This window comes from Vibrio sp. TBV020 (assembly GCF_046056895.1).
Classification (GTDB): Bacteria; Pseudomonadota; Gammaproteobacteria; order Enterobacterales; family Vibrionaceae; genus Vibrio.
In genome coordinates this window covers 1554733-1612403 of the sequence record NZ_JBEEAQ010000001.1, presented here as the reverse complement: position 1 = coordinate 1612403, position 57671 = coordinate 1554733, and the positions used below count along the sequence as shown (strand labels likewise).

Sequence of the window (57671 nt, the reverse complement as noted above, 5' to 3'; positions counted from 1 at the left end):
ACTTGGCCTTGCGATAAGTAAAAAAATCGTCGATATGATGGGCGGTGAACTTAAGGTTACGAGTGAGGTTGGATTAGGAAGTAGCTTCTATTTTACTATCCCTATGCAAGTCACTAGTGTTGATATTAAACGTAACAAGCCACTAAACCAAAACCTAGTTAATTTTTCGGAGAAACAGCTTAACGATGACATTAAGTTGCTTAATGACCGAATCGATAGCGACATTAATGTTTTAGTCGTCGAAGATACGAGAGTCAATCAACAAATCATCAAGGTCATGCTCAACCTACTCAACATCCACTCAACTATAGTCAATAATGGATTGGAAGCGATTGAGATATGTGAACAACACCGATTCGATGCGATATTGATGGATTGCCATATGCCCGTCATGGACGGCTATGAAGCCACTCGTTCACTACGAAGCCACGATGACTGGCGAAAAACTGTTCCCATCATCGCTGTGACTGCTAACGTTATGCAAGAACACAAAACGCAATGCTTAGAATCAGGTATGGATGGCTTTTTATCAAAACCTGTAGAACCTAAACAGATCCGCGAGGCGATGATAGAACATATTCCTCACCTAGAAGAGATGATTAGCAATGTAGGTTAGAACGAAAGCCAATAACCCTACTTTAACTAGGTCATTAAGCAACTTGTTACTTATATTAAACTCTCAGAATTCGACTTAAGTTTATAATATTGCACAATATCCTGAATATTATGCACAATTGGTCGCTATACTTAATGTTCTCTCGTAGCGTATCCAAGGAGCATTATGACTAAGCTAACAGACAAGAAACTGCTTAATCTTATTACATATGCTCCTGCAACCATTGTCGCTGTCTTTACCCTTTTATGGGTTGTATTAACCGTTAGAGATACCATTCTTAGCTCCCAAGCGGAGTTAGCCTCGCTAAAACAAGAATACGAGCAACGACGTCTAGAGACCCTCACCAACCGTGTTGAGTACGTCCTTGAACAAATCCAATTTGCCCGAACTCAAGTTGAAGACAAATTAGAAGAGACAATCCAAGAACACATTTACGAAGCCCACGCCATCGCATCTCGTATTTATGAGAGTAACAAGCACCTATCTGAAGCTGAAGTCACCAAACTGATCACCGACGCACTACGAGACATTCGTTTTAATCAGGGCCGTGGCTACTTCTTTATCTACAAGACCGATGGACTCAATGTGATGCATCCTCTTCTTCCACGTGTGGAGGGAACGTCTCTATGGGATTTCAAGGATGTGCGCGGCAGTTACATAGTTCGTGAGATGGGAGAACGAGTAAAAGCACAAGGAGAAGCGTTTTACCGCTGGTGGTTTGTTAAGCCAGAGAACCGCAATCAAGAATTTGAAAAAGTCGGCTTCGGGAAATACTTCGAGCCATACGACTGGTTTATTGGTACAGGTGATTACGTTGTCGATGTTGAAAATGACATTAAAGCAACATCTCTTAAATGGCTCAAAAATTTAAGATTTGGCGACTACGGCTACATCTTTGTCATCAACAGTGACGGTACTATTCTATCTCATATTAATGAAGCTCTCCTTGGAGAAAATACGTTTGAAATTGGTGATTCGCAATACAAGCAAGCCTCAAAGCGCATCATGGACGCAGATAAAGAGTTTGTGAATTACATAGCAGCATCCGGTCCAGAAAATATCACCACGCTGTCGAAGACCAGTTACGTTGTAAAAGATTCTAACTGGGGATGGACAATTGGTGCAGGTGTTTATGATGCGCTAAGTGAACAATATTTCTCAGAGAGAGAAGCTGCTGCCGCATTAGAACAAAAAAATGCTTTGCAAAGGATGACAATCATCGGACTCATTACAACCGTCATCGTTGCTCTATTTTCTTATTCCCTTAGCCGTTTAATCGCCAATCGTTTCAAACGCTTTGAAAAGCGAATCAACCATGACTTCGAAAACTTACAGAACACAAAAGATCAACTCGAATACATGGCAAATCACGACGAGCTAACCGGTTTACCTAACCGTGCCCTACTCCACCAGCATATCTCTGAAGGAATAAAGACTTCTGCAGAAGCATGCTGCCAACTTGCAGTTATGTTCGTTGATCTCGACGACTTCAAAAAAGTGAATGATCTTTATGGCCACAGTGCGGGTGACCGCTTATTGAGTGAAATAGGTAGTAAGTTTGATGCGTTCTTAGGCCCTAACGATTATGTCGCCCGTTTTGGTGGCGATGAATTCATTTTCTGTTTCTCAAACCTGAAAAATCTAAGTGAAACCGAATCTAAGGTCGAGCAAATAAAGAATGTGTTCAAACAGCAATTCGTCATTGATGGAAAAGTTCTGTTTGCGACGTGTTCAATTGGCGTTTCAATGTTCCCATCAGATGGTGATGAACCCGAAGAGCTGATATCTAAAGCTGACATTGTTCTCTACAAATCTAAAGCTCGACAAAAAGGTGATGTGTTGTTTTTTGATAGTTCGATCAATCAACAAGTACAATATGATTTTTTACTTGAAAGAGAGCTTAGAGAAGCCGTTGACCGAGGCGAGCTCTACGTCAATTATCAGCCACAAGTTATCGCTCAGACAGGCAAGCTATACGGTGTTGAAAGCCTATTGCGTTGGCAAAACCCCCAACTTGGCCACGTTTCACCACTGGAGTTCATTTCTTTAGCTGAAGAGATTGGTTTGATCGGTGAACTGGGTGAGTTTGTTTTGAATAAAGCATGCGAAGAGTTTGTTCAAGCATTCCCTTCTCCAGAGTATGACTTGATGCTATCTATTAATATCTCACCGATGCAACTGATGGGGAGCGGTTTCATTAACCAGCTACAAAACATTACAGCGAAATATGAGCTTCCAAGTAGTCGTATTACACTCGAAATCACCGAGAATGTTCTGATCAGTGACTTACCAAAAGTGGCACCTATTATTAATCAGGTAAAAGAACTCGGTTTCACAATTTCGCTTGATGACTTCGGCACTGGCTACTCGTCGCTTAGTTACTTGAGCAACTTACCTTTGGATGAATTAAAGATCGACCGCATCTTCGTCGACAAGATGCTCAGTTCAGAGCAAAGTGATTCACTCGTTAAAGCCATTCTTGCTATCGCACGTTCTGCTAACATGCGGGTTGTAGCGGAAGGTGTCGAAACCGAAGCACAGAAAGCAGTATTGATAGAGTATGGATGTGACATTCTGCAAGGGTATTTGATTGAGCGTCCAATCTCGATCGACAAATTGTCTCAAAAATATACCAATAGCGACTCATTCATTTCATAAATGAAATTTATCTTTCCACTTTTCGATGTTTAAGCACTAATCACAAAAATGTTATTTTATTGTTCATTGGTTACACGGCTATAAAGAACTACTAATAAAGTCCAATAGCTTGTAACAGTCTAGATAAGGATGTTGGACCAAAAATCTCCAAATAGCGACAATAATTGTTGTCCTTTTTTGCCCATGTAATTAGCTACTACGTGGGCTTTTTCTTTTCTAGCCTTTTCGTTGGCAACTTATCTGCCGCATTCCTCGATCGCAATCATATTTAATTAATCACTTGATTAAATAGTGTTTAATTATTGTCATACCGAAGTTATTTTAGTCACACTATAATTAATCAACCGTTTAATAAAGTTGAGCCAAACACAATGAGTGAAGTGAGAAAAGCTGGTCGCCCAAGTGGTCAGATTGATGCTAGACAGCTTCTTATTGACGCCTCTCGCGATCTATTCACTGCCATGCCTTACAACAAGGTTTCAACGAGGTTAGTCGCGAAGCAAGCAGGCGTCAACGTTGCGATGATCCGTTACTACTTCGGTAACAAAGAAGGCCTATTTGAAACCATGCTGCGAGAAACCATCGAACCGATGAAGCTTCAAATGCAGCGCATGGTAAAAGATAGTTCGCAGAAAAACTTTCTCGATATCATGCGTACTTATTATCGTGAAATGGTCAAAGTCCCCCTATTCCCTAGGTTAATTTCGCAAGTTATGCACATGGATCCCTCTGAGACCCAGCGTAAGTTGTTGGAAAAGGTATTTATGGACGTAACCCAACCCATGCAACTCGTCATGTTCGACAAGCTGGTTGAAAGCGGAATACTCAGATCTGATGCCGATCCTCGCCTGTGTAAAGTGTCTTACATTAGCCTGATGGTGTTCCCGTTCGTTGCTCCGCCAGCACTACTCTCTATACATGGCATTGAACTAAACGAAGAATTCTTAAACCAACTGTTCGAGCACAATATTAAACTTATGAGCCAAGGATTCCTTCAACCGATCGAATCGCAGGAATAACGAAAATGAAAATTAATAAGAAATTACTGTTTTTTCCAGCGCTTGCCGTTGGTGTCATCACCCTAGTCACTGCCATCAAAATGAAACCAGATTTGCCGGTTAAACCCGCTGGAGATCGAGCTAGACTGGTTGAGACCATGCCTCTTGAACTAAAAGCGATGGCCCCTCTTGCGATTGGCTTTGGTAAAGTTACTCCCAAAGTAGAGTGGAATGCGATTGCAGAAGTGACTGGTAAAGTTGTTTACCGTCACCCTCAACTTGAAAAAGGCCAAGTCCTTAAGGCCGGAACTGAAGTTCTGCGCATCGACCCATTAGATTACGAGCTCAAATTGGTACAAGCACAAGCCGACCTAAAATCTGCACAAACCTCTTTGGCTAAGCTGTACCAAGAAGAAGAAAACCTTAATCAAACGCTTAAGATTGAAAAAAACCGTCTGGTTATCTCTAACAAAGAGTTAGAGCGTAAACAGAATCTGCGCAAAAAGGGCCTCACTTCCCAATCGGATGTCGATCAGCAAGAACAGAGCGCATTATCACAACGTAAGCTCGTGTTGGATATTGAAAACCAAATTGGCCTGATGCCTGACGAAAAGCGCGTTGCGGAAGCGCTAGTTAAGGTCAATACATCTAAAGTTGACGAAGCTCATCGCTCGCTCGAAAAGACCATCATTACCCTACCTTATGACTTGCGAATCGCTAGTGTTGATATCGAGCAAAATCAGGTCGTGAACTTGCAACAAACTATGGTAACAGGCCATGGCATGAGTGTGATGGAAGTTGAAGCACAGCTGTCTATTCATGACATGCAAACGCTCGCTGCAAGTTTGGGGGAATTCGTTCGCGATGAATCTGGCATCCCTCAGCCGAACAAGTCTGTCATTAATGCCAATATTGAACTCAGCAGTGGTAGTCTAAAGGCAAGTTGGCCTGCTAAGGTTAGTCGCATCAGTGAAACAGTGGACCCAAACCAAGCAACAGCGGGCGTAATATTAGAGATCGAACAAGACTACCGCAGTCTTAATCCAACCTCTGCTCCTCCATTGGTCAATGGTATGTTTGTTCGCGCATCTATCGAAGGCCAAGCGAATCCAAGTTGGGTTATCCCAGAGCGTGCATTACACGGCAATAAAATCTACCTAATGGACAAAGACAATACCCTAAACATTATGACTGTTGATGTTGAGTATCGCCGCGACAACCAAGTAGTGATTGATGGGGACCTTAACCAGGGCGATAAACTGATCCTTAATGACCTATTACCTGCGATTAACGGCATGCTGCTTAAAGAAGCTAGTTCAGAGGAGTCTTCGCAATGATTCGATTCTTTGCCAAGCACCCTACTGCAGCAAACCTATTGATGTTGGGTTTACTCGTATTGGGTCTAACTTCCCTTTCCAATATAAAACGCGAAACCTTCCCTGAATTCGATCCTCCCTACATTATGGCGGGAGTGGTTTATCCAGGCGCCTCTCCGCAAGAAGTGGAAGAAAGTATTTGTGTGCGTATGGAGGACGCTGTCGATGGCCTCGCCAACATTGAAGAAACTCAATGTGAGGCGATTGAAGGCTCTGCACGCTTAATCCTTAAGCTCAATGAAAAAGCTGACATTGGCCGCATGCTGGTTGATGTTCAAACGCAGATCAACTCTATCAATGATTTCCCGCAAGAGATTGAATCACCTGTGGTTCAAGAACTTGATTGGAATGAACCCGTCGTCGATGTTGCGATTACGGCTGATACAACTTGGCCAGAACTCAAAGCTTATGCAGAACAGCTTAAACGAACGTTAAAACTGGATTACGACGTTTCATTGGTTGATGTTGCAGGCTTTTCCGATCACCAGTTCCGCGTTGAGCTCGATTCTCAAGCTATGCGCCAACTTGGCCTCAGTGTCGGAGATATTGCTGAACAAATTGGTCGTCAAAACATCAAACTACCTAGTGGTAATGTAGAGACTCCTGACAAAAACTTCCTGATCCGTTTCGACGAGCGCAGAACCACACCGGAAGAACTGGAAAGTATCGTGGTAGGTTCAGGCCCGAATGGTTCAATTATTCGCTTAAGAGATATTGCGACGATCACCGACAGATTTGAGCTTGATGAACAGAAAGTCCTTTTTGATGGCCACCCTTCGGCGTTATTAAAAGTCAGCAAAAACAAAGAAGATGACGCTTTAAGAATCAAAGACCGTGTTTCCCAATTCGTTGAAGAGCAGCAAGCAATCGCCCCTACAGGTGTAAAACTTGAACTGACTAATGACCTGTCATCAGTTCTTTGGGATCGCCTAACGATGATGGTTCGCAACGGTTGGCAAGGTATTGTATTGGTCTTTGCAACCATGTGGTTGTTCTTTAGTTTGCGTTACTCGTTTTGGGTTGCTGCCGGCTTACCTGTCGCTTTTCTAGGTGGGTTATTTTTAATGGCTCAGCTTGGTCTTTCAATCAACATCATGTCCCTCGTTGGCCTGCTCATGGCCATTGGTATTATGATGGATGATGCGATAGTTATTGCAGAGTCGATTGCCGCCCACCTTGATCGAGGTGAAGAGGTCGACGACGCTGTTGTGAAAGGCGTTAAAAAGGTACTACCCGGTGTTATTTCATCTTTCTTAACGACAGTATGTATTTTCGGTAGTCTGCTTTTCTTGCAAGGTGAAATGGGTGCGGTACTTAAAGCGGTTCCACAGGTACTAATCCTCGTATTGACCTTAAGTTTGGTTGAAGCCTTCTTAATTCTGCCGAACCACTTATCTCACTCTTTACACAAAGAAAAACGAGAAAAGCCACCAGCGAAGTTCAAACAGAAGATCCTCGATCGTTTTGAACATTTCAGAAATACTACATTGGTTAATGCGGTCGAAAAAGTCGTTGAATTCCGCTATGCCTTCTTAGGTGGCGTCGGCGCATTGTTACTTATTTCTGTTGCGACGTTAGCTGGCGGGCTACTCAAGTTCCAGCCTTTCCCTGAACTTGATGGAGACATCGCAGAAGCACGCATTATTCTGCCTCCAGGTTCTTCTTTGTCTCAAACAGAAGCTGTGGTCGATCGTATTGTCGCTTCAGCTCAAAAGCTCGATAAAGAGTGGAGCGAACGCGTAGAAAACGGAACACCACTCGTTCAACATATCACTAGTCAGTTTAACGCTAACGCAGATGCAAATGAGTCAGGTCCACACATCGCAACTGTCAGACTTGATCTACTTGGCGCAGAGAGCCGTAACACCTTGATTGATGAATTTGTTGCAGCTTGGCGAGAAGATGTTGGCGAGCTTGCCGATCCTATTTCATTGGTATTTAAACAACCAACAATGGGACCCGGTGGACGTGCAATTGAGATCAGAGCAAAACACGACGATCTTGAAGCACTAAAAGCCGCTTCTATCGATATACAACAATACTTAAATGAATTCGACGGCGTGCATGGTGTACTTGATGATATGCGTATGGGTAAAGAAGAAGTGCTCGTTAAGTTGCGACCAGGAGCCGAAGCATATGGCATCAATGGTCAACTTATCGCAAACCAACTTCGGGCAGCATTCTTTGGCCAAACTGCGGATGAAATTCAAATCGGTGTCGAAAATATCTCTATCGAAGTACGCTTGAACAAGGTTGAAGCGGGTGATTTACAACAGCTTGCTAACTTCCCAATCATTATGCCCGATGGCAGTCAAATTCCGTTAGCGACAATCGCAACGTTAGACTTCCAACGTAATTACGTTCGAATTCAGCGAATCGATGGCCTAAGAACCATCAGTGTTTTCGGTGATACTGATAATTCCAAAGCCAACTCTACGGCAATTATCGCTCAGTTCCAAAAGGAAGAAGCACCCAAGCTAATGGTGAAGTATCCGGGCCTAAGATTTGACTTCGAAGGTGAAGCGAAAGATGCGGCAGAAACAGGCGCATCGATGGGCAAAGGCTTTTTGCTCGGTTTATTTGGTGTATTTGCGATACTGAGTTACCAATTCCGCAGCTACCTAGAACCTTTTGTTGTCATGCTTGCTATTCCTCTCGCCTTCATTGGTGTCGTGTGGGGCCATATATTACTTGGTCATTCGCTAAGTATGCCAAGTATGATGGGGTTTGTATCATTAGCGGGTATCGTAGTAAATGACTCGATATTACTAGTGCAATACATCAGGCACCATGTTGATGAAGGTGATAGCGTGCATGACTCGGTGGTAAAAGCGAGCCGAGAACGTTTCAGAGCGGTTTTCTTAACCTCTATGACTACTGCGGCAGGTCTACTGCCATTGTTGACAGAGACTAGCTTGCAGGCTCAAGTGATCCAACCGTTAGTCATTTCTATCGTGTTTGGTATCTTCGCTTCTACGCTACTGGTGTTGTTTATGATTCCTGCTGCTTACGCTGTACTTGCTGATTTCGGCCTAGTACATAAGCATGAGGAGATTTAGAACTTGAACTAAGCTGCAACCATAAATAAAAAGCCAGACATTGCGTCTGGCTTTTTCCATTCTGCTTAAGATTTAGCAACTAATGCTTCGCCTTCAAACTTGATTCCCTGCCAACCATATTTGATAAAGTTACGAATATTGGCGTGATCATCCCCTTCAGGGTTGCCTAATACATCTTCACGATAGAAACGTCCGAAACACGCTAACGTCTCTTCCGAACTAAGATTATTCAGCTGACCAAATGCAAAAATTTTGCATGAGCCGTTATTCTGATTGGCTTCGTTGTGGGTATCACCATTTGAAAATGCCGTCGGATTAAACTCGTAGTTGGATTCAATCGTTGAAATCGTATCTTCAAATTGAACATTTTGCGGGTCAGAGGCTAAAGCCGTTAAGAAAGCCTTTAATTCCATTTTATCATCACTCCAATTAGTTTTGTTCGAGTCTATGATATTGATAAAAGGAAAAAAAGCGTACGATGTAATTTATCACAGATTAAATCGTTCTATACTAATACTATTGATGTATAACTATAGAAAAAGCTCCAGAGGTGGTAATGATTAACCAGCAGCAATGTCTGTTACAAACGTGCTCTTCACTGATTGATCTCGATAAATGGCAGGAGCTTGTCGACATGTTAGCGGATCTTTATGGTGCTTCTACTGGCGCTATAGTTCAGCTTAGAGCTAACGAATTCAATGTCGTGGTTACCAGTAATAGTGACGGGAACTTCTTACCCAAAGACACCACATGGCCTTGGGAAATGAAAAGTTTCTGTCGCCATATAATGGAAACACGCAAAGACATCTATGTGGGTTGCGCTGTCGAAGATGAGTGCTGGAAAGATGCACCTGCAGTCGCTGAAGGGCCTGTACGCTCTTATTGCGGAGCACCAATACGCTGGCCTGATGGAGAGTTGTTTGGAACGATTTGCGTAATCGACACCAAATCGACTCAGTATGAGCATTCTCTCTCAAACCTTTTACAACAGCTTGCACGTTTGATCGGCTCTGATCTGCAAACGGCTTGTCGACTACATGAAGCCGAAAGTCTGGCGCTCACTGATGAGCTAACCCGATTGCTTAATCGACGTGGTTACACGCTACTTGGGGAACAGAAACTTAAAGAAGCACCTAGTTATAAGCTCAATGTTGGCTTGCTCTACTTAGATGTAGACAACCTAAAAAGTGTCAATGATAAACATGGGCATAGCTTTGGTGATTTAAGTATTACTTCCGTCGCGAAAGCACTTGGTGAGATATGTAAGCCGACAGACATTGTCTCTCGTATTGGTGGGGATGAGTTTGTCGTCCTAACGCTCACCTCTGATTATTCTGAATTAGAAAACCTTGGCGAAGCAATCCGCCGTCAATATAAACAACTAGTGAGTACGGTTAAGGAACTTGATGTTACCGACATAAGCGTTGGCATTCATTATACGAACTCCGATCCTGAACTTTGTTTGCAAACCTTAATAGAACATGCAGATGAGGCGATGTACCTAGTTAAAAAACAAAGAAAAGCTTGTATTGAGAAGGCTCATAATTAAAGAGCCTTCTCAGCTAATGATTTAATATTTAAACTGCGAAACCTCTCCGTTCAATTGTTCAGCCTCACTAGACAGTCCTTGTAAAACATCGTCCACATCTTGGACTTGCACAGACACTGCGGATGACGCATCAGCAATAGAAGTAATACTGCCGCTGATCTCATCCGTTACTGCTTTTTGCTCTTCTGTTGCAGCGGCAATTTGGACATTCATTTCGTTAAGTTGATCAAGCATCGAAACAATTTGCTCTAACATTTGAGTGTTTTCATCACAAGTTACAACCCCTTGTGAAACCGTCGAATTGGCACTTTCAATACTGTGGGAGACGCTTTGGGTTTCACGTTGAAGGGATTCGATTTTACCTCGGATCTCTTCAGTCGAAGCTTGAGTTCGGCCAGCTAGCGAACGAACCTCATCGGCTACGACTGCAAACCCTCGCCCTTGTTCCCCTGCTCTCGCCGCCTCAATCGCTGCATTCAATGCTAATAGGTTGGTTTGTTCAGCAATACCTTGGATGACATCAAGAACTTCTGCGATGGAATTTGTCTCGTTATTCAGTCTTTCAATTGCAGATACTGCGGTTTGCATTTCGTCATCAAGGCGTGAAATTTCATTCCCCAAGTTTTGTCCTACTTGAACCCCTTCACTACCAGTATCATTGGCACTTTTTACGAACTCAGCGGCTCGGGTTGCAAATTGGGCTACTTCTGCAATCGAGGCACTCATTTCATTAACCGCGGTCGCAACTGATTCTGTTCGGTGATTTTGGTCAGACACTGCATCACGTGTGCTGTTCATATTGCCAGTCATACTTTGCGTATTGCTATTAAGATTATTGGTCGCTTGGGCAAACTTACTGATGATGTCTTGCAAGTGGGCAAATAATCCATTCAAGGAAACCGCAAGATCCGTCATCTCATCTTTACCACTCACTTCTAAGCGTTGTGTAAGGTCATTGTGCTTACTGATCTGTTGAACCTTCTCGCTGGCGATTTTAATTGGTTTAGCAATGCTATTACCTAAGAAGTACGAGATCAGTACGGCCACAATCACCACCACTGCGATACTACTCACTACCGTTATCGCTAACGAACTGATTAAAGTATTGAGATCTTGAAGCGCTTCTTCTTTATCGATCTCAGTAATAATCCCCCAAGTAAGGCCCGCGACATTGACAGGTGAATATGCCGATAGAACTTCTACTCCTCGGTAATCACGAATGATATCTGAGCCACTCTGCCCTCTAAGTGACGCTTTTGAAGTCGGTGTTGAAACAGGCTGACGTCCTATCGCGGACGACTTTCCTTTTATCTGATTGATAACACTTGAACTTACACCAGATGATTGTAATGCGGAAAAATAGTTATTTGGGTCTTCAATAAGAAAGCGGGATTCACTTCTCAGCAGTCCATCCTGACCTAATAGATACGTCTCACCACTTTGGCCCAACCCTGCGTTACTCCAGTTTTCTCCGAACGTCATTATTTGGTTTATTTCGTCAACCGGCATCTGGAATATCAACACACCGAGCGTTTTGCCATCTTGCTTAATCGGTGTAGCGATAAACGAAGCCGCTGCTTCATAAGATGGGAAATAAGGCGCAAAGTCCTCTAGGTGGAACTGATTGTTGGATAAGCTCATGGCACGCTTGTAAGCATTAGCGATCCCGCTGCTTGCGTATGGGCCACGATTTAAGTTGGTCGCGTAATCAAGCTCTTTAAATACAGAGTAAACGATATCACCACTATTACTGACTAGGAAAATATCGTAATAACCAAATTCTTCAAGAAATCGTTTGATACTAGGATGGTACGTCGCATGCACTTGGTCGTAATCGGTGTTGAGTGAATCGCTCATCAACTGATGCTTTTCACCGAGCGGATTGGGATTGGTACCAATATAACGAGCTTGTAGTGCTTTAGCTTTTTCGGATAAGCCGTCGTATTTTTGTAGTTCACCAGCAGTAGCACCGTCATTGGAACTGCGGTAAGTTGCACCAAAACTTGACTGATAGTAGCCACGGAGTTTGATTAAGTCACTATCCGAGACACGTTCTACCGGGTAGTTATCGAACGCGTTGGTAAAGGCGGTGATGGCATCTTGGACCCCAACTGAGTTCGCTGTGGTGACGACTTGACCGCTTATTTGGTTAAAGTAGCTTTCAATCTCATTTTTCTTAATCTCTCTCACTGAGATCAATTGGCTCGTTGCCCTTTGATAGAGAGCTTGTTCTGACAGTACTGAAGAACGCCACCCCACAATAGTCCCTGTAGCAACCACCGCTAGTGTACAAAGGAGTGTTGATGCTAAGACTATCTTTGTTGCAATTTTCATAACGACAACCCCTCGCGAAAATCCTGTTTCGCATTTTTATTCGAGGAAAATCGCCAGCCAACGTTAATAAAATTATTATTGTGTGCTTAATAAAACCTATTGGGTTAAAACTGCAAATATGCACTTAGTGCTATAAGTGTAAGCAGAAAATATAAACTTTTCGACGAGAGTCACAAATTATCTGGTCCAACCATCTTAAGTGAGTGTTTGTAACGCTCACTGTTACAACTACATTCTGATACCTCCATCGATTTCGATCACTCGGCCATTAACGTAATCATTTTCAAAGATAAACTTAACGGTATTGGCGATTTCGCTCGTTTGGCCCATTCGCCCGACTGGAATCATTCCCTCTAGACGAGCAATTGCTTCCGGCTTCATTTGTGCAGCCATCGGCGTTTCAATCACTCCAGGTGCAATTGCCGCCGCCCTAATGCCATACTTTGCAAGTTCTTTGCCCCAAGTCGTTGCGAGCGTTGCCACCGCGGCCTTAGATACAGCGTAATTTGTTTGTCCGATGTTCCCTGCTCTCGCCACACTTGATATGTTGATAATCACGCCATGGCGATCTGTTTCGATCATTTTAACTGCCGCTTCTCGCCCGCATAAGAAGGTCCCCGTCAAGTTAACATCAATCACGGCATTGAACTGCTCTAGTGGCATTTTAGATATTTGTCCATCTTTGACTTTTACTAACAGCCCATCGCGCAAAATACCGGCGTTATTAACCAAACCATCAAGCTGACCAAAATCTGTGACAATGTCACAGAAAAGTTGCTCTACTTCCTTTTCATTCGTCACATCGGCTCTGTAAGTCAAAGCTTTCACACCCAGCATGTGACATTGATTTTGAGTTACCCGTAGCGCCTCATCATTCACATCGATTAACGCCAACTCAGCACCAGCATGAGCTAAGGTGATGGCCATCATCTGCCCTAACCCTTGCCCTGCTCCTGTAATGGCAACCACACTCTCTTTTAAGTTCATTCTCTGCTCCCTAACGTTTTGACTGCGCTCGATAAAACTCAAATAAGCTTGAAAAGTCTAGCTCCTCGTTACCCTTCATATTGTGAAATGCGTAAAGGTTTCTCGCTAATGACCCCATAGGCACAGAAGATTGACTTTTTGTCGCGGCTTCTAGACCTAAACCTAAATCTTTTAGCATCAGTTTACTCATGAATCCGGGTTGATATTGATTTGAAGCTGGCGCGTTTTCCATCACGCCGGGACACGGGTTGTATAGTTCTAACGCCCAATTTCGCCCCGAGCTTTGTAGCATGATGTTAGACAACACCTTCGGATCAAGTCCGTTGTCGATACCTAGGTTGAGCGCTTCACATGTACCAGACATCAAAATGCCGAGCATTAGGTTATTGCATATCTTGCCCATTTGTCCTGAGCCAACCTCTCCCGCATGGAAAATGTTTTTGCCAATATGCTGGAGAACCTGCTCCGCCCGCACAAAGTCTTGCTGATTTCCGCCAACGATAAAGGTAAGAGTCGCTGCTTTTGCGCCAGCGACACCACCAGATACCGGAGCATCAGTAAAGCTAACTCCGTTCTCACTTGCATTTTCACCAACCAAACGAGCGGTTTCTGGGTCAATGGTTGAAGAATCAATCAAAAGCGTGTTACTTCCCACATGCTGCAATATTCCGTCGTCGCCTAGATATACCGCTCTGACATGTTCGCCCGCCGGAAGCATAGTAATCACTGTATCTGCATATTGTACCGCGTCTTTTATCGAGGCACAGGACGTTGCCCCAAATGACTCTAACTGTTTAGCTAATTCGGTTACGACGTCATATACCCTCACCTTAAAGCCCGCTGAGAGTAGATTCCGCGCCATCGGAGCGCCCATGTTGCCTAAGCCAATAAATGCTACCGTTCCCATAACGTTATCCTTTTCGTTGGTTCTTACTCTATGTTCATCACCGCTAAACGTTGAAGAGTTAGTAGTGACCCAGCTTGTTCAATGGATGTGACTCTTCATCCCAAAGAGAGATAAACAGCTGTTCAATCACTTTAGGGTCAACTTTTGAGATGTTGGCAAATTTCCAATTAGGCTGACCATCTTTATCAATTAGACGCGCTCGCACGCCTTCTTTAAATTCGCCTAATAGCGCACTATTGACGGCTAAGGTGAGTTCTAAGCGAAAGCAATCCGCCAATGACAAATCATTGAATTGGGTCATTTGCTTAAAGCATATATGGGCGGTAATCGGGCTACCTGATACTAAGTTCGCTTTGGCAATGCTTAACCACTTAGCGTCACCACCAAGTGCTAAGATGTTGTCTGTCACTTGTAAAACGTTGTCCGCCGCACAGGCTTGTTGGATATGATTGAAATAAGGCATGATCTGTAAATCTGGCTTTTGTTGACTTAAATGGTCTTCAAATCCTTCCAACAATTCAGTTACGACTTCATAGGTGTCATCGACACAATCCCAATCAGCCACCTGTAACTGCTCAACAAAACTCTCTTTATGATTGTTTAGTACAAGGTGGTCGGCTAAGTGCAACTCAACTGCATCGCTGGCATTTACCATGATTCCCGTTAGCCCCAGAAACATGCCAATCCCTGTATCGAGCCGATTCAAAAACCATGTCGCGCCAACATCTGGGAAAAGGCCAATTGAAATTTCAGGCATCGCCAATCTGGAGTCAGGGCTAACCACTTTATGGCTCGAGGCCATATACAGTCCCATGCCTCCGCCTATAATAATGCCATGCCCCCACGCTATGATTGGCTTACAGTAGGTATGGATTAGATAGTCACATTGATATTCGACCGTAAAATAGATAGAGCAGAAGTCCTCAATCTCCTGATCACTTGAGTCTCGCATGACGTTATACATCGTACGTACATCGCCACCAGCACAGAATGCTTTTTCTCCCGCCCCATCAAGTACTACACAGACAATATCGTCATCTTCATGCCACTTTTCCAACTGGGCCTTTAAGCTCACTAACATATCGAATGTCAGTGCGTTTAAAGACGCTTCATTATGAAGTGTCACGACGCCAATTTTATATGGGCTACCGCTACAAGGCAGTTCAACAAAATGAACGGTATCACTCATATCGCTTACTCCTTTGAGCTATTTGTTGCTCCAATTAGGCTGACGTTTTTCAAGGAAGGCATTCACCCCTTCTTTCTGACCTTCAGTATCAAACAAGTCCATAAATAGCTCGCGCTCTTTCACCAAGCCATTCGCAATTGAACCTGTTCGACCGTTTTGAATCAAAGTCTTACATGCAGTAACCGACGAAGGAGATTGGTTGCCAACACTTCTCGCAAGCGATACTGCGGTGTTAAGAGCCTGTCCTTTCTCAACGACTTCCTCAATAAGGCGAAGTTGCAGGGCTTTATTCGCGTCTACTTGCTCTCCACACAATATAATTCGCTTCGCCCAACCTTCACCAACCAGAGCTGTGAGGTTTTGAGTACCACCAGCACAAGGCAATAATCCGACCTTGGCTTCTGGTAATGCCATGATGGCTTGCTCTTCGGCGATTCGTATGTCGCAAGCAAGTGCTACTTCTAAACCGCCTCCCATCGCATAGCCGTTGATTGCAGCGATGGACACGCCTCTAAAAGAAGAAAGTGCTTCAAATGCTTCCCCAAACGCACGCGCCATATCCCAGGCGATTGACTTTTCTCCTGAAGAAAACAGCTTTAGATCCGCCCCCGCAGAGAAGAACTTTTCTCCGTTCCCGGTTATCACCAAAGCATAAACATCAGCGTTATGATTCAGTACATGTACCAATTGTTTTAGGTCATTGAGGCTTTGCTTAGTCCAAGTATTGGCCGGAGGATTATTCATAGTGATCACGGCAACATGGCCATCTATCTCATGTTGTAATGGCATATTTTCAGGCTGTGTCATAGTCCTTTCCTCTATAGAATTTGTGCCCCTTCGGCAAGTAGTCGTCTAGCAATGATGACTCGCATAATCTCGTTAGTACCTTCCAGAATTTGATGAACACGTACATCTCGGAAATACCTTTCCATTGGATATTCCTTGATATAACCATAGCCGCCATACAGCTGTAATGCTTGGTCACACACCTTAAAGCCAACATCTGTGGCAAACCGTTTTGCCATCGCGCAGTAGGTGGTCGCTTCTGGGTCACCACTATCTAATTTAGTGGCCGCTAGCCTAATCATCTGTCTTGCCGCCACTAATTCTGTTGCCATATCAGCGAGCGTAAATTGCAGTGCTTGAAACTGAGCGATGGGTTGCCCAAACTGCTTTCGCTCTTTGAGGTATTGTGTTGCGTGCTCCAAGGCTTGCTGCGCCGTCCCTAACGAGCAAGTCGCGATATTAATTCGCCCGCCATCCAGACCTTTCATCGCAAATACAAAACCTTGGCCTTCACTACCTAGCAAGTTCTCATGAGGAATCAAAACATTATCAAAACTGATGCTGCGAGTTGGCTGAGAATTCCACCCCATTTTGGGCTCTTTACGACCGTAACTTATGCCTTTGGTATCCGCTGGTACGACAAAGGCTGAAATACCTTTTGCCCCCTCAGTACCTGTACGTGCCATGACAACTAATAACTCCGTATCACCTGCACCAGAAATAAACACTTTTGAGCCGTTGAGTCGATACCCCTCTTCGACTCGCTGGGCGGTTGTGGTTAGCGCCGCAGCATCAGACCCAGCGTTTGGCTCCGTAAGGCAATAAGATCCCAACCACTCACCAGAAATCAGCTTATCGCAATAGCTCTGCTTAACATGCTCACTACCAAAACTTGCCACCATCCAAGTCACCATATTATGAATCGTCATGAAGGCTGTGGTTGACGTGCATCCCTTAGCTAATTGCTCAAATACGATGGAAGCATCTAAACGAGATAGCCCAAGACCTCCTTCTGATTCAGGCGTATAGAGACTTAAGAAACCGAGCTCTCCTGCTTGACGAATCACATCTTTAGGAAAGATCTGCTGCTGATCCCACTCTTCTGCCATCGGCATCAATTTATCTTTCGAAAATTGAGCCGCAGTATCAGCAAACATCCGTTGGTCCTCATTAAGTTCGAAGTCCATAGCACCTCCTTATCGAAGCTGAATCGTCATGTTAGGGCCTGTTGGAATGTCATCATCAAACCAACGTGCAGTGACTGTTTTTGTCTCGGTATAGAACCGAACCGCTTGCTTACCATAAGCATGCAAATCACCATAGAAACTGCCGCGCCAGCCAGTAAATGAAAAGAATGGTAGAGGCACAGGAATTGGCACATTTATTCCAACCTGACCGACTTGGATTTCATGTTGATATTTACGTGCAGCAGCACCACTGGCGGTAAAAATTGAAGTACCGTTACCATAAGGATTATTGTTGATGAGTGTGATTGCCTCTTCGAGTGTATCCACTTCTAGGCAGACTAAAACCGGACCAAAGATTTCCTGTTGATAGATCGACATGTCGGCTGTTACACCACTAAAAAGTGTCGGACCTAGCCAATTACCATCAGGCAATCCATCAACCTGACAATTACTGCCATCAAGTTTACATACCGCCCCTTGCGCTTTTCCTTCATCAATCAGCGCTTGTACCCTCGCTTTCGCTTGTTTGCTAATCAGAGGACCGTAACCTGCTTTATCATCGTTCCAAGCACCAGGCGTGACCTTTGACATTTCTTTGGCCAAGTCGTCTATCCACTCTTTTGAGTTGCCAACAAACACCGCGACGGATATTGCCATGCAGCGTTGCCCCGCCGCACCAATTGAAGATCCGACCAAGTTGCTCAACACCTGCTCTTTGTTAGCGTCTGGCATAACCACCATATGATTTTTGGCCCCTGCAAACGCTTGAACTCGTTTGTTGTATGAAGTGCCGGTTTGATAAATATATTGAGCAACAGGTACTGAGCCCACAAATGACATCGCTTTAATTGTTGGATCCGCCAATAAATAGTCCACTTGATCTTTACCACCGTGGATTATCTGTAATATGCCTTTTGGCGCCCCTGCTTGCTCAAACAACTCAGCTAACCGCATTGCTATTAAAGGGACTTGTTCGGAAGGTTTGAGAACAAAGGTATTGCCTGCTGCAATCGCAAGTGGGAACATCCACAGTGGAATCATCGCAGGGAAATTGAATGGCGTAATTCCGCAACATACACCCAGTGGTTGAATCAGCGAGTAACTATCAATATCCGTTGCGACATTTTCGACGGTTTCACCCATCATATTACTGGCGATATTAGCCGCTTGCTCAACCACTTCAATTCCTCGCCAGACATCTCCTTTAGCATCCACGGTCGTCTTACCGGTTTCTTTAGAGAGAATCTCTGCAAGCTCGTCGTGATGTTCTTTTAAAAGGTGCTGAAAACGGAGCATAAGTCGCGCACGTTCGGAGACCGGAACCTCTTTCCATGTTAGAAATGTCTCTTGTGCACTTTGAATCGCTTTTTCCATTTCATGGCTGGTTGCACATGGAAGCTCAGCGATCACGGCATTGTTGGCGGGATTGGTTACTTCTAACCATTCATCACTATTTGATTGATAGAGCTCACCACCAATAAATAAAGGGACAAGTTGTGTCATTGTGATTTCCTTACCGTTGACTAGGGCTGTTAAGTTTACAAGGGGATTTCAATGCCTATCGCAGTCGCTTCCCCGCCCCCAATACAGATAGCAGCAACGCCTCTCATCACTTTTCGATTCGAGGCATCACCATTTACACCCATTGATTGCAATTGTCGTAAAGCATAAATAAGCGTTGTCAAAATCCGTGCTCCGCTCGCTCCAATAGGATGCCCTAATGCACAAGATCCACCTTTTACATTGACCGTATTGGGGTCAATACCAAGCTCTTTCACGGCGATCTGTGTCACCACCGCAAAAGCCTCGTTTATTTCCCACAAATCGACATCGTTAACCTCCCAATCGAGTTCTGCCAATAATTTCTGAATGGCATAAACAGGAGCAACCGTAAACTCAGACGGTTTACGTGCATGTGTCGCATGGGCTTTAATCACCGCTAATGGGTTTAGGTCTTGTTTCTTGGCCAGTGCAGAATCAATAACAATCAACGCAGATGCGCCATCTGAAATTGCACTAGAGTTGGCAGCCGTGATCGTCCCGTCGCGAGCAAAAGCAGGCTTCAACTGAGGTATCTTGTTTAAGTTAATTGAGGGTGGAAGTTCGTCGCAATCTAGGCTTTCACCACTGTCGAGTTCAACCGGGACAATTTCAGTTTCAAAGAGTTTCTGTCGGTGAGCTGATAACGCGCGTTGAACCGACAATGCCGCCCATTCATCCATATTCTCGCGACTAAAACCAAGTTGGTTAGCCACTCTTTGACCATACACTCCCATCAACTCACCTTCGTAAGCATCCTGTAATCCATCTAGAAACATATGGTCGAATGTGGTTTTATGCCCCATTCGCATGCCACTTCGTGATTCTTTCAGCAGATATGGAGCATTAGTCATACTCTCCATGCCTCCAGCTACTGCACACTGTATAGAGCCGGCTTTGATCATATCGTGAGCCAACATCACCGCTTTCATCCCGGAGCCACACACTTTATTGACCGTCGTGCAAGGAACACTAGTATCAATCCCTGCACTTAATGCTGCTTGTCTTGCCGGCGCTTGACCACAGCCAGCAGGGAGTACGCACCCGATAAAGACTTCATCAATCAAATCAGCCGCAAGCTTGCTACTCTCCAAAGCAGCTTGTATGGCAACAGCACCTAATTGAGGCGCACTTCGCTTTGAAAACGCACCTTGGAATTTACCCAAAGGGGTGCGTTTTGCTGCAACTATCCATATTTCTTGTTGTTCCATGCGCCGTCCTCTTTGACATCGCGTTACTCAATCAAGCAGTCCCTCTACAAAGTCCATTCATTACTTCGAGCATTGATTAAGGCCAGATATAATTTCTTGACGTTTACGTAAGCATAGCACTAACATTTACGTAAACGTCAACTTTGAAACAAAGATTAATTCATCGTGACTTTAAACCTTATTGCCCAAGAAAAAGGAATCATCAATCAGTGGACAAGTACAAGATTAGCGACCTCGCCAAAGAATTTGACATTACGACCCGTAGCATCCGCTTTTACGAAGATGAGGGGCTAATTCAACCAGAACGTAAAGGCAGTATGCGCATCTATAACCGTCGTGATAAGACGCGCCTTAAGCTGATCCTTAGAGGCAAACGACTTGGCTTTTCTCTCGCTGAAATACGTGAGCTGTTTGAACTGTACGATACGCATCAAGGAGAAACTCAGCTGACTGAAATGCTGAAAATCATTGATGAAAAGGAAGCGCTATTGATGCGCCAGATGGAAGACATTGAGAGTATGCTAGACGATTTAAAAGTGGCTAGAACTCGTTGTGAACAAGCGCTAGAGACTCGAAAAGCGAGTTAGAATTTCCCAACTGTATGTCTTCGATTTTATTGTCATCGCCGATAACTCGGAGGCATTATGTTATCCCAATACTCCTCGCTCAATTTCGGGCTAGATGAAGAACTCAGTTTACTGCGTGAACATGTACAAGGCTTTGCTCAGCAAAACATCGCGCCACTCGCGAGTGAAATTGATCAAGACAATGCGTTCCCAAATCAGCTTTGGCCAATGTTTGGAGCGATGGGCCTGTTAGGTGTCACCGTTGATGAACAGTATGGCGGCGCAAACATGGGGTACCTGGCCCATGTGATAGCGATGGAAGAAATTAGCCGAGCTTCCGCCTCAGTAGCATTAAGTTATGGTGCTCACTCCAATCTTTGTGTAAACCAAATCTTTCGAAACGGCGACGATGCCCAACGAGCAAAATATCTTCCTAAACTCATTGATGGTTCTCATATTGGCGCCCTCGCCATGAGTGAACCTAACGCTGGTTCTGATGTTGTATCCATGCAGCTTAAAGCAACGTTAAATGGCGACTATTACCTACTCAATGGTTCTAAAATGTGGATCACGAATGGCCCCGATGCCGATGTAATTGTTGTCTATGCGAAAACACAACCCGATAAAGGCTCCCACGGTATTACGGCTTTCATCGTTGAGAAGAGTTTTGATGGTTTTTCCCATGCTCAAAAGCTAGACAAGCTCGGTATGCGTGGTTCAAACACGTGCGAATTGGTATTCGACAACTGCCCAGTACCAAAAGAAAACGTTTTAGGTGAGTTAAACCAAGGCGTTAAGGTACTAATGAGTGGCCTCGACTACGAGCGTGTTGTTCTTGCTGCTGGCCCACTTGGAATCATGCAAGCATGTTTGGATCTTGTCATTCCTTATATCCATGACCGCAAACAATTTGGTCGCTCCATCGGTGAGTTCCAGCTTGTACAAGCAAAAGTGGCGGATATGTATACCCGAACTAATGCTGCCCGCGCCTATCTGTATACTGTCGCCAAAGCCTGCGACAACCAACAAACCACACGCAAAGATGCCGCTGGCGTCATTCTTTATTGCGCTGAACTCGCGACACAACTCGCATTAGATGCGATTCAATTGCTTGGTGGCAATGGCTACATCAACGAGTTCCCGGCTGGTCGACTGCTGCGTGACGCCAAGCTTTACGAAATCGGCGCAGGTACTTCTGAGATCCGTCGAATGCTGATCGGACGCGAACTGTTTGAAGAGTCAAGATAAGGATGCCCCATGCCTATAATCAAAACTAAGATTAAGCCTGAATCAGAACTCTACCAAAAGAACAGCGCTGCCATGTCGGAACTGGTTACTACACTGGAGGCTGACATTGATAAAATCAAACTTGGTGGCGGGTCTAAAGCAATTGAGCGCCAACGCACCAAAGGCAAATTACCCGTTCGAGAGCGTATAGAAAAACTGTTAGATGACAATAGCCCGTTTCTTGAAATTGGCCAATTTGCCGCATGGAAAGTCTACGAAGACGAGATCCCCTGCGCGGGTGTGGTCGCGGGCATTGGTAAGATCAATCAAGTAGATTGCATGGTGATCGCAAATGACCCATCAGTCAAAGGGGGAACCTATTATCCCCTTACGGTAAAAAAACACTTAAGAGCACAAGAAATCGCTCAAAAATGCCAGCTACCTTGTGTTTATTTGGTCGATTCAGGTGGCGCTAACCTCCCCCATCAAGCTGAGGTTTTTCCCGACAAAGAGCACTTCGGTCGAATTTTCTATAATCAAGCCCGCATGTCAGCGCAAGGCATTCCACAAATAGCCGTTGTCCTTGGCCTGTGTACAGCAGGTGGCGCTTACATACCCGCTATGGCCGATGTATCTATCATCGTCAAGCAGCAAGGGACGATCTTTCTTGCTGGCCCGCCTTTAGTTAAAGCCGCAACTGGTGAAGTTGTCACAGACGAAGAGCTCGGCGGTGCCGATGTTCACTGCCGTAAATCAGGGGTAGCGGACTATTACGCTCAAAATGAAGTTCATGCGTTAGAGATAGCGAGAGAAGCGGTATCTAACACCAACGTTACACCACTTAGCTCTAATGTATCTAGTAGCGCAGATAGCGGCTTAACCCCTCATTATGACGCTACAGAGCTGTATGGCATCGTGAATTCAGACCTACGCTTATCGTTTGATGTAAGAGAGATCATCGCTCGCATTGTCGATGATTCAGAATTTGATGAATTTAAAGCCCTATTTGGTGCAACCCTCGTTTGTGGCTTTGCTCGTATCGCTGGCCAGCTCATCGGTATTGTTGCCAACAACGGAATTTTGTTCTCAGAGTCAGCACAAAAAGGCGCTCACTTTATTGAGCTATGCGCTACACGAAAAGTCCCTTTACTCTTTTTGCAAAATATCACTGGCTTTATGGTTGGTAAGAAGTATGAAGAAGGCGGCATTGCCAAAAGTGGGGCAAAACTTGTGATGGCCGTAGCCTGCGCTGACGTGCCTAAATTCACCATCATTATTGGTGGCTCTTATGGAGCAGGAAACTATGGGATGTGCGGGCGAGCCTACGATCCAACGATGATGTGGATGTGGCCTAACGCTCGTATTTCAGTGATGGGTGGGGAACAAGCTGCGGGTGTTCTTACTCAAGTCAAAAGCCAGGTGATGCAACGCCAAGGTCAAGATTGGCAAGAACAACACCAACAGGAATTTAAACAAGAAATCTTGGATTTGTATAACACACAAGGTCACCCTTATTACGCTAGCGCTCGGCTTTGGGATGACGGCATCATCGATCCCAAAGAAACCCGCAATGTATTGTCTTACGCACTGAAAATTTCTCTTAATGCTCCAGTTGCCGAGAGTAAGTTCGGCATATTTAGAATGTAGGTGATTACCATGTTATCTTCTGATGCTGAAACCATCCACTACCACATAGATTCTAATGGCATGGCTCACGTGCGCCTTAGTCGCCCTAACGTAGCCAATGCCTTTAACGATAAAACGATTTCTGAGCTCGTCGCGACACTAGAGACTCTCTCTTCATACGCAAACATTCGCGGGCTGATTCTCACCGGTGAAGGCAAGCACTTCTCATCTGGTGCTGATATCAACTGGATGCGTTCTATGGTCAACAAAAACAAAGAAGATAACCAACACGATGCGTACCAACTAGCGACACTTCTAGAAAAGCTCGATACCTTTCCGCATCCCACCTTAGCCATAGTTAACGGATGCGCTTTTGGCGGTGCTCTGGGTCTTATTTGTTGTTGCGATATGGTCATCGCACATGACAATGCCAAATTTTGTTTGAGTGAGGTTAAGCTCGGGCTAGTCCCTGCCACCATCGCCCCTTACGTTATCCGCGCAATAGGCGTTCGTCATACACGGCGATATATGCTCAGTGCTGAGGTGATTAATGCAGAACGTGCTCTTGATTTAGATCTTATCCATCAAGTAATCGACCAAAGTCAAAGTGAACAAATCGTAGCAGCGTGGATAGCCAATACATTAACTCTCGCCCCACATGCGCTGGCAACCAGTAAACGACTGTGCGCAAGATGCGAGCAAGTGGTTGTCGATGGCCCGTTAAAGCGCTATACCAGTGAACTAATCGCCGAGGTTAGAGTCTCTGATGAAGGCCAAGAGGGATTGAGTGCGTTTCTCGATAAACGATCCCCCAACTGGATTTAAGCAGGCTACGCTATGGACAAAAGCTACTCTAATGCCTTTTTCTCTTCCTTACCTAAGTCGATTAAGATCGTTGAAGTCGGCCCTCGCGATGGCCTTCAAAACGAAAAAGCAGTGCCACTAGAGGTAAAAGTAGAGCTTATCAATCAGCTATCGCAAACTGGACTTACTCATATTGAGGCAGGTGCGTTTGTCTCCGCCAAAAAAATTCCACAAATGGCCAATTCCGGCCAAGTATTTCAACGTATACAGCGCCAACCTGCTATCACCTACTCTGCCCTAACGCCAAACGTCCAAGGACTAGAACAAGCGATCGAAGGTAACGTCGATGAAATCGCGGTGTTTACCTCTGCTTCTGAGAGCTTTTGCCAACGAAATATCAATTGCTCGATCTCGGAGAGCTTAGACCGATTCAAGCCGGTCATCGAACTCGCAACCAGACACAACATTCCAGTAAGAGGCTACCTCTCTTGCGTGGTAGACTGCCCCTACGATGGTTCAACAAACCCACATACTGTCGCAGATATTGCTAAGCAAATGCTTGATATCGGCTGTTATGAAATTTCGCTGGGCGACACCATAGGGACAGGCACGCCACTAAGAGTCGCCACCATGCTAGATGCGGTTCTCACCATCACTAACAAAGAACATATTGCAGTTCACTTTCACGACACCTATGGTCAAGCAATCGCCAATATCTATCAAGCGTTGTTAATAGGGATCTCGGTTATCGATTCAAGTGTCGGAGGACTCGGTGGCTGCCCATATGCAAAAGGCGCATCAGGAAATGTCGCCACTGAAGATGTACTATATTTGTGTCAGGGGCTTGGAATAGAGACTGGTGTGGATTTAGAAAAAATATTAGAAGTAAAACAGTTTGTTGGTAATCAAAACATCTAAGCGGTTTCTCTTAAGATAATAGTTAAAGGTTACTCATTTAACTTTGTACCAAACAAGCTAAGTAAGTAACCCTATTCTATATCTATTTAAGCGATGAAATTAGTTTGAAAGCTCTCTTCGAACGATCTCTGCACCCGCACTTAGCGCATTCAGTTTCGCAGAGGCGACGTCTCTTGCTAGAGGGGCCATACCACAGTTGGTACATGGGTAAAGTTTATCCGCATCGACAAATTCTAGCGCTTTGCGAAGTGTCTCAGCGACCTCTTCTGGGGTTTCAATGGTGTCAGTCGCGACATCTATCGCACCCACCATCACCTTTTTGCCGCGCACAAGTTCCAGTAACTCAATTGGAACGCGAGAGTTATGACACTCAAGAGAAATGATGTCGATATTCGATTTCTGCAGCTTTGGAAATACTTCTTCGTATTGGCGCCACTCTGTACCTAACGTTTTTTTCCAGTCCGTGTTCGCTTTAATGCCATAACCGTAACAAATGTGGATTGCTGTTTCGCACTTAAGCCCTTCAATCGCTCGCTCTAAACAAGCAATGCCCCAATCATTTACGTCGTCAAAAAATACATTGAATGCAGGTTCATCAAATTGGATGATATCAACACCCGCAGCTTCAAGCTCTTTAGCTTCTTGATTGAGGATCTTAGCAAACTCCCAAGCTAGCTTTTCACGGCTTTGGTAATGATCATCATAAAGCGTATCGATCATTGTCATAGGACCTGGTAATGCCCACTTAATTGGCTTGTCCGTCTGTTGGCGTAGAAACTTAGCATCTTCAACAAACACTGGTTTTTGACGACTTACTGGGCCAACAACCGTTGGAACACTTGCCTCATAACGATTGCGAATTGTCACCGTCTTGCGATTTTCAAAATCAACGCCGCTCAAATGTTCAATAAAAGTCGTGACAAAGTGCTGACGCGTTTGCTCACCGTCACTAACGATATCAACGCCCGCTTTCTGTTGTTCTTGCAGTGACACACGCAGAGCATCGTGCTTGCCATCAATCAGTTCTTCACCTTCGAGTTTCCAAGGTGACCATAGTGTTTCTGGTTCTGCTAACCAAGATGGTTTTGGCAGACTACCTGCCGTCGAAGTCGGTAATAGTGTTTTCATAATCATTCTTCCTTGGTGACTTCTAGGCGTAGTTTTCTGCCCATTGATTCAAGACAGTTTGGTACGGTTTAATAAAGTTCTCTTCAGCAAATTTACCTTGCTCAATCGCCAAACGACTACGCTCTTCTCGGTCATAAACAATCTGTGTGAGAGAATGGTCACTGTTCTTAAGGCTTGGTTGGTAAGACTTTCCAGCTACCGCATTGGCATTGTAAATCTCAGGGCGGTAGATTTTTTGGAAGGTTTCCATCGTACTGATCGTACTGATCAACTCCAAGTTAGTGTAATCATTCAATAAGTCACCGAAGAAATAGAAAGCGAATGGGGCAACACTATTCGGCGGCATAAAGTAACGAACCTGTAAGCCCATTTTTTGGAAATATTGTTCAGTTAGCGATGATTCATTCGGCTCATATTCGTAACCTAAAACAGGATGTTGGTTTTCAGTTCGATGGTAAGTCTTATTATCTGAAACACTTAAACATATAACCGGTGGCTTTTTAAAGTTCTGCTTGTATTCTTCCGAATTGACAAAGTGTTTAAATAGTTTTCCATGTAACTCACCAAAATCTTCTGGAATCGAAAATTGTGGTTTGCCTTTATTATGATCTAACAGGCGAACACTAAAATCATAATCACGGACATACGAAGAGAAGTTATTTCCGACTATACCTTCAATTCGCTCGTTCGTTTTATTATCAACGATATAAGTTTTCAATACTTCAATTGATGGAAAGCTTTCGCCGCCCGTTTCAATGTCCATATCAACTGACACTATCTCTAGCTCGACAGAGTAACGATTGCCATTTGGGTTATCCCAATGTGCTAGAGCGTTAAAATTATTGTCAATCATCTTAAGGGCGTTACGTAGGTTCGATTGACGACTCTCACCTCTCGCTAAATTAGCAAAGTTAGTCGTGATTCGAGTACTGTTTGATGGATGATAATTCTCATCGAGACGAATGCTCTTGATTGTAAAAGTGAAGTCGTTAGCCATGTTGATCTTGTATCCTATATCCTTAGATGAAAGCTGAATTTTTCTCTTACTCTTTCCCAGGCTTATTCGTTATTTTTGCTTTCCCAGTTGCCACTTCTCGACTTTCAGTTCTTAGATAGAAACAGTCAAATAGCCGTTGGAACATCGTGGTCACAGAGTAGAGACATATTTATAGCTTGATTCATTGTCAGAACAACAATGGTTTTCTTTCACAATCAACATGAGAAATATTCATGTTTCATTATTTTTTAAGAAGTTATATTAATGGGCGTAAGACAATATAAATACATTAATAAGGGAATATCCCTATCTATAGTGAGAGGTAAATGGAGTGACTGAGTTGCTATTATTGGTTTTATACTGCGCTTTATTAGGCAGTGGTGTGGGTTTTTTAGCAGGATTATTAGGGATAGGTGGAGGATTGGTTATTGTTCCAATTCTGAGCATCATATTGCTCCAATTTGAAGTATTGCCATCAGAGCAAGTCGTCATCGCTGCGATTGCTACCTCGCTGGCATCGATACTGTTCACATCTACGTCTTCAGCAATAGCACACCATAAAAAAGGCAACGTACCATGGGAGCTCGCACCTTGGATAATGACAGGCGTTGCACTAGGTGCCTTAGTAAGTGGTTTTATGGCAGCGCTATTACCAGAACAAGTTGTTCGAACTGTATTTGCTGTCAGTGTCGTACTTATTGCATTAAAGCTGTTTTTTAGCAGCACTAAGAGTGACACGGAGCCAGAACGAAAAATGCCAAACAAAGGTCTATTGACTGTATTAACGACCATTACAGGTGGGCTCTCTGCCATGATAGGGATCGGCGGAGGAGCGTTGTTAGTTCCTTTACTTACGTTCTTCTCGATTGATATGAAAAAGGCGATTGGTTGCGCGTCTGCATGCGGTATTGTCATCGCACTATTTGGCTCAATTGGATATATCAGCTCTGGAAGCGGTCACTACAATCTATCGGATGGATTCGCTGGATTTGTTTATCTTCCGGCACTATTTGGCATCGTCAGCACCTCTTGGTTTACTGCCCCACTAGGCGCGAAAGCAACCCAAGCCCTGCCCGTTTCAACAATTAAAAAACTTTTTGCGGTTTTACTACTGGCAATGGCGACCAACATGGCGATGGCTTAAACAGACATAACTAAAGAGATATTGTGTGGCAATGTACTTAACGACCTGTCACACATACTTCTAGATGAAGTAGCGCTCACAACGGTTGTGTGATGACCAAACATATACGTTTCAGATAGATACAAAAAGTCACGCAATTAAGCGCGTTATATGGTTGTTTTGAAGCTAATAAGAAGGATTGGAGCGTACTACGGGAATCGAACCCGTATCATCAGCTTGGAAGGCTGAGGTAATAGCCATTATACGAAGTACGCTTTTTGTGGTCTAAGTATTGGAGCGTGCAGCGGGAATCGAACCCGCATCATCAGCTTGGAAGGCTGAGGTAATAGCCATTATACGATGCACGCATCATCGTGAAGACCAATTCAATATGCCACATCTGACTGAAAAGAAAAGCCTTTTCTTCGTTAATTGCTCTAAGTGGCGAACTAAGCATCAATTTAGTGTGAGTATGCTGCTCTTATCGTCACTTTGCCTGAGTATCTTCATACACTAGAAACAATTAAGCTCAAGATAGAAACCTTGAGCTTTTATAGTTTTTAATAGATATAGCTTATATATCAGTCACTAAGCGTTGTTCGAATTGGATATGAAACCCCTATCAAGAATTATGATGCTGGAACACTCTCTAACTTGTTTTAAATTGTGCCATTTCGCCATTTAGCTCCTCTACCTGACCACGTACTTGGCTAGATATTTGTGCCGAGGAATTCGAAATTTCAGCAACGCCTTCTACCGATGAAATCACTTGACCCATTAATGACTGAATCTCGTCCGTCGCGTAAGATTGTTGCTGAGCAGAGCTGAGTAGGTCTTGCATTTGCTGATTAAGAGCTTCAATCTGTTGAGTGGTCGAACTCAACGTACCATGAGCTTTCTCTGTATGTTCTGCCCCTTCTTCAGCCAGCGCTTTGCTTTTCTCTATTTCATTAACGACAGCTTTGGTTGAAGCCTGAATCGCATTAACGATGTTGTTGATTTCCGTTGTTGATTCCGTTGTTCGGGTTGCGAGCATGCGTACTTCATCAGCAACAACAGCGAAGCCACGACCATATTCTCCGGCGCGAGCGGCTTCAATAGCGGCATTTAACGCCAACAAGTTGGTCTGTTCAGCAAGACCTTCTATTACTTCAGTGACACGCCCAATCGCTTCACTTTCTTTACTCAGTGCGTCAACTTGAACGCTCGCTTTTCCAATCGTACTGTGCAAGGAACCAATCGTAGTTTTGTTGAGATCGAGTGCTAGTGAGCCTGCTTCTATTTGTGCTTTCGACTCAGCTAGATTACTCACAGACTGCTCTGCTTGATGAGCAGTGTCCGTTGCTGACTGGCTGACATCACTTACCTGTTGACCAACCAAGTCCATGGTCGTTTTTTGGCTATCAACTTGAGTCACTGTACGCGCGTTGGCATTAAGTAACTCACTCATGCTCTCGCTTACCGTGTTAGCTTTAGTCGTCACCCCTTTTACAATGTTCGCCAGCTCATCATTCATTTTGTTGATAGATTGAGTCAAACTTGCTAATTCATCACTACCTTCTACATTGAGGGCTGGCTGTGAAACATCGCCATCTGCAATCGACTCTGCTCGCTTTGAAATTACGGAAACTCGACGACCAATACTCTTACCCATAAAGTGTGCTGTCGAAACAGCGACAACCACTACGATAGCAATAGAGGCAATCAGAAGTTGTAAGACATTGGCCACCGACTGAAAAATGCCTTGTCCCGAATTATCAGCCTGCGCTTGCTGCTTGCTTATGATTGATTCCAAACTTGCATTCAGTGACTCTACGGCAGGTACAAGCTCATTAGCCATTTTCTGGTTAGATAGGTTCCAGTCTGGCGCCTTACGAAGCGCAATTACTTGTTCAGCCAGTGGAAAATAGAGTTGCTGCATCTCTTTAAATAATGACCATAGCCCTTGATCACTGCTTGAGAGTAATTCGACTTTAGAATCAATCTCAGCGACTGGTTTGGCATGAGCTTTCAAGAAGTCGTTATATTTATCAAGGTGCTCTTGCTTACCATAAAGAAGAAAGTCACGCATTGAAGAAAGGGCATTCGCTAATGATGTGTAACTATCAGCGTAAAGTCGAAACAGGCGTTTACGCTCTCCACCTTCCGAGTTACCGGCTTCATCATTGATCAACCCTTGTAGCTGGTCTAAAGCCACTTCCGCTATTGGTGCAGCTTCATTAATAAAGAGAGCATGAGCAGGTAAGTTTTCGTCGCTATGACTTAATTCCGATATTTCAGACAAGGAACTTGTTACCGCGCCCCACTTTGTCAGCAGTTCTTGATAGCTTTGTTCATCAATCAACTCTTCAAGAGAAAGAAGTAAGATTTCTACTCGGTCTACAGCATTCGTTAAATCATCTTGCTGTGCTTGTCTTAGTGACTCTTCCCCTCCGAGAAGCATGTATGCTCTTAACGAAGAAACCGTTGCATGAACAGATTGCTGAAGTGTGCGGCCAGCATCAACCGTAGGGAGATCCCTATCAAGTAGCGATGTTGTCTGTGTCTCTACAGTATTAACACTACGAAAAATAAAAAATGCGGAAACGATAAAAAGTACTGCAAGTGACAGAAAGCTTAGCTGCAACTTCCCTGATATCGTGAGTTTCATCCATCTAACTCCTAATATTTAGCTCGGCACCAATATAACTGCTATTACAATTATGTAAAACAGTTGTTATTCACGTTTTCTAAACTTTAGTTATAAGTTTAGCCATGACAGTAACAAAGGCTAATTTTAGGAAGAGCTGTGTGAATTATGGGTATGAAGGAATCAGAGTATGCGGATAAAAATAAAGGCCCTTAAACATTGCGCATAAAGGCCTTAAGCAATTAGATGTGAGTTGTTGCTACGTAGTTTGACAGCTCATCGTTTGATACTGTTGTTACGTATTCATCATTTAAGTAAAACGCAACGCTGTTTTCAGCCTTCTCACCGCGTAGTACTTTTTGCGTACCATCAATGTAAGTAATGTCCATTTGCATCGTGTTTTCATCGATTTGCTGCATGGTTGCATGCTCAACGTTAGAGTTGTTAGATAGCGGTACATCTTTTAGTGAGCTATCTAGGCTATCGTTTACTTTGATGTAGTTCTTAGTTGGAGTATCAACTACAGCTGGAGATTTGCCTGAAAGTGGGTTTGTACCAGTCCAGAATTCAATCGCGTTGATTACAAATAAATCCGCCGCACCTGCAATACCGTACACAGGAGAAAGAAGTAGGAACATCCCTTCACGACCGTAACGGTTATCAACGATTTCTAAGTTGAACTTTGATACTAAGCCTGTTGTTGCCATTTGACCCATACAACCTGTTAAAGAAGTCAGACCTAAACCTGCAACGATTGCCACTTTTAGAACGTTTGCTTTCATAATTACCACCATCATTATTTGATGGTCGCAAATAATACTCCTGAATCTTTTCAGGTCTACAGCTCACTAGTACATTTTACATAAAGCTAACTGTGTTAAGTTCATGTTTTTTATTAGGTTAATTCCTACAAAATGAGAAATACCCAAATGCCCATCCTTGCCATGGTTAACACGTTAAGAAATAGCATACTCTACGTTGTTAATACGCAACAGTAACAATATCTTTGTCTGTTAATCTAGAGCATCCATGCCTATTTATTTGCTTAATTTGTAGTCAAGCGGTTTTATCTACAACTGAACAGAACAACATTTAAGCCCAAACAACCACCCAACCTTAAGACTTAAATACCAACTTTCAGCAATTTATTAGTTAATCAAACCAACATTTAATCGATCAACTAGCGAAAATTAGAATTGTTCGCTAGATCATATTTTCCGTCAAAGATGTTGCTTAGGTATTTATAAAATGAATAATAGCCAAGGTTACAAAAATGTAACAAAACACAACTTAATATAAATATTACTAATATAAAACTCTATTTACAGGCAGGAAAAGTATGACAAAGCGTATTTCGCTGGCCATATTGGCAAGTCTATTCGCAGGTAGCACTGCAGCATCCAATTTGGATGACAAAATCAACGAAGTCGTTGCACCTATCGTTAACCCTTTTGTAGGGATGATCTTTTCGACCATTCCGTTCCCTTTTACTGACGTACAGGTGCCGTGGATCGTTCTTTGGTTAGTTGTTGCGGCAACTTTCTTTACCTTTTACTTGGGCTTCATTAACGTTCGCGGCTTTAAGCACGCGGTTCAATTGGTATCCGGTAAATTCTCTGATCCGAAAGCAAAGGAAGATGGCGAGGTTTCTCACTTCCAAGCCCTAACGACTGCCCTTTCCGGTACGGTAGGCTTAGGTAACATCGCAGGTGTTGCTGTCGCTGTATCTATCGGTGGTGCCGGCGCAACATTCTGGATGATCCTTGCTGGTCTATTAGGTATGTCCAGTAAGTTCGTTGAATGTGCATTGGGTGTAAAATACCGTAACACTAACCCTGATGGCTCTGTTTCTGGTGGTCCAATGTACTACCTAAGCAAAGGTCTAGCACAGCGTGGTAATGCGGCACTTGGTCGTACTCTCGCAGTTCTGTTCTCTGTATTCGCCATTGGCGGTGCATTGGGCGGCGGTAACATGTTCCAAGCGAACCAAGCGTTCAAACAAGTTGTTGGCGTGACGGGCGGTGATGCTTCGTTCTTCGCAGATAAAGGTTGGTTGTTCGGTCTGATCCTAGCAGTAATCGTTGGTATTGTTATCATTGGCGGCATTAAGTCTATTGCGAAAGTGACTGAGAAAGTTGTTCCTTTCATGGCAACTATCTACGTCGGCGCTGCAGTTATCATCATTGCAATGAACTACGATCGAATTGACGATGCATTCGGTGCGATCTTCAATGGTGCGTTTACTGGCGAAGGTATTGCTGGTGGTGTGATTGGTGTACTTATTCAAGGTTTCAAACGAGCAGCTTTCTCGAACGAAGCCGGTGTAGGTTCAGCGGCAATTGCTCACTCAGCAGTAAAAACCAAAGAACCAATGTCAGAAGGTTTTGTATCTCTACTAGAACCGTTCATTGACACTGTCGTTATCTGTACAATGACAGCTCTTGTTATCATCATTACCGGTCATCTAGATACTGATACAGGCTTAGCAGGTGTAGAACTTACTTCTGCGGCATTCGGTAGTGCGATTAGCTGGTTCCCATACATCCTAGCAATTGCTGTTGTATTGTTTGCCTTCTCTACGATGATCTCTTGGTCTTACTACGGTCTAAAAGCCTGGACTTACCTATTCGGTGAGAGTAAAACAGCAGAGCTTATCTTTAAAGTAAAATTCTGTGTGTTTGTAGTAATTGGCGCAGCAATGAACCTTGGTCCAGTGATCGACTTCTCTGATGCGATGATCTTCGCAATGGCACTCGTGAACATTGTTGGTCTATACATCCTAGTACCAGAAGTGAAGCGTGACCTTGCAGACTACCTTGAGCGTTTCAATGCGGGCAAAGTTTACAAAGTTCAGCAACAAGCTAATTTAAAACAGCAAGCCGAATAAGCAAACTTAAAGATTGTTGAAAGCAGCAGACGTTGATCTGCTGCTTTTTTTTCACTTTTTTCATCTTCAGTTTTACAAACCATTATTCCACTGCTTCTTCGCTCGTAAGTATAAGCATCTAAGTTTTAAACGGAGTAAGCTCAGAAACTGGAATAATCCACCAGCGAGTTTCCCGTCCCTCTACCCTAGAACACCCTATCCCTTCCCTTTACCGAGCAAAATTTAACATTTTGATTACACTTATAGATAACCAGTGTGTTTGAAATTGTTCTCTACTTTCGTGAACGTTTTTAGATAAAAAGACACGTTCTTATTACACAGCTAGTAGGTTATTTCGAGACTCACAACAAATGTATGAAGTTTAGGTATCTATCTTGACGTCCATTCGAAACATGAACTGTACGTCAAAGAACATTGCTGAAAGGTGCGATCCACCTGATGCAATATCAAGGAGATAGTAATGAATGTTCAGACACTTCCTATGCTGAGATTTATCGACTTTCGAGGAGAGTCTGTTAATCAGCTACCTGCATGGGCAGACTCATCAACTTTGGTTCAGTTTTACAAAGATATGGTGTTAACACGCACCTACGACAACAAAGCTGTCGCTTTACAAAGGACAGGTAAACTCGGTACGTACCCTTCCCACCTTGGCTCTGAAGCATACGGCGTCGCAATTGGTCACGCTATGCATCCACGAGATGTATTTATCCCTTATTATCGTGATATGCCTGCGATGTGGGTTCGAGGTATCCCAATGGAGAAGAACCTACAATATTGGGGCGGCGATGAACGGGGTAGTGATTTTCGTGTCACTCCCGCTGATGGACGCCAACCCGAACACTGCCGTGATCTACCATTTTGTGTGCCTATCGCAACTCAGTGTACTCATGCCGTTGGGGTTGCTTCTGCTCTTAAAATCGAACATCAACATCATGCGGCCGTTGTTACCTGTGGGGATGGTGCTACCTCCAAAGGAGACTTTTTAGAAAGCATCAATTGCGCCGGGGCTTGGAATCTTCCACTCGTCTTTGTCGTCAACAATAATCAATGGGCAATATCAGTGCCTCGAACCCTGCAGTCGGCCGCTGAGTTTTTATCAGATAAGGCAAAAGGCGCTGGGATTCATGGTGTTACCGTAGATGGTAATGACATTGTCGCTATGTATGACTGTGTATTAGCCGCACTTGATCGTGCCCGCAAAGGTAAAGGACCAACATTAATTGAGGCAATTAGCTATCGCCTTAGTGACCATACTACCGCAGACGACGCTAGCCGCTACCGCAGCGAAAGTGAACTACAAGAAGCTTGGCAATATGAGCCTGTCATACGCTTGAAACACTATCTTATTTCTCAAAGCGCTTGGGATGATGAGCAAGAAGAAGCTTGGCTGCAAGCTTGTAAAGAGCAAGTCGAATCTGCTGTTGAGCATTATATGAATCTTCCACCTCAGGCTCCTGAAACTGCATTTGACTATCTATATGAGCGTGCACCCGCAGAACTTAATCAACAACGTGATTACCTGATCAACAAAGCGATGCGAATGCAAGGAGGCAAACATGGCTGAATTGACATTAGTAGAAGCGGTCAACCTCGCACTTCACCATGAGATGGATAAAGACGCCAATGTCGTAGTTTTAGGTGAAGATGTCGGCGATAACGGCGGGGTTTTTCGCGCAACAGTTGGGCTAAAAGAACGTTTTGGTTTGCGTCGAGTGATTGATTCTCCACTCGCAGAGGCGCTGATTGGCGGTGTCACCGTTGGTATGGCCTCACAAGGACTTCGTCCGGTCGCTGAGTTTCAATTTCAAGGCTTTGTCTTCCCTGCTATGGAACACCTAATGTGTCATGCTGCACGTATTCGTAACCGAACTCGGGGGCGCTTAACCTGCCCTGCTGTGTTTAGGGCCCCATTTGGCGGCGGAATACACGCTCCTGAACATCACTCCGAAAGCGTTGAAGCGTTATTCGCCCATATTCCTGGGTTTAAAGTCGTGATTCCATCTTCGCCACAACGCGCTTACGGTTTACTGCTCGCTTCAATCAGAAGTAATGATCCAGTGATGTTTTTCGAACCCAAACGTATTTATCGTACGGTCAAATCCGAAGTCATCGATAGCGGTGAAGCCTTACCCCTCGATACATGTTTTACGTTACGCAAAGGAAGAGACATTACCTTGGTGACTTGGGGAGCGTGTGTTGTAGAGTCATTGCAAGCTGCGCAAACTTTATCATCACAAGGGATTGAAGCTGAGGTAATCGATCTAGCCAGTATTAAGCCGATAGATATGGATACCATTTTACGTTCACTCGAAAAAACCGGACGTTTATTAGTCGTCCATGAAGCAAGCAGAACGTGCGGTGTTGGTGCTGAAATTCTCGCTCGGGTGGCAGAACATGCGATGTGTTTACTCAAAGCACCGCCTCGCCGCGTAACCGGAATGGACACCATCATGCCTTACTATCGCAACGAAGATTATTTCATGATTCAAGAACAAGATATTGTGCTCGCCGCTAGAGAGCTCGTGGAGGGATGGAAATGAAAACGTTCTTATTACCTGATCTCGGCGAAGGACTCGCAGAGTCAGAGATCGTCGAATGGCATATCAAAGTTGGTGATAGTGTTGAGTTAGACCAAGTGGTATTAACGGTAGAAACGGCTAAAGCGGTCGTTGAAGTCCCCGCTCCTTATTCTGGCGTCGTCGTTAGCCGTCATGGTGAAGCGGGCGACGTGATTAATATTGGCGCATTATTACTCGAAATCGAAGAGCAGCCTGAATTAGTGGGGTCGGCGTCAAGTAAACAACATAGCAAGGCTGATGCGGCCACCGTCGTGGGCAACGTTTCTCACACTGCACACCAAGTGGATGTTGACGATTTCTGGATTGGCAGCACTCATAACCCTTCAAACGATGAATTAGTCACCGCTCTGCCGTCTGCTCGCCTTTTGGCTAAAAAGCTAGGGGTTGATCTTCATGCGGTTCGCGGGAGTGGCGCCAACAATTTGATTACTGATGCCGATGTTTACACGGAAGCTCGTAAGCAAAGCCCTGGTACTGAAGTTCTAAAGGGTGCGCGCAGAACTATGGTTTCAACCATGTCGGAGTCTCACCATAATGTCGCCGCTGTTACCATCACTGAAGAAGCGAGTTTAGCCAGCTGGTCAACATCCGAAGACATTTCGGCTAGGTTGATTAAAGCGGTCGTTTATGCCTGCCAACAAGAGCCAGCCCTAAACGCTTGGTTTGATGCTGAAACCATGACTCGATGTGTACATAGCCGAGTTAATATAGGCATCGCGGTCGATAGTAGTCACGGCTTGTACGTTCCCGTTTTGAAACATGCCGAATCATTTAAAGACTCAGACATTAGGCATTGGTTAAATGAAACGGTACAAGGGATAAGGGAACGCAAAATTGGGCGAGAGAGCCTGCAAAACGCAACAATTACCTTATCCAACTTTGGTGCTATTGCTGGCATTTTCGCTACACCAGTTGTCTCACCACCTCAAGTTGCTATTGTCGGTGCAGGGCGAATCATTGAGCGAGTTGTTATGCAGGAAGGTAACCCTGTAGTAGTTAACGTAATGCCGTTGTCGATCACCTTTGACCATAGAGCATGTACTGGGGGTGAAGCAGCTCGGTTTACCAAAAAGCTTGTCGAACATTTACAAACCTAAATTAAAAACGCCGAGGTCAATCGTGAGCTCGGCGTTTACGTTGTCTTTGTGCTTAAACCTTAAAGTTCCCTACCAAACCGTCTAGTTGTTTGGATAGATTCATCAAGTGTTCGCTACTTTGATTGAGCTGCTGCGCTACCTGTGCAGTTTCACCAGTGAACTGATTGATTTCTTCAACATTTCGGTTAATTTCACCAACCACACTCGACTGCTCTTCTGTTGCTGTTGCAACTTGGATATTTTGATCACTGATATGCGTAATGTGTTGTTCAATTTGCGATAAAGATAGATTCGCGTTCGAGGCGCTATCCACTACCAAAAGGCTTTGATCACGTCCATTTACCATGGCACTCACTGCGCGGTTAGACTCACCTTGCAATCGGTCGATCACACCTTGAATCTCCTCGGTAGAATCGGCTGAAAGGCTTGCGAGTTTACGTACCTCGTCAGCAACCACCGCAAAACCCCTGCCTTGCTCACCAGCTCGTGCTGCTTCAATCGCAGCATTAAGAGCTAATAGGTTCGTTTGTTCGGAGATACCACGAATGGTTTCAAGAATAGAGCTAATATCATCAACTTGATTGGCTAAAGAAGTAACAACTTCACTTGCTTGCTCTAACTCCTGTTTTAACTCACCAATTTGCTCGCTAGCACTACCCACGACTTGTGAACCCGACTGAGCCTGGCTTGTTGCCTCTTTAGCCACTTCAGCAGCTTGTGCAGCATTGGTTGCAATCTCACTCACCGTTGCACCTAGCTCATGAATGGCCGTTGCCACTTGAGTCGTTCTATCTCGTTGGTTGGTGCAGTGACCTTGGGTTAACCCAGCATGCTCCGAAACTTGTTGAGCTGTTACTGCTAGTTCTTTGGAATTTATCGCGACTTCTTTAATAGATTCATGGACACGGCTTACAAATGCGTTAAAGCTGTTTGCAATTGATGAGAGCTCATCTTTTCCATCTAATTCTAGCCGAGTATCCAACGCCATTTGATCTGCCGCTGTAGAGATTGAGTCTTGCAAGTAAGCAACTCGTTTTTTCAGTGTAACCACAGTCACCACCGCAATTGCGACAGAGACAAACAGTCCGATACCAATGATGAACAACAGTTGCTGCTTACCGCTAACATAGTTTCGATTACTTTCTTCATATTGCTGCTCCGCTTGAACCAGCAAGGTATCTAGGATTTCATTGGCATGATTTTTTAGCACGCCATAAGTTTTTGCATACTTTGTCTTGTAGATCTGACGGGCACTCTCTAAGTCATTATTTTCGAGAACTGCTAGCATAGGCGTAAGCTCTTCTCGAACCATACGTTCGAACTCTTTGAGCAATAAAGATACTTCATGCTTTAATTCCGGTGTTGCCTGAGCTTCGACGGCATATTCAATTGCTTGACGCATTTCGGGGATGTCTTCACCGCGAGTCTCTTTTACACGTGTTAACACCCCTTTTTTGTCACGTAAGGAACTATCTTGCAGGAGCATCATATCGATGCCAACACGCATACGTGGGATTCTAGAAGCAACCTCGGCCATAGAACGCATTGGTGCAGAAGTATTTGAGAAAAGCTTCTCTGATTGTCCTTGAATGTTAGACATACTGTTTATGCCAGTGAAACCCACAATTATCAGAGCTATACAGGGCAATAACACCGCAAAAATCAATCTGCTCTGTAAAGTAAACTTATTCGCAAACATTGTCGTTCCTTCTATCAAATATAAAATTAATCCGTTTTAGTTATACATTTGATAATAAAGAGACACTTAGGTTTGAGACACCTTTCTTAATGCTGTTTATGGCACTAAACGGTGTTAATGATTTTTATGCACAAATCCATCACTTACGGTTCAGTTAAGTGATGGATTGAGTTAGGGAATTACAAATGTGGAAACAGAAAAACGCGGTTGTTGGTTTGCGTGAACTATACATCTATTTTGTCAATCAGTTCAGGAAGAAGAGTAAACAAGTCACCGACCAAACCGTAATCTGCTATTTCAAAAATGGGCGCATCAGGATCACTATTGATCGCCACAATCACTTTCGAGTCTTTCATACCTGCCAAGTGTTGAATCGCACCTGAAATACCTATCGCGATATACAGTTTTGGAGCCACTATTTTACCAGTTTGACCGACCTGTAAATCATTGGTAACAAACCCAGCGTCGACAGCAGCTCGCGATGCGCCAATCGCTCCACCAAGCTTATCCGCTAAAGCTTCGACCATGGAAAAATTCTCTTTACTGCCTACACCACGCCCACCCGAAACAACAACCTCAGCACTAGAAAGTTCAGGACGCTCACATTGAATGCTATCGCGACTAACCAACTGAGTATGCTCACTTGCTAGCTCTATGTGTAAATGCTCGATTTCAGCCCGATTGCTGTTTTCTGAACTCATTTTTTCAAACGCTGTTGTTCGAACGGTTGCCACCTTCACAGAGTCATGACTTTGCACCTTCGCCAGTGCATTGCCCGCATAAATCGGTCGCATTATTGTGTCTGCACTTTCGACTTTAACTATGTCCGACAACATTCCTACGTCTAGCTGGGCTGCGACTCTCGGCATAAGGTCTTTCCCGCCTGTTGTTGCTGACGCAAGGATATGACTATAACCATTCGAACATTGTACAACGACATCTGATAAATTTTCACTCAAACGCTCTTTATAAACAGAGTGGTCCGCCACCAACACTCTATCGACGGAATCACACAGCGTTAACTGCTCCGCTATCGCGCCACAATCACTGCCAATGACCAGTACATCAACCTTGCTATTTTCTAGGTGTGTTTTAAATTGAGCCGCTGCGGTCAATGTAGACAAAGTGGACGTGTTCAATGATTTATTGTCATGCTCGGCAACGACCAGAATATTAGACTCACACATAATCTTCTCCTTAATCGAGCACTTTGGCTTCGTTTTTAAGCTTATCAACCAACTCAGAAACACTGCCGACTATGACGCCTGCATTACGTTGAGGCGGCACAATAACTTCTAACACCGACTGGCTTGGCTTGAACTCGATTGGCAAAGAGTCGGCTTGGACCACTTCAAGTGGCTTACGCTTCGCTTTCATAATGTTTGGTAAGGAAGCATAACGGGGCTCATTCAATCTTAAATCTGTGCTCACCACTGCAGGTAACATTAGTTGCAGTGTTTCTAGCCCTCCATCGACTTCTCGCGTAACGATAAGGTGGTCCGCTTCTAGCTCGACGTTTGATGCGTACGTTGCTTGAGCACACTTCATTAACCCTGCAAGCATTTGTGGCACTTGGTTGTTGTCAGTATCAATAGATTGTTTACCAAGTAAAACCAGCGGAGCCTCTTCTTTTTCAGCTATCCACTTAAGCGTTTTGGCAACAACGAGAGGCTCAGGTTCGACTTCAGTTTTAATGTGAATTGCTCTGTCCGCCCCCAAAGCCAGCGCACTTCGCAACTGTTCCTGATAGGCGTCTAACCCAATTGATGTGACGATAACTTCGCTGACAGCGCCAGACTCTTTCATCCGAATCGCTTCTTCAACGGCAATTTCACAAAAGGGATTGATCGCCATCTTGACGTTATCACTCTCAACACCCGATCCGTCAGACTTAATGCGAACTTTCACATAAGGGTCAATCACACGCTTAATTGCTACCAGAACTTTCATCGTACTCTCCGAAAGACAATCCATTTAGTTTGAGCTTAGTAAAGTTTACGTTTACGTCAACTGTAACTATATTTAGTGATATTAGTCACTCAAATAGGCAAAGAGCGATGGAACGAGAAAGTATGGACTTTGATGTCGTGATTGTTGGTGGAGGACCCGCGGGCCTGAGTGCTGCGTGCAAACTAGCGCAGCTTTCTCAGCAACATGATCTGCCGGTCTCTATTTGTGTTGTCGAGAAAGGACCTGAAATTGGCGCTCATATTTTATCTGGTGCGGTGTTTGAGCCTAAAGCTTTAAATGAACTTTTCCCTGACTGGCAAGCAACGGACGCACCTGTAAAAACATCTGTTTCTAGTGACCAATTGCTTTACCTTACCAGTACGCATAATCACATCAACGTTCCGTCATTTCTTACACCTGCATCCCTACATAACGATTCAAACAATTACATCATCAGCCTAGGCCAGTTGTGTCAATGGCTAGCGCATCAAGCAGAACAACTCGGTGTCGAGATCTTCCCCGGTTTTCCCGCTAGTGAAGTCTGCTATGACGAGTCAGGACAAGTAAGCGGAGTCGTGACTGCAGACATGGGTTTGGACAAGAATGGAGATGCGAAAAGTAGTTTCCAAGCCGGAGTACAACTGAATGCGAAATACACCATATTTGCCGAAGGCGCTCGCGGCCATTTAGGAAAGAGCCTGATTGCCAACTTCAACCTTTGTTCAAATTCCCAACCTCAACATTACGCACTCGGCATTAAGGAAGTTTGGAAAGTCGATGATTCACACCCTTTGTATGCGCAAGGAAGTGTGATGCATACCACCGGTTGGCCATTGAGTGAATCAGATACACATGGAGGCGGCTTCCTCTATCATTTAGAAGATAACCTTATCGCGGTTGGCTTAATCACTGACCTCAATTATCACAACCCTTATCTAAGTCCCTTCGAAGAATTCCAGAGATTTAAACACCACCCAACAATTGCTGCACATCTATCAGGGGCGGAACGTATCGCTTATGGCGCACGAGCTATCGCCAAAGGGGGATTGCTATCACTGCCAAAGCAACAATTCCCAGGCGGGTTATTGATTGGGTGTGATGCGGGAACGCTAAACTCAGCAAAAATTAAAGGCTGCCACACTGCGATGAAATCCGGGCTTCTAGCTGCGGAATCTATATTTAGCGCGCTTAACTTAGGAGAAACAGAACCTGACTATCACTCATTGTTTGAGCAATCATGGCTCTATGAAGAACTAAACCTACACCGAAACTTCACCGGTACGATTCATCGATTAGGTCCAGTCGTCGGCGGCGCACTCACCCTGTTCGAGCAGAATGTATGGCAGCGGTTAAGCGGTGGTAGTTCTTTTTGGAATTTAGGTGACAAGCAAGCGGATTACGTCGCTCTCCATGAGAAGTCACGCTGCACACCCATTGAATACAACAAACCCGACGGGGTATTAAGCTTTGATAAAACCTCTTCAGTATTTTTATCCTCCACTCACCATGGAGAGAACCAACCTTGCCACCTCATTCTCACCGATTCTTCGTTGCCGCTCTCCCACCATATGACGTTGTTCAATGAACCTAGCCAAAGGTACTGCCCTGCGGGGGTTTATGAAGTGATTGAGGTGGATGGAAAAGAGAGGTTTCAGATTAATTCGGCCAATTGTTTACACTGTAAAACTTGTGACATAAAAGATCCGTCTCAGAACATTACTTGGCGTCCCCCTGAAGGTGGTGGTCCCAATTATCAGAATATGTGACTTCGTTTCCGGTCAAAATACCGCCAACCACAGAAGCATCTCTCCTACTCCTTTCAATATCGCCTAGGCTATCCTAGGCGATATTTGCACTTCCCTTGTTATCAAAATGAATATTTAAAAACACTTTATTAACATCTCAAATTAATTGCTGATTTCGTTAAAAAAGAGATTCCAATCACATTTAGATTGGTTATAATTCGCGCCCATTGCGCTTTATGTTGATAAACGCAAACTTAATTTGAGCAAATCGCCTGTTAACCCATCCTCGATTTCGAGGACAAACGAGAAGAAAAATGAGCAAGATTGATAAAGCAATGCGCATCCTGCTAGCTGGATTTAGTATCAACCTTTGTCTTGGCATCCTGTATGCTTGGAGTGTATTCAACAAAGCACTAGTCACTGAGTCTGGTTGGAGCGCTGCTGAAGCGTCAGCACCATACGCAACTGCAACTATCACATTCTCTATCTGTCTTCTTGTTGCGGGTATCCTACAAGACCGTATGGGTCCACGCCTGATTCTTATCCTTGGTACTGTTCTTACAGGTCTAGGTATGATCGCATCTGGCTTCGTTAATTCTCCAATGATGCTAAACATCACTTTCGGTGTTATCACTGGTGCTGGTATCGGTTTTGGTTACGCATGTCTTTCTCCTTCTGCAATGAAATGGTTCCACCCTTCTAAGAAAGGTATGGTTAACGGTCTTATCGCAGCAGGTTTCGGTCTAGCAGCTATCTACCTAGCGCCTCTAACGTCTGCGCTAATCGATGGCATGGGCATCCAAACAAGTTTCATGGTTCTTGGTGTTGGTATTCTTGCAATCGCAGTACCACTAGCAGCAACAATCAACAACCCACCAGCAGGTTACACTCCAGCTGAACCTAAAGTTAAAGCTGGCCAAGCACCTAAAGCAGTTAAGAAGTCTGAAGATCTGACTTGGAAGGCAATGCTTAAGACTCCACAGTTCTACTCACTATGGATCATGTACGCATTCGCAGCTTCTGTTGGTCTAATGATCATCGGTAACATCACGACTATCGCAAGTGTACAGGCAAACCTACCAAACGCGGTTTACCTAGCATCTATCCTTGCAGTATTTAACTCAGGCGGTCGTGTTGCTGCAGGTATGCTTGCTGACAAGATTGGTGGCGTACGAACTCTACTTCTAGCGTTTGTACTTCAGGGCATCAACATGGTTCTGTTCGCAACGTTCAAAACTGAGTTCACGCTAATCATTGGTACAGCAATCGCAGCTATTGGTTACGGTACACTTCTAGCGGTATTCCCAACTCTAACAGCTGAGTTCTACGGTCTTAAGAACTACGGTACTAACTACGGTGTGCTTTACACTGCATGGGGTATTGGTGGTGCAATCGGTGCAGCAGTAGTTGGTTTCTCTATGACTGCTGGCGAAGGTTACGGCCTAGCTTACACAGTATCTGCAGTAATGATGGCTGTGTGTATTGTTCTAGCATTCATTACTAAGCCGCTTTCTGAAGCAAAAGTTGCAGAGCTAAAACGCGCTTAATTGATTGAATTACTATGAGAAAGGCTTAACCTTAGGGTTAGGCCTTTTTTGTATCTACTGTTATGTCTGACCAAATCGAACTCGCTCCAGATTATTACCTCTACAATTTCAAAAAGCTTACGCGGCATACCCTCGATTGGTATCCTGACTTTCTTTACGCAAATGAGCATGAATGGGTAGCGAAGTTTGAGCAACTAGAACACGATTCACAGTGTTTGCTGGTTAGATTGCTTTCGCGTAAAGGCCATTGGTTTCGTTCAGACAAACTGAATTATGTCGAAATACCAAGCTTAAGTAGTGCTCTAGCGCAGCTCGAACAGCACGGTTTCATCGCGATCAATCCACCAATTTCGGCACAAACACTTGGTGATTGCCTGTTAACTAAAGCCGAGTTAGTCACACTCTTTCCTACTACAAATAAATCACTACGCAAAGAACAACTCGTATCTGAGCTCTCTGCTGAGCCCTACTCTAACTTTTCGACACTGACATTCGACATCATTGAGCTGCAAAACCCTCAGGTCATCTCACTATTGCTTGCACTCTTTTTCGCCAATACTCATCAAGATTTAAGTCAGTTCGTACTCGAAGACTTAGGGTTGCACCATTTCGAAAACTACCAACTAAGCAAAACCCGCCGCTTTTTTAATACACGTACCGAAGTCGAACAGCTGTTACAACTGACAGAGATACAAACTAATTACGCGAATGCTAATCGAAAAGGATCAAAAGCCTTGTTCACGCTATTAGACCAACTTCCTAGTGAGGTCGAACATAAGTACATAGAACGTAAAAGACAGCACCTCATCAACGAGCTCGCACGCGATCTAGAAAGATTGGAGTGTTATGAAGACGCTCTCGTTTGGTTTCACAAAACAGCGCTTCCTCCGTCACGAGAAAGGCAAGCTAGAATCTACGACAAGCTGGATGATATAAATAGATTTAGTGACATTGTCACTTGCATGTTAAATCAACCTTATGATGTTTCTGAGTTGGAAGTAGCAAATAAACTCGAGCAACGACTAAAGCGGAAACAGGGTCAACGCGTTCCACGTCATAAGAAACCAACTGTGGCTGAATATCACCTAGAACTCGATCTCTCAGGTCAGAGAGTAGAACTCGCGGTGAAAGAACATTTCGAGCAACTTGGTTATCAAGTTTTCTATTGTGAAAACTTGCTCCTCAATGGGCTATTTGGCCTAGCCTTCTGGGATGCAATTTTTGCCCCGATTGAAGGTGCTTTTATTAATCAATATCAACACCGCCCTCTCGATCTTTATCATTCTGATTTTTCAGAAAAACGTAGCTGCATGATTGCTCGAATATTCGAACAAATTGAGCAGAACGGATTAATGTTTTTACACACCGTTTATGAGCAAAAGTACAATATTGCCAACCCTTTTGTTCATTGGAGCTACTTTACTAAAGAGCTGTTAGACTCTTGTATTAAAACTCTACCCAATACCCTTGTCATTGAGCTGTTTAAGGTGATGCTAAAGGACATAAAGCTATATCGTAACGGCATGCCAGACTTGATGCTATTTAAAGAAGGGAACTATGAGTGGGTTGAAGTCAAAGGCCCGGGCGATAAGCTGCAAGATAACCAGTGGCGTTGGATTAATGAATTTAGAACTCTCAATGTCGACTTCGCTGTTTGTTATGTCAGAAGCTTGGAATTATAAATTCACCTTCTAGATTCGCCAATTTGTAACAAAACACAGCAATTGATTGAAACCGCCAATCCTTTTATTGATAATGACAACCATTATCAATAAAAGGATTTTTCTATGTTGGAAAGTAGCACCCCGTCTGCTTATTTCGAGCACAGAGAAGTGAGTGATGAGAGTGTCGCTTCTAACCCAGCGATCTTATTGGTCGAAGATGACCCTCTTTTGAACCAACAACTCACTGCGCTTCTCCAAACGCAACAATATCAAGTCACTAATCTAGACTGTGGCGCGCTTGCTTTGAGCGCATTAAGTCAGCAACAATTTGACTTAGTGATATTGGATATTAACTTACCTGAAGTCGATGGCTTTGGCCTGCTCAACTACATACGCGCACATTCAAATACACCTGTAGTGATGTTGACTGCCTATGGTGCTGAAGAACACCGTATTAGAGGATTGCGTTACGGGGCTGATGACTATATTAGCAAGCCATGTAATTTTACTGAGGTCAGTTTACGCATTGAAGCTATACTCCGTCGCTCTGGTGTTAATCCATCTGCTAATTCAAACCGTTATCTTGAGTATCAAGAACTTAAACTAGACCGACATGAGTATGAAGTCACTGTTGAAGGCTCAAGCAAAGTCACCTTAACGCCAATCCAATTCAAGCTGCTTTGGACGTTAGTACAGAACTACGGCTCAGTCCAAAGCAAACCTTACCTATATCAAATGGTACTAGAGCGAGAGTTCAGCCCGTATGACCGCAGCTTAGACATGCATTTAAGCCGGATTCGTAAGAGCTTAGTGCAGTTAGGTATGCCCCAAGATCGCATTCAAACAATGCACGGAAAGGGCTATCTAATACGATGAAAAAACTACTCTTTTGGCGTCTATTTGTCGTTTTATCACTTGGCGGCGTGATCTTTTTCTCTTTATTGCACAGTGCTGCGATCCTTTCTAATGAGAAAATGAGCTACATCGACGAAGCCCATCAACAGGAAATTTTAGACTGGGGACAACATGCACAAAATTTACTGTCCGAAGGTAAATTCGACGAGCTTAATCGTTGGGTCAATGCGTTAGCAATCCAAGAAGATACCTGGGCAACCGTCGTACGTTCGCAAATAGACGTTGTTAGTGGAAACCCTCTAAACAAACGTTTCTGGGATGGATATGGCATTGGTCGAAACGTTGAATGGAAGATCCACCTCTATTTTCCTGAAAATCCGATCATGGAAGTGGCGCTTACTCCTTCAAACCATCATTTTTTGATTAAACTTCCGGCTCGCATGCGACCTGGGACGTATATGTCTCATGCTTTTTGGTTTTTTCGTGTGGTCTTGCCATTCATCGCTTTCTTGGCACTGACTATCTATCTTTATCGCTATGTGATGACACCGCTAAATCATATTCATCAAGCCACAAAATCATTACGTAGCGGTAACTACGACGCGAGAATTTCAAACGCTTATAAACTCGGTAACGATGAACTAAGTCAAATCGCAAGAACCTTTGATCAAATGGCAGAGCGCACATCTAACGTGATTGAACATAACCGTAACCTCATCGCGGAGATGTCGCACGAAATCCGTACCCCACTCACCCGTGTCGAGATGGCAATTGATTGCGCAGAAAACCAAATTGACACTCCTACGATGCTCAAACGAATACGTAGCGAGGTGGTTACCATGCGTCAAATGGCTGAAGATACTCTCACACTAGCATGGCTTGAGAATGAGCAACCAAACCTTACCAATGAAGCATTCGACTTAACCGAATTGATTGAAGCGATTGTTGAGGACGCCCAGTTTGAATACCCTGACAAGCTCATTGAACTGAATTTACCTCATCATATTCCACTCACACGGTCGAATCAGCGTGCCTTGGCTCAAGCAATTGAAAACATTGTTCGCAACGGTTTACGTTACACCCCTATAGGTCAAACACTCATAATCCAAGGAACACTATGCGAACAAGGCATCAGCCTTACAATTTCAGATTCTGGGCCAGGAATTGATCCATTGCTCTGTCACAAAATTTTCGAGCCATTTTTCAAAGCCAACAATCAAACCGGTGCTCGAAAAGGGTTTGGTGTCGGCTTAGCACTAGCCAAAAGACACATTGAAGCCGTTGAAGGGTCAATTCAAGCTAAAAATAATCCCGCAAATGGCCTAGATATGAAGATCCAGTTGCCTATCTAGTACATTCGTTCATGGGTGAGATAGCACCTCTCACCCATTCAACTCACCAATAAATTCCATTTGTAACAGTTGTAAAAGTAATTTACTCCACCCGCTAACCGCAGCAAAATCCACCCGATAATAATTCTCATTTACTCATGGAGATTTCGGTAAAATGGATACCGTTTTTAAGCTAAGCCCCATCGCACTTTTTCTAGTTACCCATTCTGTTATAGCTAACCAAGACATAGAGACAATGCAAGTCATTGGTCAACAAATGGTTGGCATCGATACTACGATTACTTCGGATGACCTCGATAAACAACAGGCGCAAGATCTAAATGATATATTCCGCAAGGATGCTGAGGTCAGCGTTGGTGGTTCATCTGGTATCTCGCAAAAAATCTACGTCCGTGGATTAGAAGATACAATGCTTAACATATCTATCGATGGTGCAGAGCAGTCAGGGAGCCTATTCCACCACCAAGGTCGTTTATCCATCGAACCTGAGTTGCTAAAACAGGTTGATGTTAGTGCGGGTGCAGGACGAGCAACCAATGGCCCAGGTGCTCTTGGTGGCGCTATCCAGTTCAAGACTAAAGATGCAGCAGATTTACTTGCGCCTGGAAAACAGTTTGGTGTACAAGTGAAAGGTGGCTATTACACCAACAACAACGGTTACAAGATTTCCACAAGCTTGTATGGTGAAGTAACCGAAGATCTAGGATTACTTGCTTCCTTTGGCTATGTTGACAGCAACAATATAGAAGATGGCCGTGGTGAAGAACAACCTTATACCGCTAACGAACAATCAGTAGCTCTTTTAAAGTTATCAGGCCAGCTCAACGAAAAGCATTACGTATCGCTCAGTTACGATTATCGAGATGACGACAACACCCGTTTAAACCGCCCTCATTTTCAACCTAGCTTTAAGAATGAAGCGCTTCAACAAGAAGCCGACCGTCATACTATCACCGCTAACCATTCATTTACGTCTAGTGACGTAATCAACATTGATTCCACGCTTTACTCAACTGCAAATCGTATCGCTCATAAAGATCACCCACGCTGGGGAACTAGTGATGGCACGATAGATACGGTTGGTGCAAAAATATTTAACACTTCTACGTTGGGCGCGCATACCTTAATGGTTGGTGCTGATTACAAAAAAGATCAATCTGAATTCGAAACGAACTATTCTGGAAAACAAATCGCTAAAGAAGATGGCACGGTTTATGGCCTGTTTGTTCAAGATGACTGGCGACTTACTGAAAAACTATTGCTAAGTGCTGGTGCCCGATACGATTGGTATGAACTAAAAGACAATATCAACCAAGAGTTTGATTCCAGCGGCTTTAGTCCAAACATTGCAATCAATTATCGAGTGCTATCTGGCCTAGATGTATTCGCTAGTTATGCTGAAGCGTTCCGTGGCCAGCAAATCAAAGAACTGTTCATAATCGATTATGCAGAGAACGCTCCCGATAGAGGACCAGAGCGTGCCAAAAATACTGAGATAGGCGCTAAGTACACCAACGAAAACCTCTCCGCTGGTGTCACTTTGTTCAATAGTAAAATTGAGGATGTAGTGGACAACGACGGTACTGCCTACACCAATATTGGTGAGTTAATTACTAAAGGTTTGACCGCTTACGTCGGCTATTCTCTAGAAAATATTCATACCCGACTAAGCTACAACCAATCTCGTCCTGAACTAAACGGAGTTCCATTAAGCGACGACAATATGAATCTAGGTACTTCTATTGGGGATACATGGGTTCTTGATGTGAATTACATTGCGAATGATGAATTAGAACTGGGTTGGAATGCGCGCTTTGTTGAACGTCTGACCGATGTCGCTGATCCGACCGTCCACCCTGAAAAACCTGGCTATGGCGTGCACGATCTTTACGCCCAGTGGATACCTCTTACCGAGCAAGACCTAAAACTAACGGTTTCTGTTAAAAACGTATTCGATAAGTACTACTTCGATCATGCTACCTATATGGAATACATCGGTAGCCCAGTTGCGAAAGGCTATGCTAGCGCAGGTCGAGACTTCCGCTTCAACGTTAGCTATGCATTTTAATAGGAATCCTCATGTTTACCATTAAACAAAAGATTATCGCATTTTGGCTGATCGTAATGAGTTGTTCAATCAGCGCCAAAACCATCGACGTCGAGCACCCAATGGGCAGCACTACGCTTGAAACTAAGCCTGAGCGAGTCATCGTTCTAGGAATGGATACTCTCGATGTACTCGATAGCTTGAACATTGAACCTATCGGCGTTGTTAAAGCGCCAATGCCAAAATATTTAAACAAGTATCAAGATGACAAATACCCAGCTGTTGGCTCTTTGTTCGAACCTGATTTTGAGACAATTTTCACTCTCAAACCAGATTTAATCATTGCGAGCAATCGCAGCTCAGAGTCCTATCAAGAACTGTCAAAAATAGCCCCTACGGTTGTATTTATGGCGGACTCAAATGATTACTGGAATACGACCCAAAATGCTTGGCGAATGATTGGAGAGATTTTTGAGAAACAAGCGCATGTCGAGAAAGTCATTGAGCATAAGCAAAAGCAAATCAATGCAATTCAAGATGTTGCCTCATCAAATTCGACTGAGGTTATGCTTGTCATGACCAATGGCGGTAAGCTAGCGACATTTGGGTCAAACTCTCGCTACAGCGCAATCTATAGTTTGTTCGGCTTTAATGAGGCAGTAGCAAACGACGCGGACAAGAATCATGGCGACCTTATTAGTTACGAATATATTGCCAAAGCAAATCCAGAACATTTGTTAATACTCGATCGTGATCAAGCCATTGGCCGTCCATCAGGTGAAGCATTTAAAAAATTGGATAATCCACTAATTGCTAAAACAAAGGCAGCAAAGAGTGGCGATATCTATTACCTAAATCCGCATGCTTGGTATATTTCTGCGAGCGGTATTAAGGCGACTCAATTTATGATCGATGATATGAAACAGGTCATAAAGTAACACTAATCCAACCTAGGTGATTCATTGCTTACTATTGGTTCAGTCACAATGATTCACTTAGGTTGCCCTTAAACTTTCACTTAGAAAGATGGTATTTCTTAGAACGACTGATAAACCGGTTTGGGTCGACAAAATTATGAAATGCAGGATGTTCAGTGGTGTAACCTGTCATCCAGTTTTCTCTGCCAGAGCTTGGATAGTCTTCTGGATTGCCTAATCGCATTGAGAAGTGAAGATGAGGAATATCCCCTATACCGTATCCTTCATTAGTGTCTGCAATATACCCTATCAATTCTCCCTTTCTCACCTCCACTCCTTGCTCAATCAACCAACGCTTGGCTGAAACATGGCCATAGAGGGAATAAAGTCCCGCGTGTTCGTGGTTAACAATAACCAGCCCACCATAAGCTTCTTGATGGCCAGAGAAATAAACCATACCGTCAGCGACTGCATACACTGGGTCTCCGGGTTGAGCATAATAGTCAGCCGCAGAATGATACAAATTCGCGAAGCGTTTCACTTTGCCAAACTCTGCGTAGTCTTGAATCATGCCTGCTTTGGTCATTGGCATCCCAAACGCTTCTCTGGTTTGGCTAAGAGCATTGGATATATCAGGTTCCATCGATGCTTCTTGCTCAGCTATCTCTTGTTTTTCAACCATAGAGTTCCATTTCGCGCCACCAAATGTTGCAATCAGCACTACGACAAAACCACCCACTTTCCACTTTGTTCGCATAATCCACTACCTCTATTTGCACAGCTTCAACATTACGATGTTGATTGCATATATCAACAGCTTACTTTCGATTGTGCGAGTAAGGCGAGCACTTAAGACTAATTAATGAATGGTGTTTTATTTGTGAAACGACTATTCTTTTGAGGCGACATAGAATCAATAAATAGAGCCATTATAGTTATGAATTTACGTACCTTTTTGATGCTGGCCGTGGTGACCCTTTTTGCAGGGTGTGCAACCTATGCAGGTTTAAATTACGACCAACTCTTCGGACAAGAGCAAGTTCGAGAACGCAGAGCCGACATTTCGAGTCCACAAAGCGACTTTTTCCTAACAGATGTAAAACCTATTATTGATAACCGCTGTGTGGTTTGCCACGCCTGTTATGATGCACCTTGTCAGCTAAAAATGTCCTCTGTCGAGGGTATTGACCGTGGTTCAAGCAAAGAATTGGTCTATCAAGGAACGCGTTTGACTGCTGCAACACCAAGTCGTTTATTTGAAGACGCCGAAACAACTGAGCAATGGAGAGAACTTGGCTTTCATCCAATCCTAAACGAGCGCATTCAAAACCCAACTGCCAATATGCAGGCGGGCCTGATTTCTCGTATGCTTCAGCAAAAAGCAGCGCATCCACTTCCTGATCAAACACAGTTAGAAGGTTTTGATTTTGCCGTCGATCGTACTCAGGTTTGCCCTACGATTGAAGAATATGATCAATACGCACAAGACTATCCTACGTGGGGGATGCCTTATGGGATGCCTAACCTCGATAGTCACGAGTACGCGACACTAATGGATTGGCTCCAAAACGGCGCTATTATGAATGAGCAAATACCATTAACAAAGGAACAGCAAGAGTTAGTCACGCAATACGAAACTGTGTTGAACAAAGGGTCGAGAAAAGTCCAGCTAACAGCGCGATACATCTACGAGCACCTTTTCCTATCGCACCTTTATTTCTCTGATTTGAACGAAGCGAATCCACGCTTTTTCACATTGGTTCGTTCTAGTACCCCGCCAGGTGAACCAGTAAAACGTATTTCGACTCGTCGTCCATACGATCACCCTGGTGTCGACCGTGTTTACTACCGACTCATTCCAGAGCAAGGAACCATTGTCGACAAGACTCACATGCCGTTTGCGTTGAACCATGAAAGACTGACAAATTGGAAGGAATGGTTCATTGATGCTGATTATAACGTAGCTAAGCTTCCAAGTTACGAGCCAGAAATTGCAGCTAACCCAATGACTGCTTTCATTGAACTGCCCGTAAACGCGCGCTTCAAGTTCATGTTGGATAATGCTCAAAATACAATTAATGCTTTCATTAAAGGTCCAGTTTGTCGCGGTCAATTAGCACTGAACGTTATTAACGATCGTTTCTGGGTATTCTTTGTTGATCCAGATAAAGCTGACCTTCCAGAAATTAACGAGTTTTATCGTTCACAAGCTGACAATCTTAAGCTGCCAGGGGAGCTAGAGAGCAATACTCTACCCGTCACCAACTGGGTGAGTTATTCACGTCAGCAAGCGCGCTACCTTGAAGCTAAGTCCGACTTCATCAACAAGTGGTTCGAAGGCGGTAAGTTCCTAACTACGGATGTGCTTTGGACTGGCCATGGCACAAACCCTAACGCCGCCCTTACCGTGTTTAGACACTTTGATAGTGCATCAGTGGTGCAAGGTATGGTTGGCACTCCACCAAAAACTGCATGGATTCTTGATTATGCTCTGATTGAGCGTATTCACTATCTCTTAGTCGCAGGGTTTGATGTTTATGGTAACTTTGGTCACCAATTGATCACTCGAATGTTCATGGATTTCTTACGTCTAGAAGGTGAAAGTAACTTCGTTGCATTACTTCCAAGAGATGTACGTCACGAAGAACAGTCTAGTTGGTATCAAAACCAAAGCCGCCAGATGAGTGATTTCTTACAACGTAATGTTAAGCCTTTCGATCAGCCAACTCAGGTACCATACCAAACGGATGATCCAAAAGCAGAGCTTTACGACATCATCAAAACTCAAATGAGCCCTATCTTGAACAACCGCTACAAAATAGAGCAAACAGGCTTTTCTCAGGCTAATGAATCACTACTGCGCAGCATTGATAGCATCAAGGGCGAAGGACTTGTCTATGTCCCACAGATTGTGATGATGATGATTAAGTCCGAGCAAGGCGAAGATCAACTTTTCACTCTTCTTCACAACAACGCTCACACCAACATTTCGAGCCTATTTGACGAAGAGAGCAATCGTGATGTGAAAAATGATGACCTGACGTTGGTTCGTGGAGTGATCGGTAGCTACCCAGCAGCGTACCTATCTCTGAGCGAGCAAGAAATTCCAAAACTAGTCGACATGCTGAAAAATATTAAGACAGAAGAAGACTACGTTAAGCTTTTGGATACATTCGCAATTCGTCGAAGCTCGGATGAGTTTTGGCCTTTCAGTGACAGAGTTCATGCGTGGTACAAAGAGAATCAGCCTATCGAATTTGGACTTCTAGACTACAATAGATTTGAGAATAGATAGTGCTGTAACAGCGTATGTAGCAGATAGGGAGGAGACTATGGGTATTGATGATAGCATCAGAGCACTTGAACAACAGATTTACGTCGCTTGTTCTGAAGGTGATTACGACACTGTCCAAATGCTAGAGCACCAACTGGATAGTTTGCGAAGTAAAGCCGCCCACCCTTTTGATGATGACCCATACGCACCAGAGGGAAAGCTATTTCCTGAAGACGATTGGTTCTAATACCGCCTAAATATCAACAAAAGTGTCCTTCTCTGGGCACTTTTTTTATTGATACTCTTCTGACTGCTATGTGCGTTTAGTTGGAAACAGCGCACGATTCTTTTGATTTGGATCAGGTGTACAACGTATAATCCCCCACAGAGACATACAACTGGCTCAGTCCGCTTTACAAAGATAATTTTGCCGATATTATCTCCACGCAAACGATTGCTTAACTTTTTAACCTGTCCACTCCGAGGGTTTTATGCTGTCTGATATTGATATCTGTCGAAATACTCCACTTGCTTCTATCACTGAGGTTGCCACACAAGCTGGCCTGCTCGAAGGAGAATATGCCAGCCAAGGTAAATACAAAGCAAAAGTTTCTCTAGACAGCCTTAAGCGTCTAAGCCAGTGTGATACCGGTAAATTGATCCTAGTGACAGCAATTACCCCAACACCATTGGGCGAAGGTAAGACTGTAACGACCATTGGCCTTGCTCAAGGTATCTCGAAGCTCAATCGTTCAGTAACGGCTTGTATTCGTCAGCCTTCAATGGGACCGGTTTTCGGTGTCAAAGGTGGTGCAGCTGGCGGTGGCTATTCACAAGTCGCTCCCATGGAAGAACTAAACTTACATTTAACGGGCGATATACATGCTGTAACCGCTGCGCATAACCTTGCAGCTGCTGCAATCGACGCTCGTATCTATCACGAACAACGCAACGGTTATGACGACTTTGAAACTCGCAGTGGCTTAAACGCCCTCCGTATTGACCCACAACGCGTAGTTTGGAAACGCGTCATGGACCATAATGACCGGGCTTTACGAATGGTCACGGTAGGTCGAAATGAACCGGGTAAAGTCATCAACGGATATGAACGAGAAGATGGCTTCGATATTTCGGCTGCATCTGAGTTAATGGCCATTCTTGCTCTTGCAACGGATTTACGAGATCTAAGAAAACGTATTGGCAGAATCGTGGTTGCTTATGACCTTGATGGGAAACCAGTAACCGCCGAAGATCTTCAGGTTGCGGGGGCGATGGCCGTCAGTATGAAAGAAGCGATTGAACCAACGTTAATGCAAACACTTGAGGGAGTCCCTACTCTCATACATGCAGGACCGTTTGCAAATATTGCCCACGGTAACTCTTCCATTATTGCTGACAACATTGCAACAAAACTCAGTGAATTTACCGTGACTGAAGGTGGTTTTGGCTCTGACATGGGCTTTGAAAAAGCATGCAATATTAAAGCTCAAGTGTCAGGTAAAGCGCCAGATTGTGCGGTTATTGTGGCAACTTTACGTGGGCTGAAAGCTAACTCTGGCTTGTATGATCTTAAACCTGGTCAACCTATTCCAGATTCGCTGTTCGAAGATGATGCGAACGCGCTTGCCGCTGGTTTCGAAAACCTTAAATGGCATATCAATAACGTCAACAAGTATGGTGTACCAGCTGTGGTTGCAATCAACCGATTCCCACAAGACAGTGACGCTGAGCTATACGCTCTCAAAGAGATGGTTGAGTCACTACCGAATAACGTAGAAGTCGCCATTAGTGAAGGATTTGTGAAAGGTGGTGAAGGAACGGTAGTGCTCGCAGAAAAAGTGCTTGGTCAATGCGCAAAGGGCTCTAACTTTACGCCACTATACAAATTTGAACAAAGCACTGAAGAGAAACTGATGGCCGTGGCTGAAGCTGGTTACGGCGCAGCAAGTATTACGCTTAGTGACACAGCAAAACAACAGCTCAAAGAACTCAAAGCGAACGGCTTTGACAAACTGGCTGTATGTTTAGCCAAAACGCCTTTGTCGATTTCTACGGATGGCAGTATCAAAGGCGCACCAAGCGGTTTTGACGTGTCCATTCGAGAGTTAAAACTGTGCGCGGGTGCTGGCTTTATTTATGCTCTATGTGGCAATGTGATGACTATGCCGGGACTCCCAGATAAGCCCGCATTCATGAACTTAGACCTAGATGATAACGGAAACATCATTGGTTTGAGCTAACCCTCACTTCACTTACTGCTCCCCCTTTAAGAGGCTTAACTTGTCAGGTTAGGCCTCTTTTGTATACGCACGATCGACAAGCCATGAACTTCCCCCCAAGATCATGTACCATTAAGCTAATACCCTCTCAGAACTGGATTTTTCATGGAAGCAGAGCTACTGGAAATAAAGAATTTCCTTTCCCAACACCCTCCATTCGATGAACTCGAAGATGATGTTCTTAATTACGTTACTAAGCACGTAGAAATCTCCTACTACCGTGAAGAGACACCCGTTATACACTTTGGCGATGAGATCCACGACTTGTACATGGTGAGAAGTGGCATTATCGAAGTTTATCGACGCAAAGGCGAGCTATACAATCGCCTTGATGAAGGTGCGCTATTTGGCCAAATGGGTTT

Annotated in this window: 44 protein-coding genes and 2 tRNA genes (2 of these 46 only partly in view); 27 read left to right on the top strand and 19 right to left on the bottom strand. The window is 44.1% G+C overall.

What is annotated here, in order from left to right:
- The 5 genes from AAFX28_RS07020 to AAFX28_RS07000 form a co-directional block, all read left to right on the top strand.
- On the top strand, positions 1-616 hold the end of the coding sequence (locus tag AAFX28_RS07020; RefSeq protein WP_408686746.1) for an ATP-binding protein. The gene continues 1283 nt to the left of window position 1, outside the view; only the last 616 of its 1899 coding nucleotides appear in the window; its start codon lies beyond the left edge, outside the window; it ends in the stop codon at positions 614-616.
- A 165-nt stretch (positions 617-781) separates the two neighbouring features.
- Positions 782-3274, top strand: a complete 2493-nt coding sequence (locus AAFX28_RS07015; protein ID WP_408686745.1) for a cache domain-containing protein — start codon at positions 782-784, stop codon at positions 3272-3274.
- Between the two features lie 371 nt (positions 3275-3645).
- Complete coding sequence (locus tag AAFX28_RS07010; RefSeq protein ID WP_408686744.1) at positions 3646-4293, top strand: TetR/AcrR family transcriptional regulator; 648 nt, start codon at positions 3646-3648, stop codon at positions 4291-4293.
- A 5-nt stretch (positions 4294-4298) separates the two neighbouring features.
- Positions 4299-5609 carry an efflux RND transporter periplasmic adaptor subunit gene (locus AAFX28_RS07005; RefSeq protein WP_408686743.1) on the top strand — a complete coding sequence of 437 codons (1311 nt, stop codon included), beginning with the start codon at positions 4299-4301 and terminating at the stop codon, positions 5607-5609.
- Entirely contained in the window at positions 5606-8707 is a 3102-nt protein-coding gene (locus tag AAFX28_RS07000; RefSeq protein WP_408686742.1) for an efflux RND transporter permease subunit, read from the top strand. The genes AAFX28_RS07005 and AAFX28_RS07000 overlap by 4 nt, the downstream gene beginning before the upstream one ends.
- A gap of 65 nt (positions 8708-8772) precedes the next feature.
- On the opposite strand, the gene AAFX28_RS06995 is transcribed toward AAFX28_RS07000, so the two are convergent.
- Positions 8773-9120, bottom strand: a complete 348-nt coding sequence (locus tag AAFX28_RS06995; RefSeq protein ID WP_408686741.1) for a HopJ type III effector protein — start codon at positions 9118-9120, stop codon at positions 8773-8775.
- Between the two features lie 143 nt (positions 9121-9263).
- Here AAFX28_RS06995 and AAFX28_RS06990 point away from each other — a divergent pair, with 143 nt between their 5' ends.
- The gene (locus AAFX28_RS06990; RefSeq protein WP_408686740.1) at positions 9264-10256 is read left to right on the top strand and encodes a sensor domain-containing diguanylate cyclase; all 993 of its coding nucleotides are present in this window, start codon (positions 9264-9266) and stop codon (positions 10254-10256) included.
- Between the two features lie 21 nt (positions 10257-10277).
- Here the strand turns inward: AAFX28_RS06990 and AAFX28_RS06985 are convergent, their stop codons facing one another.
- From AAFX28_RS06985 to AAFX28_RS06950, 8 genes are all read right to left on the bottom strand, one after another.
- A complete protein-coding gene (locus tag AAFX28_RS06985) occupies positions 10278-12590 on the bottom strand; it encodes a methyl-accepting chemotaxis protein (RefSeq protein ID WP_408686739.1) in 2313 nt (770 codons plus the stop codon).
- A gap of 228 nt (positions 12591-12818) precedes the next feature.
- Positions 12819-13577, bottom strand: a complete 759-nt coding sequence (locus AAFX28_RS06980) for an SDR family oxidoreductase (protein WP_408686738.1) — start codon at positions 13575-13577, stop codon at positions 12819-12821.
- 10 nt (positions 13578-13587) lie between these two features.
- Positions 13588-14484 carry a 3-hydroxyisobutyrate dehydrogenase gene (mmsB, locus tag AAFX28_RS06975; RefSeq protein WP_408686737.1) on the bottom strand — a complete coding sequence of 299 codons (897 nt, stop codon included), beginning with the start codon at positions 14482-14484 and terminating at the stop codon, positions 13588-13590.
- A gap of 58 nt (positions 14485-14542) precedes the next feature.
- Positions 14543-15673, bottom strand: coding sequence for an enoyl-CoA hydratase/isomerase family protein (locus tag AAFX28_RS06970; RefSeq protein ID WP_408686736.1), 1131 nt, complete (start codon positions 15671-15673; stop codon positions 14543-14545).
- A gap of 18 nt (positions 15674-15691) precedes the next feature.
- Positions 15692-16480, bottom strand: coding sequence for an enoyl-CoA hydratase (locus AAFX28_RS06965; protein WP_408686735.1), 789 nt, complete (start codon positions 16478-16480; stop codon positions 15692-15694).
- Between the two features lie 11 nt (positions 16481-16491).
- Entirely contained in the window at positions 16492-17646 is a 1155-nt protein-coding gene (locus AAFX28_RS06960; protein WP_408686734.1) for an acyl-CoA dehydrogenase family protein, read from the bottom strand.
- A gap of 9 nt (positions 17647-17655) precedes the next feature.
- Positions 17656-19149, bottom strand: a complete 1494-nt coding sequence (locus tag AAFX28_RS06955; RefSeq protein WP_408686733.1) for a CoA-acylating methylmalonate-semialdehyde dehydrogenase — start codon at positions 19147-19149, stop codon at positions 17656-17658.
- Between the two features lie 35 nt (positions 19150-19184).
- Positions 19185-20396, bottom strand: a complete 1212-nt coding sequence (locus AAFX28_RS06950) for a thiolase family protein (RefSeq protein ID WP_408686732.1) — start codon at positions 20394-20396, stop codon at positions 19185-19187.
- Positions 20397-20605: 209 nt separating this feature from the next.
- Between AAFX28_RS06950 and AAFX28_RS06945 the strand changes: the two genes are divergently transcribed.
- Genes AAFX28_RS06945 through AAFX28_RS06925 form a run of 5 tightly spaced genes read left to right on the top strand, consistent with a single transcriptional unit; the run spans position 20606 to position 25537 of the window.
- Entirely contained in the window at positions 20606-20983 is a 378-nt protein-coding gene (locus AAFX28_RS06945; protein WP_408686731.1) for a MerR family transcriptional regulator, read from the top strand.
- 57 nt (positions 20984-21040) lie between these two features.
- Positions 21041-22210, top strand: a complete 1170-nt coding sequence (locus AAFX28_RS06940) for an isovaleryl-CoA dehydrogenase (RefSeq protein ID WP_408686730.1) — start codon at positions 21041-21043, stop codon at positions 22208-22210.
- A gap of 9 nt (positions 22211-22219) precedes the next feature.
- Positions 22220-23836, top strand: coding sequence for a carboxyl transferase domain-containing protein (locus AAFX28_RS06935; protein WP_408686729.1), 1617 nt, complete (start codon positions 22220-22222; stop codon positions 23834-23836).
- A gap of 9 nt (positions 23837-23845) precedes the next feature.
- A complete protein-coding gene (locus AAFX28_RS06930; protein WP_408686728.1) occupies positions 23846-24640 on the top strand; it encodes an enoyl-CoA hydratase-related protein in 795 nt (264 codons plus the stop codon).
- Between the two features lie 12 nt (positions 24641-24652).
- Positions 24653-25537 carry a hydroxymethylglutaryl-CoA lyase gene (locus AAFX28_RS06925; protein ID WP_408686727.1) on the top strand — a complete coding sequence of 295 codons (885 nt, stop codon included), beginning with the start codon at positions 24653-24655 and terminating at the stop codon, positions 25535-25537.
- A 99-nt stretch (positions 25538-25636) separates the two neighbouring features.
- Here the strand turns inward: AAFX28_RS06925 and AAFX28_RS06920 are convergent, their stop codons facing one another.
- Together AAFX28_RS06920 and AAFX28_RS06915 are read right to left on the bottom strand one after the other, a co-directional pair.
- A complete protein-coding gene (locus AAFX28_RS06920; RefSeq protein WP_408686726.1) occupies positions 25637-26665 on the bottom strand; it encodes a methionine synthase in 1029 nt (342 codons plus the stop codon).
- A 22-nt stretch (positions 26666-26687) separates the two neighbouring features.
- Positions 26688-27662, bottom strand: a complete 975-nt coding sequence (locus tag AAFX28_RS06915; RefSeq protein ID WP_408686725.1) for a DUF1852 domain-containing protein — start codon at positions 27660-27662, stop codon at positions 26688-26690.
- A 331-nt stretch (positions 27663-27993) separates the two neighbouring features.
- Here AAFX28_RS06915 and AAFX28_RS06910 point away from each other — a divergent pair, with 331 nt between their 5' ends.
- A complete protein-coding gene (locus AAFX28_RS06910; protein WP_408686724.1) occupies positions 27994-28806 on the top strand; it encodes a sulfite exporter TauE/SafE family protein in 813 nt (270 codons plus the stop codon).
- 179 nt (positions 28807-28985) lie between these two features.
- Here the strand turns inward: AAFX28_RS06910 and AAFX28_RS06905 are convergent.
- The 4 genes from AAFX28_RS06905 to AAFX28_RS06890 all read right to left on the bottom strand — a co-directional run bounded on the left by AAFX28_RS06905 (position 28986) and on the right by AAFX28_RS06890 (position 32196).
- Positions 28986-29060: transfer RNA gene (locus AAFX28_RS06905), tRNA-Gly, on the bottom strand.
- An 18-nt stretch (positions 29061-29078) separates the two neighbouring features.
- Positions 29079-29153: transfer RNA gene (locus AAFX28_RS06900), tRNA-Gly, on the bottom strand.
- Between the two features lie 281 nt (positions 29154-29434).
- Positions 29435-31435 carry a methyl-accepting chemotaxis protein gene (locus AAFX28_RS06895; protein ID WP_408686723.1) on the bottom strand — a complete coding sequence of 667 codons (2001 nt, stop codon included), beginning with the start codon at positions 31433-31435 and terminating at the stop codon, positions 29435-29437.
- A gap of 221 nt (positions 31436-31656) precedes the next feature.
- A complete protein-coding gene (locus AAFX28_RS06890; protein ID WP_408686722.1) occupies positions 31657-32196 on the bottom strand; it encodes a DUF3332 domain-containing protein in 540 nt (179 codons plus the stop codon).
- Positions 32197-32753: 557 nt separating this feature from the next.
- Here AAFX28_RS06890 and AAFX28_RS06885 point away from each other — a divergent pair.
- The 4 genes from AAFX28_RS06885 (at position 32754) to AAFX28_RS06870 (ending at position 37980) form a co-directional block, all read left to right on the top strand.
- A complete protein-coding gene (locus AAFX28_RS06885) occupies positions 32754-34301 on the top strand; it encodes an alanine/glycine:cation symporter family protein (protein WP_408686721.1) in 1548 nt (515 codons plus the stop codon).
- Between the two features lie 460 nt (positions 34302-34761).
- A complete protein-coding gene (gene pdhA / locus AAFX28_RS06880) occupies positions 34762-35868 on the top strand; it encodes a pyruvate dehydrogenase (acetyl-transferring) E1 component subunit alpha (RefSeq protein WP_408686720.1) in 1107 nt (368 codons plus the stop codon).
- On the top strand, positions 35861-36844 hold the full coding sequence (locus AAFX28_RS06875; RefSeq protein ID WP_408686719.1) for an alpha-ketoacid dehydrogenase subunit beta: 984 nt from the start codon (positions 35861-35863) through the stop codon (positions 36842-36844). Before pdhA ends, AAFX28_RS06875 begins: the two co-directional genes overlap by 8 nt.
- Positions 36841-37980, top strand: coding sequence for a dihydrolipoamide acetyltransferase family protein (locus AAFX28_RS06870; RefSeq protein WP_408686718.1), 1140 nt, complete (start codon positions 36841-36843; stop codon positions 37978-37980). The genes AAFX28_RS06875 and AAFX28_RS06870 overlap by 4 nt, the downstream gene beginning before the upstream one ends.
- 52 nt (positions 37981-38032) lie before the next feature.
- Here AAFX28_RS06870 and AAFX28_RS06865 read toward each other — a convergent pair whose 3' ends face one another.
- The 3 genes from AAFX28_RS06865 to AAFX28_RS06855 all read right to left on the bottom strand — a co-directional run bounded on the left by AAFX28_RS06865 (position 38033) and on the right by AAFX28_RS06855 (position 41629).
- Positions 38033-39679: a methyl-accepting chemotaxis protein gene (locus tag AAFX28_RS06865; protein WP_408686717.1), complete on the bottom strand. Its 1647-nt coding sequence runs from the start codon at positions 39677-39679 to the stop codon at positions 38033-38035.
- Positions 39680-39903: 224 nt separating this feature from the next.
- Positions 39904-40866, bottom strand: a complete 963-nt coding sequence (locus AAFX28_RS06860) for an electron transfer flavoprotein subunit alpha/FixB family protein (RefSeq protein WP_408686716.1) — start codon at positions 40864-40866, stop codon at positions 39904-39906.
- Positions 40867-40876: 10 nt separating this feature from the next.
- Positions 40877-41629 (bottom strand): electron transfer flavoprotein subunit beta/FixA family protein, encoded by a 753-nt coding sequence (locus tag AAFX28_RS06855; protein WP_408686715.1) that lies wholly within the window; start codon positions 41627-41629, stop codon positions 40877-40879.
- A gap of 107 nt (positions 41630-41736) precedes the next feature.
- Here AAFX28_RS06855 and AAFX28_RS06850 point away from each other — a divergent pair, with 107 nt between their 5' ends.
- The 7 genes from AAFX28_RS06850 to AAFX28_RS06820 all read left to right on the top strand — a co-directional run bounded on the left by AAFX28_RS06850 (position 41737) and on the right by AAFX28_RS06820 (position 51777).
- Entirely contained in the window at positions 41737-43395 is a 1659-nt protein-coding gene (locus tag AAFX28_RS06850; protein ID WP_408686714.1) for a 4Fe-4S dicluster domain-containing protein, read from the top strand.
- Between the two features lie 293 nt (positions 43396-43688).
- A complete protein-coding gene (locus tag AAFX28_RS06845; protein WP_408686713.1) occupies positions 43689-44921 on the top strand; it encodes an OFA family MFS transporter in 1233 nt (410 codons plus the stop codon).
- Positions 44922-44983: 62 nt separating this feature from the next.
- Complete coding sequence (locus tag AAFX28_RS06840; protein WP_408686712.1) at positions 44984-46603, top strand: VRR-NUC domain-containing protein; 1620 nt, start codon at positions 44984-44986, stop codon at positions 46601-46603.
- Between the two features lie 108 nt (positions 46604-46711).
- A complete protein-coding gene (locus AAFX28_RS06835; protein ID WP_408686832.1) occupies positions 46712-47461 on the top strand; it encodes a response regulator transcription factor in 750 nt (249 codons plus the stop codon).
- On the top strand, positions 47458-48792 hold the full coding sequence (locus tag AAFX28_RS06830; RefSeq protein WP_408686711.1) for a histidine kinase sensor domain-containing protein: 1335 nt from the start codon (positions 47458-47460) through the stop codon (positions 48790-48792). Before AAFX28_RS06835 ends, AAFX28_RS06830 begins: the two co-directional genes overlap by 4 nt.
- A 154-nt stretch (positions 48793-48946) precedes the next feature.
- Positions 48947-50860 (top strand): TonB-dependent receptor domain-containing protein, encoded by a 1914-nt coding sequence (locus AAFX28_RS06825; RefSeq protein ID WP_408686710.1) that lies wholly within the window; start codon positions 48947-48949, stop codon positions 50858-50860.
- A gap of 11 nt (positions 50861-50871) precedes the next feature.
- Positions 50872-51777: a siderophore ABC transporter substrate-binding protein gene (locus AAFX28_RS06820; RefSeq protein ID WP_408686709.1), complete on the top strand. Its 906-nt coding sequence runs from the start codon at positions 50872-50874 to the stop codon at positions 51775-51777.
- A 76-nt stretch (positions 51778-51853) separates the two neighbouring features.
- Here the strand turns inward: AAFX28_RS06820 and AAFX28_RS06815 are convergent, their stop codons facing one another.
- Positions 51854-52513, bottom strand: coding sequence for a M23 family metallopeptidase (locus AAFX28_RS06815; protein WP_408686708.1), 660 nt, complete (start codon positions 52511-52513; stop codon positions 51854-51856).
- A 180-nt stretch (positions 52514-52693) separates the two neighbouring features.
- On the opposite strand from AAFX28_RS06815, the gene AAFX28_RS06810 reads away from it, so the two are divergent.
- The 4 genes from AAFX28_RS06810 to AAFX28_RS06795 all read left to right on the top strand — a co-directional run.
- Positions 52694-55051 (top strand): fatty acid cis/trans isomerase, encoded by a 2358-nt coding sequence (locus AAFX28_RS06810; protein ID WP_408686707.1) that lies wholly within the window; start codon positions 52694-52696, stop codon positions 55049-55051.
- 37 nt (positions 55052-55088) lie between these two features.
- Positions 55089-55277, top strand: coding sequence for a hypothetical protein (locus AAFX28_RS06805; RefSeq protein ID WP_408686706.1), 189 nt, complete (start codon positions 55089-55091; stop codon positions 55275-55277).
- 244 nt (positions 55278-55521) lie between these two features.
- Complete coding sequence (locus AAFX28_RS06800; protein WP_408686705.1) at positions 55522-57270, top strand: formate--tetrahydrofolate ligase; 1749 nt, start codon at positions 55522-55524, stop codon at positions 57268-57270.
- Between the two features lie 144 nt (positions 57271-57414).
- Positions 57415-57671, top strand: partial view of a DUF294 nucleotidyltransferase-like domain-containing protein gene (locus tag AAFX28_RS06795; protein WP_408686704.1) — the beginning only. It continues 1633 nt past the right edge of the window; the window shows 257 of its 1890 coding nt (coding positions 1-257); the start codon lies at positions 57415-57417; its stop codon lies beyond the right edge, outside the window.

Excerpts from the sequence above, each read along its gene's own strand:
- AAFX28_RS06865 (WP_408686717.1), bottom strand. The coding sequence starts at position 39,679 with ATGTTTGCGAATAAGTTTACTTTACAGAGCAGATTGATTTTTGCGGTG.
- AAFX28_RS06820 (WP_408686709.1), top strand. The coding sequence starts at position 50,872 with ATGTTTACCATTAAACAAAAGATTATCGCATTTTGGCTGATCGTAATG.
- AAFX28_RS06875 (WP_408686719.1), top strand. The coding sequence starts at position 35,861 with ATGGCTGAATTGACATTAGTAGAAGCGGTCAACCTCGCACTTCACCAT.
- AAFX28_RS07000 (WP_408686742.1), top strand. The coding sequence starts at position 5,606 with ATGATTCGATTCTTTGCCAAGCACCCTACTGCAGCAAACCTATTGATG.
- AAFX28_RS06815 (WP_408686708.1), bottom strand. The coding sequence starts at position 52,513 with ATGCGAACAAAGTGGAAAGTGGGTGGTTTTGTCGTAGTGCTGATTGCA.
- AAFX28_RS06935 (WP_408686729.1), top strand. The coding sequence starts at position 22,220 with ATGCCTATAATCAAAACTAAGATTAAGCCTGAATCAGAACTCTACCAA.
- AAFX28_RS06850 (WP_408686714.1), top strand. The coding sequence starts at position 41,737 with ATGGAACGAGAAAGTATGGACTTTGATGTCGTGATTGTTGGTGGAGGA.
- AAFX28_RS06860 (WP_408686716.1), bottom strand. The coding sequence starts at position 40,866 with ATGTGTGAGTCTAATATTCTGGTCGTTGCCGAGCATGACAATAAATCA.
- AAFX28_RS06955 (WP_408686733.1), bottom strand. The coding sequence starts at position 19,149 with ATGACACAACTTGTCCCTTTATTTATTGGTGGTGAGCTCTATCAATCA.
- AAFX28_RS06925 (WP_408686727.1), top strand. The coding sequence starts at position 24,653 with ATGGACAAAAGCTACTCTAATGCCTTTTTCTCTTCCTTACCTAAGTCG.
- AAFX28_RS06810 (WP_408686707.1), top strand. The coding sequence starts at position 52,694 with ATGAATTTACGTACCTTTTTGATGCTGGCCGTGGTGACCCTTTTTGCA.
- AAFX28_RS06845 (WP_408686713.1), top strand. The coding sequence starts at position 43,689 with ATGAGCAAGATTGATAAAGCAATGCGCATCCTGCTAGCTGGATTTAGT.
- AAFX28_RS06965 (WP_408686735.1), bottom strand. The coding sequence starts at position 16,480 with ATGACACAGCCTGAAAATATGCCATTACAACATGAGATAGATGGCCAT.
- AAFX28_RS06950 (WP_408686732.1), bottom strand. The coding sequence starts at position 20,396 with ATGGAACAACAAGAAATATGGATAGTTGCAGCAAAACGCACCCCTTTG.
- AAFX28_RS06805 (WP_408686706.1), top strand. The coding sequence starts at position 55,089 with ATGGGTATTGATGATAGCATCAGAGCACTTGAACAACAGATTTACGTC.
- AAFX28_RS06930 (WP_408686728.1), top strand. The coding sequence starts at position 23,846 with ATGTTATCTTCTGATGCTGAAACCATCCACTACCACATAGATTCTAAT.
- pdhA (WP_408686720.1), top strand. The coding sequence starts at position 34,762 with ATGAATGTTCAGACACTTCCTATGCTGAGATTTATCGACTTTCGAGGA.
- AAFX28_RS06990 (WP_408686740.1), top strand. The coding sequence starts at position 9,264 with ATGATTAACCAGCAGCAATGTCTGTTACAAACGTGCTCTTCACTGATT.
- AAFX28_RS06870 (WP_408686718.1), top strand. The coding sequence starts at position 36,841 with ATGAAAACGTTCTTATTACCTGATCTCGGCGAAGGACTCGCAGAGTCA.
- AAFX28_RS06840 (WP_408686712.1), top strand. The coding sequence starts at position 44,984 with ATGTCTGACCAAATCGAACTCGCTCCAGATTATTACCTCTACAATTTC.
- AAFX28_RS07010 (WP_408686744.1), top strand. The coding sequence starts at position 3,646 with ATGAGTGAAGTGAGAAAAGCTGGTCGCCCAAGTGGTCAGATTGATGCT.
- AAFX28_RS06830 (WP_408686711.1), top strand. The coding sequence starts at position 47,458 with ATGAAAAAACTACTCTTTTGGCGTCTATTTGTCGTTTTATCACTTGGC.
- AAFX28_RS06940 (WP_408686730.1), top strand. The coding sequence starts at position 21,041 with ATGTTATCCCAATACTCCTCGCTCAATTTCGGGCTAGATGAAGAACTC.
- mmsB (WP_408686737.1), bottom strand. The coding sequence starts at position 14,484 with ATGGGAACGGTAGCATTTATTGGCTTAGGCAACATGGGCGCTCCGATG.
- AAFX28_RS06915 (WP_408686725.1), bottom strand. The coding sequence starts at position 27,662 with ATGGCTAACGACTTCACTTTTACAATCAAGAGCATTCGTCTCGATGAG.
- AAFX28_RS06920 (WP_408686726.1), bottom strand. The coding sequence starts at position 26,665 with ATGAAAACACTATTACCGACTTCGACGGCAGGTAGTCTGCCAAAACCA.
- AAFX28_RS06895 (WP_408686723.1), bottom strand. The coding sequence starts at position 31,435 with ATGAAACTCACGATATCAGGGAAGTTGCAGCTAAGCTTTCTGTCACTT.
- AAFX28_RS06970 (WP_408686736.1), bottom strand. The coding sequence starts at position 15,673 with ATGAGTGATACCGTTCATTTTGTTGAACTGCCTTGTAGCGGTAGCCCA.
- AAFX28_RS06885 (WP_408686721.1), top strand. The coding sequence starts at position 32,754 with ATGACAAAGCGTATTTCGCTGGCCATATTGGCAAGTCTATTCGCAGGT.
- AAFX28_RS06855 (WP_408686715.1), bottom strand. The coding sequence starts at position 41,629 with ATGAAAGTTCTGGTAGCAATTAAGCGTGTGATTGACCCTTATGTGAAA.
- AAFX28_RS06890 (WP_408686722.1), bottom strand. The coding sequence starts at position 32,196 with ATGAAAGCAAACGTTCTAAAAGTGGCAATCGTTGCAGGTTTAGGTCTG.
- AAFX28_RS07015 (WP_408686745.1), top strand. The coding sequence starts at position 782 with ATGACTAAGCTAACAGACAAGAAACTGCTTAATCTTATTACATATGCT.
- AAFX28_RS06960 (WP_408686734.1), bottom strand. The coding sequence starts at position 17,646 with ATGGACTTCGAACTTAATGAGGACCAACGGATGTTTGCTGATACTGCG.
- AAFX28_RS06800 (WP_408686705.1), top strand. The coding sequence starts at position 55,522 with ATGCTGTCTGATATTGATATCTGTCGAAATACTCCACTTGCTTCTATC.
- AAFX28_RS06985 (WP_408686739.1), bottom strand. The coding sequence starts at position 12,590 with ATGAAAATTGCAACAAAGATAGTCTTAGCATCAACACTCCTTTGTACA.
- AAFX28_RS06980 (WP_408686738.1), bottom strand. The coding sequence starts at position 13,577 with ATGAACTTAAAAGAGAGTGTGGTTGCCATTACAGGAGCAGGGCAAGGG.
- AAFX28_RS06995 (WP_408686741.1), bottom strand. The coding sequence starts at position 9,120 with ATGGAATTAAAGGCTTTCTTAACGGCTTTAGCCTCTGACCCGCAAAAT.
- AAFX28_RS06825 (WP_408686710.1), top strand. The coding sequence starts at position 48,947 with ATGGATACCGTTTTTAAGCTAAGCCCCATCGCACTTTTTCTAGTTACC.
- AAFX28_RS07005 (WP_408686743.1), top strand. The coding sequence starts at position 4,299 with ATGAAAATTAATAAGAAATTACTGTTTTTTCCAGCGCTTGCCGTTGGT.